Raw genomic sequence first — 56648 nt, forward strand, 5'->3', positions numbered from 1 at the left:
CCTGGAAAAGAGATACCACTGAGACCACTCGTAGAAGACGAGTTCGATAGACTCGGGATGTACGCGCCGAGGCAACGAGGCGTTGAGTCCGCGAGCACTAACAGGTCAAAGCCACACACTCATTTGACTCGCACTGGGATCCGGATTGCTCGGATCCAGGCGCAAACTGGATTGCACGTACCATACGGTTGTTAGAAATCGTCGAATCACCGACTGTGGTCAGTTGATCGCGGTTCGATTCCGCGAGTCGGCGTTAAGGCGGCCAGAGCGGCGGGGCGACACCCGTACCCATCCCGAACACGGAAGTTAAGCCCGCCTGCGTATCGAGGAGTACTGGAGTGGGCGACCCTCTGGGAAATTCGATTCGCCGCCTGCTATTCATAGGTGTTAAGCCTGCACGGACACGGTGTCCGTGCGGGCTTTTTTCATATCGATCGCGAGCTACAGCCCCCGTCTCGTTTGCGGTCGATCCGATCGGGGACCGCTATACTTAAGCGCAGCGAGCGATTAGCGCCAGACGCGCCAAGGTGGCAGAGTCCGGCCGAACGCAGCGGCCTGCAGAGCCGCCTACCGCCGGTTCAAATCCGGCCCTTGGCTTTCTACGTGAGAACAGCGAGTTTCGGAGCGGAACGTTCGTCGTTCGAAACCGACCCGTCGCCGAGGTCGATTCCGACGTCCGAGTCGTGTGTACCGAACGGCCCGCGACCGAGACGCGATTGCTGAGCGTTCGCGGTCGAGCTCAGCTCGCTCTCTCGCCCAGACCGGACTGCAGAGGCGTTCGACGACGGTTCGGAGCCGACAGTCGATTTGTGTGTCCGCACGACTCTGAGGAAGGCTACTTCTAGCCGTAAGCGTCGGGACTCTCCGATACCGTCGGCAGTCGAGTCGACGAACAGCGCCGTCAGCCGTCTCGGTGGCGTCGTGTGGTCCTGTGATATGTTCTCGTGAACCGATATCCACGGCATCGATTTCTGTGTATGATATGGATAGAATCCGTGGATAAGATATTTATGGATCATTCGCATGCGTTCTCCTATGACGGCTGGACCTCCCATCGACGAGTTGCACTACGACGACGCGCCCGACGTGAGCACCGTTCCCGGACCGGAATCCGAAAAACTGCTTCAGAAGCAACGCGACATCGACAGCAGCGCGGTCGCGTACCCCGAAGATATCCCCGTCGCCCTCGAAGAGGGCAAGGGCGCGACGGTTCGCGACGCGGACGGTAACACGTTCATCGACATGTTCGCGGGCATCGGCGTGTTGAACGTCGGCCACGCGAACCCATACGTGCTAGAGGCGGTCCACGAGCAGACCGACAAGCTCGTCCACACTGTCGACTTCCCGACTGAGGCCCGACTCGAACTCATCGAGAAGCTCGACGAGATCGCCCCCGAGGGCCTCGAAGGGAACAACCGGGTCGTCTTCGGCGGCCCGACCGGCAGCGACGCGGTCGAGGCCGCGATCAAGCTCGCGAAGTACAACACGGGCGGCGACGGCCTCGTCGCCTTCCGCGGAGCGTACCACGGTGCGACCAGCGGCGCGATGAGCCTCACCGGCAACAAGAAGTTCAAAGCGGATTACACGCCGCTGCTCTCGGAGGTCGTCCACGCCCCGTACCCCCATCCGTTCAGACAGGACAAAGAGCCCCAGGAGGCGGTCGATCACGCCCTCGAAGAGGTCCGGGCAATCATCGAGGACCCGTACGGCGGGCTCGCCAACCCCGCGGGCATCTTCGTCGAGCCGATTCAGGGCGAGGGCGGCGTCATCACGCCACCGGAGGGCTTCCTCAAGGGCCTGCGCGAGATCGCCGACGACAACGACGTGACGCTCGTCTTCGACGAGATCCAGGCGGGGCTCGGCCGCTCGGGTCAGTGGTGGGCCAGCGAGTGGTACGACGTCACCCCCGACGTGATGACCACCGCCAAGGCGCTCGGCGGCGTGGGCTTCCCGCTGTCGGCGACGATGTACCACGAAGACCTCGACACTTGGGGGTCGGGCGACCACGCCGGCACCTATCGGGGTCACGTCGTCGCGATGCGCGCGGGCACTCGGGCCATCGAGTACATGCAGGACCACGACCTGCTCGCCCACGCTCGCGAACTCGGCGACCACATCCGCCAGCGTCTCCGGGACGTCGGCGAGGAGACCGGCGCAATCGGTGAGGTCCGGGGCAAGGGCCTGTTCATCGGCGCGGAGTTCGTCGACGCCGACGGCGCGCCCGACGACGACGCGGTCGCGGCCATCCAACAGCGTTGCTACGAGAACGGCGTCCTCGTCTGGAAGGCCGGGCGACACGGCAACGTGCTCCGGCTCCTCCCGCCGCTGGTGCTCACCGAGGCGCTCGCGGAGACCGCGATGGATGTCGTCGAGCAGGCGATCCGCGACGTCGCCGCCGACGCCAAGAGCGTCGCCTGATCGCGGAGCGAGAGACGACCCACTACCATCCACGACGACCTATGACCGACACCGACCGAATCGTGACCGACGACGCACCGCACAACGACAACCCCTACTCGCAGGGGGTCCGGGCCGGCGACACGCTGTACGTCTCTGGCCACGGCCCCGTCGACCCCGAGACCTGCGCGGAGGTCGACGGCGACGTGCAGGCCCAGACCGACCGCGTCCTCGACAACCTCGCGGCGGTCGTCGAGGAGGCCGGCGGCGACGGGCTCGACGACGTGGTCAAGGTGACCGTCTACCTCACCGACCTCGACGACTACGACCGCGTCAACGACGCCTACGGCGAGCGGTTCCCCGGCGACCCGCCCGCGAGAGTCTGCGTCGAGGTGTCCCGGCTCCCCGGCGACGTCCGGATCGAACTCGACGCCGTGGCGTATCTGGGCTGACCCCGACTCACTCGCCGTCGGTTTCGCGGGCCACGACGAGCGGGTCGTCGTCGGGGACCGCGAGGTCGAGCAGTGGATCGTTTTCGTAGGCGGTCGCGCCCTCGTGGCGGCTCAGGACGTAGCCCGGCCGGTCGGTCCGGACGGTCGCCCTGTGCTCGCCGTGCGGGGTGAGGATGTCCGCCACGGGCTCTCCGTCCTCGACGACGTCGCCCTCTCGGACGCGGTACCGAACGACTCCGGCGGTGTCGGTGGGGGGGTGGACCGCCCGCTTTCGCGGCGACGGCGTGGGCGCTTCGAGCTGTGGTTCGGTTCGGGGCGGCTCGTCGACGACCCCGAGCGCCCGCGCCACGTTCTTGAGCCCCTCGACGCCGTAGCGTCTGGCGTCGTCCTCGACGACGTATCGCCCGCCGAGCTCGGGCGTGAAGGCCGGAATCCCGGCCTCGTGGACCGCGGCGCCCGACAGCGACCGGTGGAGCCCCTCGGCGACTTCCCGGGACCGCTCGTACTGGTTCACGACCGGCAGGCCGAACGCCGCGGTCAGGTCGGTTAGCCGGGTCGCGAGCGCGTCGGCTTCGTCCTCGGTTCGGTCTCGCCCGTAGGTGACCCGCGGCTGGATGACGTACGACGCCGAGCCGACCCACGAGGTGTGCAACGAGACGAGGGCGTCGGCGGTGTCGGCGACGAGATCGAACAGCCGGCGGTCGATGATCTCCTGGACTCGCGGTGGCCGGGTCGCCTCGGCGTCGGCGGCCGGGAAGTAGCGGTTGGGATCGTCGCCGTGGTAGTACGACGTCCGGCCGGTCACTCGGAGTCCGGCCGGGTTGGCGTTTGGGACGCAGACGACCCGCCCGGCGAGTCCCTCGGGGTCGAGCCACTCGACGAACTCGTGTGCGACCGCCAGACTCGTCGTCTCGTCGGCGTGGATCGCACCGACGACCCACAGCGTCGGGCCGGACTCGGCGCCGTCCGCGACGACGATCGGCAGTCGCTCGGCGCCGTCGGTCGGGAGCTCGGTCGCTTCGACGTACCCGGTCGTGGTCTCGCCTGCACGCACCTCTGCAGTTCCGATCTCCATACCGGCCTTCCTCGCGATGCCGACAAAACGCGTTCGCCACCGGCAACGCAGTTTCCGCCGTCGAGTCGCTCGACGACGCGGCGGTCCTCCTCAGTCGTTGAGCTCTTCGACGCGCTGGTCGCGGCGCTCGGCGGCGGCGTCGACCTGTTCGATGAACTCGGTCATCTGGGCTTTCATCTCCGAGCGGATCTCGGTCGGCGAGAACTCCTCGGACTCCGAGAGGAGCCGGACGAACGCCCACAGCTCCTCGTCGGTGACCTCGCTGAAGTCGCCGAATTCGAGTTTGTCGATGACCTCGTCGACGTCGATCTGGCCGACCGGGTCGACGTTGAAGTCGACGGTGACCATCCGGTAGTCAGATCCCGCGAGCTCCTGTTCGGCCTTGTTGACCCCCTGCGAGAGCATGTCCTTGAACGGGGTGTAGTAGCCCATCGTCCCGAGGTGGAGGAAGGCGAGCAGGTCGATGATACCCTGCGTGTACGCCTCGCGGGCGTCGTCGTCGGGGTTGAACACCGTCTCGCGGTCGCGGTCTTCGAGGTGTTCGAACAGGATCGTGAAGTCGAGGATGGAGTTGCGGATGCGGCGTCGGATCCGGTTTCGCTTCTGCTTTTTCGAGTGTTCGGTGTAGTCGGTCTTGCGCCCGAGCAGGAACTCCCGGTCGCTCGGCGTGAGGATCCCCCTGCCGCGGTCGGGCGAGTACGTGACGCTCGCGTCGGAGTCGGTCTCGTCGGGACCGTCGGTCATACACAGAATGTGTGTACGTATTTGATTAAGGGTTACGGTAGTCGGACGATATTTCCGGCTGATTCGGCGAGAGACGGGTCGAAACCGGGTACGGCGGTGATCGACGGGGCGATGGGGTCGCCGAATAGAGAACGACAGTCGGGTGCATTTCGACCGGGCGCGATCCGAACTGCGCAGACGACTGCTCGTGACGCCGAAAAGCGACCGCCGAGTAATCCCGTCGCCGCCCCCGACATTCTCTCTCCCGCCGGCGAATTACCGTTAGGGAAGTAAACGAATAGCGTATATTGGGGGATTCAATACACATATTCTGTTTCCATCGACCTCAATAACCGTAATGTTTATGCCAATTGTTCACGACGGATGGGGTGTGCGACATCGGATAGCACGGTGCGCGTGAGGTACCCTCATGAAAGCTAGAGAGTACGGCGCTACGTCCGATCCGACGTGCGAACAGCTCGACGAACGCATCTCCGTGACTACCGGAATCGGTCGACCGGGAGCGTCCCCCGAAACCGATTTCCGGTTACGGGAGGTGGTCGCCCGTGAGTAACCCCGACGACCTCGGGGCCGTCGGCCGGTTCAGAGAAGAGCTCGACCCGATCGTGTTCCTGTTCGGCGCGGGCCTGACCGTCGGACTCATCGCGCTGTACTTCGTCGACTCCGCGCTCGTCCAGGACGGGATCGACGCGGCCAACGGCCTGATAAACCAGTATCTCAACTGGGCGTTGCTGATCATCGTGTTCCTCATCGTTCTGTTCTTGCTGTTCCTGATCGTCGGCCCGTGGGGGAACATCAAGCTCGGCGACGAGTCGCCGGAGTACAGCTTCCTGTCGTTCTTCGCGATGCTGTACTCCGCGGGGTTCGCGGCGGGCGTGGTGTTCTGGGGTCCGGCCGAGGCGCTGTTCTACTACGACAACCCTTCGCCGCTGTTCGACGTCGCGGGCGGCTCCTCGGAGGCGATGGTGATCGCGGTCCAGCAGACGATCTTCCACTGGGCGCTCCCCCAGCTCGCGGTCTTCACCATCATGGGGATCGCGATCGGCTACTTCGCGTACAACTACGAGTCGGTTCCGCTCCGGGTCTCCTCGGCGCTGACCCCGATCCTCGGCAAGGACAACCTCGACGGCGTGGGCGCGAAGATCGTCGACATCATCGCGGTCTTCGCGACCATCGGCGGCGTCGCGACCTCGCTTGGCTTTATCGGGAGCCAGTTCATCACCGGGCTCGACTACCAGTGGGGCATCGATCTGGGTGACACCGGCGTCATCCTCGTCGTCACCGCGATGACGCTTTTGTTCACCATCTCGATGGTGCTCGGGGTCGACAAGGGGATCCGTCGACTCTCGAACTTCAACATGATCATGTTCGTCGCGCTCATGGCGGTGGCGTTCGTCGTGGGTCCGTCGGTGTTTCTCGTGTTGCTCGGGACCCAGGCGCTGGGCGGGATGATCACCGATTTCGTCTCGATGAGCCTGTTCACCGGCGCGGGCGCGATGGGCGGGGGCGACCCCGCCGCCACCGAGTGGATGAACGCGTGGACGGTCTTCTACTGGGCGTGGGCGCTCTCGTGGTCGCCGTTCGCGGGCCTGTTCATCGCCCGCATCTCGAAGGGCCGGACCGTTCGGGAGGTCGCGTTCACCGGCATCGGCGCGACGTCGGCCGCGACCATCCCGTGGTTCACCATCGTCGGCGGGTCGGCCGTCTGGGCCCAGCACAACGGCACCGCCGATATTCTGGGTCCCCTCGGAGAGATCGGCGCCTCGGTCGCGGGCTACGCGCTGTTCGAGACGTTCCCGTTCGGCTCGGTGCTGATGGTGGTGTTCATGCTACTGGTAACCACCTTCTTCATCACGTCGGCCGACTCCTCGACGCTCGCGGTGTCGATGATGACCACCGGCGGGAAGGCCGAGCCCTCGAACATCAACCGCGTGTTCTGGGGCGTCGTCCTCGGGATGTTCGCCGCGATCCTGATGACCCTCGGCGGGGTCAACGCGCTCCAGGACGCGGTCATCATCACCGGCGCGCCGTTCGCGTTCGTCTGTTTCGCCGCGTTGCTCGGACTCGTCCGGGAGTTCAGTTCGAAGTACGGGCGCGTGTTGTTGCAGGAGGAGACGGCGATCGTCGGCTCCTCGGAGTCGACCGACAAATCCGGGACCGCCACGCGGCCGAGCACCGACGACGACTGAGCCGCGACCCGTCTAATAACAACTTTTAATTGACGACACATACACTTTCTGTGTATGGATAGGGACACCGCGGAACCCGACGCGGACGCGCTCCCCGGCCCGAACGCCGAGAAGTGGGTGCAGTTCCACGGAGAGCACGCGGCCCCGAGCGAGTACTCCCACGAGTTCGTCTGGGACATCACCGCCGAGGCCGACGGCCCGTTCGTCACCGACGTCGACGGGAACGTGCTCCTCGATTTCACCTGCCACATCGGGGCCGCGCCGCTGGGGTACAACAACGAGAAGATGCTCGACAAGTTCGAGGAGTTCGATCTGGTCGAGCCGATGAAGATCGCCGGCCAGGACATGTACTTCGGGGCGGGTCCCGACCCCGAGTCGTCGTCGCTTCCCGGTTCGAGCCACCTGATGGCGAAGCTGACGGAGGTGTCGAGCCACTACGACATGGACACGGTCTTCCTGTCGAACTCCGGGGCCGAGGCGGTCGAGAACGCGATGAAGATCACCTACGACCGGAACCCGACCGCCAAGTACGGCTTCGCGTTCGCCGACAGCTTCCACGGCCGGACGCTCGGGACCCTCTCGGTCACCCGGTCGAACGAGGTCTACACCCGCCACTACCCGGAGATCGCCGGCATCCGGACGGTGCCGTTCTGCGACGGCTGTGGCGGCGCCGACTCGTGTGACTGTGGGTTTTTCACCGGCGAGGGCTCCCAGCTCCGAAACGCCCTCCAGCCCGAGGGCGGCCACCTCAACCCCGACGAGGTCGGATTCGTCGTCGTCGAGCCGATTCAGGGCGTCGGCGGCTACCGGTTCCCGAGCGAGTCGTTCATGGCGGAGGTCGGTGACGTCTGTGAGACGTACGACATCCCGCTGATCGTCGACGAGATCCAGTCGGGCGTCGGCCGCACCGGCGAGATGTGGGCCGCCGACCACTACCCCATCGAGCCGGACGTGATCGCGAGCGCCAAGGGGCTCCGGGTCGGCGCGACGATCTCTCGCTCGGACGTCTTCCCCGCCGAGTCCAATCGCCTCGGCTCGACGTTCGGCGGCGGCGACATCCTCGCGTCGATGCAGGGCGTGTTCACGCTGGAGGCGATCGAGGAACACGACCTGCTCGACAACGCGACCGAGCGGGGTCGCCAGGCCACGGAACTGCTCGCCGACGGGTCGCCAGACCACGTCGTCGACGTGCGGGGCGAAGGACTCATGCTCGCGGTCGAGTTCGACGCCGCCGACCGGCGCGACGCCGTGGTCGAGGAGTCGCTGAAGCGGGGCCTGCTCACCCTCGGCTGTGGGACCAAGACCATCCGACTGCTCCCGCCGCTCGACGCGACCGAGCGCGAGATCGAGCTCGGCATCGGTATCTTCACCGACGCCGTCGAAGCCGCCGGCCGCGCGTCGCGGGTCGCGTAGGACCCGGATCACGACGATCGGCGTCCGGCGTCCGAGTGCTCGGACCGAATCGAGCTCGGAGGCGAGACGCCAGACGCGCCTCGGCGCGGACCGACTCCTCGCCGGACGTCAGTCCTCGACCGCGACCCCGTCGAGAGCGTCCAGCCCGTCGAGCGTCTCCGCGAGGTGCTCGGGGCCGCTACCGGCTATCGCGGCGGCGACGGGGGTTCGGATCGGATCGGCGGTCTCGGTCGGGCGCGCCTGCTCGATCGCGTCGAGCTCGGCGCCGTGGACCGCGACGGTCTCGGCGATCGCCGCGAGGCCGGTCGGCCAGTCGGCGACCGCCAGTCGGACCTCGGCGTACCGACCCAGCTCCCGCAGGCCCTGGCGCGCGATCTCGCCGTGGTCGGTCAGATCGACGTTGCCACCCGAGATAAGGACGCCGACGTGCTCGCCCGCGACGTCGAGATCGTCCGAAAGTAGCGCCGCGAGCGGGGCCGCGCCCGCCGGCTCGGCGACGACCTTCGCACGCTCGGCCAACAGCGCGACCGCGGCGGCCAGTTCGCGGTCGGTGACCGTCACCACGTCGTCGACGCGCTCGCGGGCCACCGCGAACGTCTTCTCGAGGAGCCGCGTGTCGGCGATCCCCTCCGCGACCGTGTCGACGCCGGGCAACTCTCTGATCTCGTCGGCGTCGAGCGACGGCTTGGCGTGGGCGGCGCCCTCGGGTTGGACGCCGATCACACGGACATGGGGGTCGTCGTGTTTCAGGGCGGTCGCGACCCCCGAGATCAGCCCGCCGCCGCCGATCGCGACGAGCACGATATCGACCTCGGGGTACTGCTCGCGGAGTTCGAGCCCGACCGTCCCCTGTCCGGCGATTATCGCCGCGTCGTCGAACGGGTGGACGAAGGCCGCGCCCGAATCGTCGGCGAGGTCGAGCGCGCGCTGGTAGGACTCCTCGTAGATGTCGCCCTCGACGCGCACCTCCGCGCCGTACCCGCGTGTCGCCTCGATCTTCGCCGCGGGCGTCACCTCGGGCACTACGACGGTGGTCTCGACGTCGCGGAGTCTGCCGGCGAGCGCGACCCCCTGTGCGTGGTTGCCCGCGCTCGCCGCGACGACGCCCCGCTCGCGCTCGGCGGCCGAGAGCCCGACCATCTTGTTGTAGGCCCCGCGGATCTTGAACGAGCCGGTCCGTTGCATGTTCTCGAGCTTGAGCCCGACCGAGGCGGCGCCGCTCCGCTCGGCGAACGTCGTCGAGCGATCGAGCGGGGTCCGGTGGACGACCCCGTCGAGGCGCTCGCGGGCGGCCTCGACGTCGGCGTGAGTGACGACGTCGTCGGCGTCGGGGGCGCGCTCGGTCATGCGCCGTCGGTCGCGACCGAGCGGATCGACTCGGTCAACACCTCGACGCCGGTCGCGAGGCTCCGCTCGTCGACGTCGAACGTCTCGGTGTGGTGGCTCGTCGGGTGGTCGGTGCCGACGATGAGGTACGACGCGAGCCCGCCCGCCTCCTGGACGCGCTCCATCAGGAAGGTGGCGTCCTCGCTCGCGCCGAAATCGGCGGTCGGCACGACGGTGTCGACGCCCTCGACGCCGCGGGCGGCGTCCGCGACGACGTCGACGAGTTCGGGGTCGCTGTCGGCCCGCGGCGACTCGCTGACCACCTCGACCGTCGCCTCACAGCCGTGCATCTCGGCGGCGGTCTCGACGGTCTCGGTCAGCCGGCCTTTCGCGTACTCCATCAGCTCGGTGGTCTCCCCGCGGGCCTCGGCGACGAGGTCGGCGCGCTCGGCGATCACGTTGCTCGCGGTCCCAGACGACGCCTTGCCGACGTTCACCCGGGTCATCCCGTCCTCGTGGCGCGGGATGGCGTAGGCGTTCTGGATCGCGGTGCCGAGCGCCTGCATCGCGTTGTCGCCGTCCTGTGGGGCCTTTCCGGCGTGGGCGGAGGTCCCCCGGATGGTCGCGTCGACGTGGCACATCGCCAGCGGGCGCTCGATGCCCGCGACCACCTCGCCGGTCGGGTGGTCGAGGCCGACGTGGACCGCCAAGAAGTAATCGAGCCCTTCGGCGAACCGGCTCCGGGCCATCGGGTAGCCGCCGCCGGAGGTCTCCTCGGCGGGCTGGAAGAAGACGACCAGCCGACCCGCGAAGTCGCTGTCTTTGATCGCTTCGAGCGTCGCCAGCCCCCAGGTCATGTGGGCGTCGTGGCCGCAGGCGTGCATCGTCTCGCCGGTCTCCGACCGGAATCCCTCGGCGGCCGGAGCGTGGTCGTCGGCGCTCGACTCCTCGATGAACAGCCCGTCGATGTCGACCCGAAGGCCCACTGTCGGCCCCTCGCCCCGGTCGAGCACCGCGATCGCCCCGGTGTTGCCGCCCGCCATCGCGTCGAGGAGTTCGGGGTCCGCGCCCCGGTCGCGCGCGCGCTCGAACCACCGTTCGACGCTGTCGTCGTCGGGCACCGCCATCCGGTCGTCGGGGTCGTACGCGTCGGGACCGACGGCGAGCTCGTCGACGCCGATCCGTTCGAGCGCCTCGACCAGCAGGTGGGTGGTGTAGAACTCGCGCCACGCCGGCTCCGGATACCGGTGGAACTCGCGTCGGGTCTCGGCCAGTTCGTCTCGAACCGTCTCTGGCATGCGTGGACCTCACACGCTCCAGCCACTTATTTGTAAACGCTTTCCGTTAATAGCGGCTACACAAAGGATTAAGTCCGCCACTCGCCATGGGTCGAACACTCACAGCGCGTCCGCGAGACGCGACCACCCAACCATGAACGAGAAACCCGACGTCGTCGTCCTTCGGGAGGGGACCGAAGGGCTATCGATGGAATCGTACGCCGACGAACTGCGCGACCGACTCCCCGACCGCACCGTCGCGCTCGCGCGTACGCCGAGCGAGGAGCGCGAACTCGTCGCCGACGCCCGGGTCGTCACCGGCATCACCGTCGACGAGGAGACGCTCTCGGGAGCCCAACGGCTCGAACTGTTCGCCTGCACGTTCGCGGGCACCGACCACGTCCCGATGGACGCGTTCGCCGACCGCGGGGTCGCGGTCACGAACGCCGGCGGCATCCACGCGCCCGGCATCGCCGAGCAGGCGATCGGCAACATGCTCGCGTTCGCGCGCCGGCTCCACGAGGGGTGGCGGCGCAAGCGGAACCGCGAGTGGCGCCACTTCCAGTCGAGCGAGTTCACCGGAAGCACCGTCACCGTGATCGGGCTCGGATCCATCGGACAGGCGGTCGTCCAGCGCCTCGACGGGTTCGAGGTCGACACGATCGGCGTCCGCTACACCCCCTCGAAGGGCGGGCCGACCGACGAGGTCGTCGGCTTCGACGAGGAGGCGATCCACGACGCCCTCTCGCGCAGCGAGTACGTCGTCGTCGCCTGCCCGCTCAACGACATGACCCGCGGGCTGATCGGCGAGGCCGAACTGGCGACACTCCCGACCGACGCCGTGGTGGTCAACGCCGCCCGCGGCCCCATCGTCGACACCGACGCGCTCGTCTCGGCGCTGCGCTCGAACAAGATCCGGGGCGCGGCCCTCGACGTGACCGACCCCGAGCCCCTACCCGAGGACCACCCGCTCTGGACCCTCGAAAACTGCCTGATCACGCCCCACACCGGCGGCCACACCCCGCGCCACTGGGAGCGGCTCGCCGACATCATCGCCGACAACGTCGAACGGCTCGACTCGGGCGCGGCGCTCGAAAACCAAGTACTTGCGCCCGAGTCCCGTTAGCTCGAACAGATGGCCACACACGACACCCCGGCCGCCGACGAGCGGCCGGACCGCGACGACGATCCGGCGGCCGACCCGCGGGCCGACTACGACTACGTCGGCGGCGGCGTCGCCGACGCGGAGCTCGTCGGAGACCTCCGCGACCGGATCGACGGCGAGGTCCGCTTCGATTCGTACTCCCGCCAGCTGTACGCGACCGACGCCAGCGCCTACGAGGTGACGCCGATCGGCGTCGTCCTCCCCGCCTCGACCGCGGACGTCGCGGCGGTCGTCGAGTACTGCGCCGACCGCGAGATCCCGGTCCTCCCGCGGGGCGGCGGGACCAGCCTCGCCGGGCAGGCGGTCAACGAGGCGGTCGTGCTCGATTTCACGACCCACATGGGCGAGCTGGTCGAGGTCGACCCCGACGACCGCCGGGCGCGGATGCAGGCCGGTGCGGTCCTCGCGGAGCTCAACGACGAGCTCGCGCCCCACGGTCTGAAGTTCGCGCCCGACCCCGCCGCGGGCAACCGGAGCACCGTCGGCGGTGCGATCGGGAACAACTCGACGGGGGCTCACTCGCTGAAGTACGGCAAGACCGACGCGTACGTCGAGTCGTGCGAGGTCGTCTTGGCTGACGGCACCGTGACGACGTTCGGCGAGGTCTCGCTCGACGAACTCCGAGCCCGGGCCGACCCGGCGGCCGAGGACCTCCAAGCCCGCATCTACGCCGAGGTCGCTCGCATCGTCGACGAGGAAGCCGAGGCGGTTCGGGACGTCTACCCCCAGCTCAAGCGCAACGTCTCGGGGTACAACCTCGATCGATTGATAGCCGAGGCCGAGGACGGCTCGGTCAACCTCGCGCGCCTGCTCGCCGGGAGCGAGGGCACCCTCGGGATCGTCACCGAGGCGACGGTCTCGCTCGAACCCGTGCCCGAGACCAAGGCGGTCGCGCTCCTCACGTATCCCGACCTGCTGGACGCGATGGCCGACGTCGACGACATCGTCCGGGACCACGACCCGGCGGCCGTCGAAGCCATCGACGACGTGTTGCTCGATCTGGCCCGGGACACCGAGGAGTTCGCGGACGTGGTCGGGATGCTCCCGTCGGGGACCGAGACCGCGCTACTCGTGGAGTTCTACGCCGAGGACGACGCCCACGGCCGCGAGCAGGTCGCGGACCTGCTCGACGACCGCGTGGGCGACCGGGCGTTCGACGCGCTCGAAGCCCACGACGCCGACGAGCGCGCCCAGCTCTGGAAGCTCCGGAAGTCCGGGATGCCGATCCTGCTCTCCAGGACCTCCGACGCCAAGCACATCTCGTTCATCGAGGACACCGCGGTCCCGACCGAGAACCTCGCCGACTACGTCGCGGAGTTCCAGCGGGTCCTCGAAGACAACGACACGTTCGCGAGCTTCTACGCCCACGCCGGTCCCGGGTGTATGCACATGCGCCCGCTGGTCGACACCAAGAGCCCGGCGGGAGTCAACCAGATGGAGTCCATCTCGGACGCGGTGACCGACCTCGTCGTGGAGTACGGCGGGAGCGTCTCGGGCGAACACGGCGACGGCCGCGCCCGGACCCAGTGGAACCGCAAGCTCTACGGCGACCACGTCTGGGGCGTGTTTCGCGATCTCAAGACCGCGTTCGACCCCGACTGGCTGCTCAACCCCGGGCAGGTGTGTGGCGACGTCGACATGACCGAGAACCTGCGATTCGACCCCGACTACGAGTTCGAGGCCGGCTTCGATCCGGCGCTCGACTGGGCCAACGAGAACGGCTTTCAGGGGATGGCCGAACTCTGTCACGGCTGTGGGGGCTGTCGGGGCGAGCAGGAGACCACCGGCGGCGTGATGTGTCCGACCTACCGGGCCGCCGACGAGGAGAGCCTCAGCACGCGCGGCCGGGCGAACATGCTCCGGCAGGCGATGAGCGGCGACCTCGATCAGGATTCGACCGACACCGAGTTCGTCGCCGAGGTGATGGACCTCTGTATCGGCTGTAAGGGCTGTAAGCGCGACTGTCCGAGCGAGGTCGACATGGCGAAGCTCAAAGCCGAGGTCGAACACGCCCACCACGAGGAGCACGGCGCCGACCTCCGCGAGCGCCTCTTCTCGGAGGTCGACCGGCTCAACGCGGTCGGATCGGCGCTCGCGCCCCTCTCGAACTGGGCCGAGAAGCTCCCGGGGGCCCGCACCCTCCTGGAGAAGACCGTCGGCATCGCCCGCGAGCGCGAGCTCCCGACGTTCCACCGCGAGAGCTTCGTCGACTGGTTCGAGGCCCGGGGCGGTCCCCGTGTCTCTGCGGCCGACGCGGTCCGGAAGGTCGCGCTGTTCCCCGACGCGTACACCAACTACAACCATCCCGAGGCCGGGAAGGCGGCGGTCCGCGTCCTCGAAGCCGCGGGGGTCCGGGTCCGGATCCCGGCGGACGTGACCTCGACCGGGCGGCCGGCCCACTCGAAGGGCTTTCTCGACAAGTCCCGCGAGCGCGCCGCGCAGAACGTCGACGCGCTCGCGCCGAAGGTCGAAGACGGCTGGGAGGTGGTGCTGGTCGAGCCCTCCGACGCCGTGATGCTCCAGTCGGACTACCTCGACCTGCTGGGCGAGACGACCGACGCCGAGCGGGTGGCGAGAAACACCTACGGCGTGCTGGAGTATCTCGACCGGTTCGACCTGACCGACGCGGTCGCGTTCGACGCGCCAGACGAGTCGGTGACCTACCACGGCCACTGCCACCAGAAGGCGACCAAGAAAGACCACCACGCCGCCGCGGTGCTCGACGCGGCGGGCTACGAGGTGGACCCGCTGGACTCGGGATGTTGCGGGATGGCCGGGAGCTTCGGCTACGAGGCCGAACACTACTCGATGAGCAGAGCGATCGGCGAGATCCTGTTCGAGCAGGTCGAGGCCAGCGACGGCGACGTGGTGGTCGCGCCCGGCGCGTCGTGTCGGACCCAGCTCGGCGACCGGGATGGCGACGCCCCCGAGCCGCCCCACCCGATCGAGAAGGTCGCCGACGCCGCCGGCCGGTAGGCAGGGCCCGGCGCCGTCTCGGGGCAGTCCGCGCCCCGCGTTCAGGCCGTGAACAGCTCTCGCGGGAACTCCGCGAGCACCTCCGCGCCGCTGGACGTGACCCGGAAGGTCTCGCTGAGCTCGACGCCGAAGTCGTCGAACCACAGTCCCGGGATCATGTGGAAGGTCATGTTCTCCTCCAGGATCGTCTCGTCGCCCGGCCGGATGCTGGCGGTGTGCTCGCCCCAGTCCGGCGGGTAGCCCAGCCCCATCGAGTAGCCGATCCGGTCTTCTTTCTCGACGTCGTACTTCGCGATCGTCTCGCGCCACGCTTTCTCGACGGACTCGGCGGTCACGCCGGGTTCGACCGCGTCGAGCGCGGCGTCGATGCCCTCGACCACGATGTCGGCGGTCTCTTGGACCTCCGCCGGCGGGTCGCCGACGAACGTCGTCCGCGCGAGCGGCGAGTGGTACCGATGACGACAGCCCGACAGCTCGATGATGACCGGGTCGCCGTCCTCGAACTCACGGTCGGTCCAGGTGAGGTGGGGCGTCCCGGTGTGGTCACCCGACGGCATCAGGGGCACGATCGAGGGGTAGTCGCCGCCGTACTCGTCGGTGCCGTCGACGAGCGCCGAGTAGATCGCCTCGGCGGCCTCGTACTCCGGGACGCCCTCGCCGATGGCGTCGAGCCCCGCGGCCATCGCGTTCTCGGAGATGCGGGCGGCCTGGCGCATGTACTCTAACTCCTGCTCGGACTTCTCGACCCGGGCCCAGTTGACCAACAGCGTGTGGTCCTCGAAGTCGGCCTCCGGGAGGTTCTTCTGGAGGCGAGTGTAGGACTTGGCGGTGAAGTAGTAGGCGTCCATCTCCAGTCCGACCGTACCGTCGGCGACTCCGAGCGCCTCCAGTTGGTCGGCGAGAAAGTCCATCGGATGGAGGTCGTACGGCGAGTGAACGTGGTCGTCGCTGTACGCCCGGATGCTGTCCTCGTCGAGCGTCGTGGTCGCCCGAGCGCCGTTGGCGTCCATCTCCCGGCCCACCCACACCGGTTCGTCGCGGTCCGGGGTCACGATGACCGCCTGATGGACGTAAAACGACCAGCCGTCGTACCCCGTGAGGTAGTTCATGTTCGCGGGGTCGGAGACGACGAGCGCGTCCAACTCCTCCTCGCGCAGTCGCGTTTTCGTCCGTTCGATTCGGCGTTCGTACTCGCTCTCGTCGAAGATCACCTGAGACATGGCAACGCTACTCACTACCCCGTTCGCCGACCGAGAGTATAAGGTTTTTTGTGTACGATAAAATCGGTTACTGTGTATATCTCGGTCGAGTCACTCTCGCAGGCGCGCCAACACCGGGAGCTCCTCGATTCGCTCGGCCGACAGCGCCTCCCAGATGATCCCGGCGGGCCGATCGTAGTCGGTCTCGGTCTGGATCGTCCGGGTCGGGGTCACCACGAGGTCCATCGGCACGTCGTGGGCGTCGACGTCGACGGGTCCGTCGATCACTTGGGCGTCGTGGACCGTGGTCGCGATCGTGGTCTCCTCGTCGACCAGTCCCAGTTCGCACAGGACCGCGTATTCGAGGTCGCTGTACCCCTCGCCCTTGCCGATCCGGGCGCCGGCCTCGGTGACCGCGACGCTCCCCGAGACCACCAGATCGATCGCGTCGACCGCGTCGGGACCGACCTGCCGGGCGTGATCCTCGACGTGCGAGACGGTCGGCGCGCTGTCGTACGCCTCGGGCGGGATCTCGCCGGGGTCGAGTTCGTAAAAAGGCTTCTCGTCGCGGAGTCGCGGCACGGCCATGTAGACGGTCTTGCCCGCCCGGAGCGCCCGCCGGCGGACGGGCAACTGGGGCGCGTCGGGGTTGGCTTTCACCGCGTCGGCCGCCCGCCACTCGTCGGTCTCGGCGAGTCGGTCGGCGGCGTCGGCGGCGCCCGCGACGTTCGGAATCCGGCCGTGGGGCGGAAACGGGAAGCGCGCGATCCCCTCGGCTTCCAGTCGGTCCCAGATGCGCTCGCGGTACTCCTGTTTGTCCATACTCGCGTTCGGTCCGTGGGCGCCGAAAAGCTCCCGGCTCCGGGCCAAGTGTGATACTTCTCGCTCGCCGGACTAAACCGTTTGGCCCGCGTCGCTCGCTCGAAAAGTAACCATTAAACGGAGCGCGTCCGTCGGCTTCGAATATGCAACGACGTTCAGCGACGGTGTACGCCGTCCTCTTTCTCGTCGTCGCCGCCGGCGCGTACTCGCTCATCGGGACAGCTCAACAGCCCGACATAAGCGTCGAAGGCGACACGTACACGGAAGACCAGACGCTGACCGTCGGCGACCGCCAGTACACGGTGGCGTCGATCGGTGACGGCGAGGGAACGCTGGCGTGGACGAACGAGTCCGCCCGGTACACAGCGACGTGGGAGAACAACACGACGACCCAGTTGGACAACACCACCTATCGGGTGCTCATCCCCAACGAGTCAGACCCGGGCGAGGTGACGCTCCGCCAGCAGTTCAACCTGAGCGAGAACACCTCGACGGTCACCCAAGACGAGACTCGCTACGTCATCGTCGGTGAGGGCGACAACCGGACGCTCGTCCCGGTCGACGAGTACAAGCGCGATCAGTTCGGCGAGCCCGACACCCGGACGTTCGCCGAGGGCGAGACCGTCCAGTACGAGGGCAACGAAACGACCGTCAGCAACATCACGGCCGACGTCGCCACGCTGGCGTGGACCGGCACGCGGACGAACGAGGTCGGTCTCGCGGAAGGCCGGAACGTCACGCTCGGCCCGACCGGCGACACGCAGAGCTTCGTGCCTCACTTCCCCGAAGAGGGCGAACTCCTGCTCTCGACCCAGACCGCCGAGTATCAACAGCAACTCGACGCGCAGGCCGACTTCGACGAACGCATCGCCGGGCTGTGGGGAGTCGTCATCCTCAGCGGCCTCACGGTCGCGTTCCTCGTGATGTTCGCGTTCCTGCCGAACAAGTAACGTAATCGCGGCCTACTCCTTCGCGACCCACGCCAGTCCGGCGCCGATACCGATCGCCGACAGCGCGCCGAGCACCTGTCCGACCGCCAGGAGCGCGCCGCCGCCCTTGTGCGCCCACGGCATCCCGACCAGCGTCGCGATGCCGACGAGCGCGATCAGTACGCCGAAGCCGATGCCGAGGGGTTCGAGTCGGTCCGCTGTCGTCGTCGCCATACGTCCGTCCACCCCTTCCGCCCGGTTAACTGTTACCGAATGCACCCGCTCGACCGGGCGCGGACTCGTCGACTCACGTCCGCGCCCGATCGCTGTCGAGGTCGATGTCCGCCGCCTCCAACAGCTCTTGGACCTCCGCGCGCTTCTCCTGGTGGTCTGCGAGGAACTCCCGCATCAGCTCGGCGGCCTGCTCCTTGCAGTCGCCACACAGGCGCTCGCCGTCCACACACTCGTCGTAGACCCGCTTGGCGAACTCGTCGTCGTCGCCCGCGAGCAGGTAGGCGTACAGCTCGTACACCGGACACTCGTCGGCCTGCCCGCCGAGCTCGCGTTGCTTCTCGGCGGTCTCCCGGCCGCCCGTGGTCGCGGCCTTCACCTTCTCGTAGCCGTCCTCGGGGTCGTCGAGCAGGCTGATGTGGCTCGCGGGCACCGACGACGACATCTTCCCGCCGGTCAGCCCGGTCATGAACCGGTGGTAGATCGAGGAGGGCGCGACGAAGCCGTAGCCGCCGTGGTCGAGTTCGACCTCGCGGGAGAGCTCCTCGGCCGCCTCGCGGGAGAGCTCGAACGAATCGACGTGCTCGTCGAACACGCGCTTCTCGCCGTCGACCGCGTCGATGAGCGCTTCGAACGCCTCGTCGGTCGCGTTCCGGTCGAGGAACCTGACCCGGGGTCGGAGGGGCTCTTTGCCCGCCTCCCGGAGCTTCGCCGCGACGCGCTCGCGGGCGTCGTCGGGCGCCATCTCGGCTTCGAGCCAGTCGGCGGCGTCCTCGCACCGGACGGGCTCGTCGGTGTCCTCGGAGAGCGCGCCGTACGCCGCCGCGAGGTGCTCGCGCTCGTCGGCGTCGGCCTCGAAGCTCGCGTAGGCCTTCGTGACGCCGAAAAACTGCGTCCGGGCCGCGAGGTCCCGCGCGAGCCGGACGTGGGGGTCCTGGTCGGGACCGACCGGGATGACCGTCGGCTTGGGCTCGTCCAGTTGGGGGTAGAGGATGTCGGCCATCTGGGTCACGACGCTCTGCATGTGCGAGACGCTGGTCTCGCCGTCGAAGCCGTAGATGTTCTCCAGCTCGGAGAAGTTGGCGCTCTCGCCGAGTTCGAACCCGAGGTCCTGGAGTTCGCGGTTGTCCGACTGGCGGTAGAGCTCGCCCTCCTCGGGGTCGAACCCGAGCGCGAGCAGGCTGAGCAGGTAGTCTCGCGCGTGCTCGTCGATCTCGTCCCACGTCATCCCGCGGGCGCTGTTGGCTTCGAGGTCGGCGATGAGCGCGTAGGCGTCCCCGCCCTGCTGTTGGTGCCAGATGATTTCGTCGAACACCAGCTTGTGACCGATGTGGGGGTCGCCGGTCGGCATGAACCCCGAGAGCGCCGCGAAGGGCTCGCCCGTCGCCATCGCCTCGGCCACCTTGCGGTAGTCGCGGTGGCCGAAGATGACGCCCCGCCGCATCAGGTAGTGGGGATCGGGCACCTCGGCCAGTATCTCGTCGAACGCCTCGATGCCGAAGTCCTCGAACAGCTTCCGGTAGTCGGCGACGGTCGCCGACCCCCACGGGTCGAGGGTCGTCTCGTCGTCGCCGGCCGCCGTCCCGCCGTCGGGGAGCGGTTCGGCCGCGTCCTCGCCGTCCGGGTCTCGCCCGCGGTCGCTAGTGGTATCTCGTGTCATATATGGTGTCACGGTGTCAATCGGCCCACCGAGAGCCAACTCGTTATGCCGTCGTTCGGCCCTATCAGCGCAAAAATCATTCGCTTCCGGACCCCGTGGGCGAGGCGCACGTCGAGCGCCAGATCGCGGGGCGCGAACGCGTGGTCGTCGGGGAGTACCCGGACGAGACACTCCGAGTGGCCCAGATCGTCGACCGACTCGACCTCGGCGTAGGTTCGGAAGTCCGCTCCGAACTTGAAGCCGGTCTTGGGGACGACGCCCCGTTCGCGGAGCGCCCGGTACACCCGGAGTCGGCGATCGAACCGCTCGCCCTCGACGGCCCGCCCGCGCTCGCGGACGGCCTCGGGACCGCCCTCGACGGCGAGGACGCCCTCCGTGGCGAGGAACGCGGCCTCGACCAGCGAAAGTTGGAGCGCGCCCGGCACCGAACGGTTCGGGTCCCGGCCGTCGAGGGGCTGACCGTAGAACCCCAAGTAGTGGAGTCGCTCGGGGGGCTCCCACACCAGCACGCGGTCGTCGAGCAGGTCGGCCGACACGTCCCGGGGCAACTCGACTGTCGAGGTGCCCCGCAGGTCCGCCCGATCGGTTTCGAGGTACGTGATCTCGCTCTCCTCGTCGACGACCGCGAGCACCGTCGCTCCGAGGTCGGCGGCCGGGACGGCCGCGCGCTCGCCGACGACCCGGACCCGATACAGCACCTCGTCGTCCCACGGCCCCTTCCCGCGGGGATAGACGACGAAGTCGGACTCGGCTCGCGGGGCCTCGACCCAGCCCTCGCGGGCCGGCGAGAGGTAAAACCCCCGGTCGCGGAGGTCGGCGTACACCAGAAACCGGGTCGCGATCTCGTCGCCGGCGGCCGCGAGGAACGCCCGGAACCCCATGCGCTCGCCGTCGGCCCCCGATCGGCCCTCCGCCGCGTCCCGCACGACGCTATCGAGATCTCCCTTGAACAGCAGATACGCGGCCTCGACCCGCGAGAGCGCGATGTGGTTGCCGGCGTCGAGCGGCCGGCCGTACCCGCTCGAATCGTAGAAGCGCTGGCGGGCGTCCCCGCCGACCACCACCTCGCCGTCGCGAAGGCGTCCGTCCATGGGCGTCCATCGGATTCCCGGCGTCAAAGGGGCTCCGGTGTCCCCGCGAGGCCGACGGCCTGTCCGCGGGAAGAGCGCGCTCGCGGCGCTTTCGGTCGGGCGGACTCGGACGGCTACTCCCCGTTCCGTGTGGCTCGGCTCGTCGCCGGGGGGCGTTCGCACTCGGCGTCGAGACACCGCGAGCCGGCCGGACCGCTCGCGCCGTCACCGACTCGGACCCGCGGTAGTCCGCACTCGCAGTCGCCGACTACCTCGCGGTCCGGGAGTCCGAACGTCGCGTCGCAGTCGGGGTAGCGCTCACAGCCCAGAAACAGGGTTCGCTCGCGCAACACACGGAGGTCGCCGCCGCAGTCTGGGCAGGCCCACTCGCGGTCGAACCGGTCGCGCACCGCGTCGTCGAGGCGTTCGCAGTCGCGGTCGACACAGAGTTCGAACCGGTCGCCGCGATCGACCGCCATCTCCGGCAGGCCACACTCGCAGGTGGTTTCGAGTACGACGGCGTCCCGCGGGAGTCCGTGGTCGACCTCGCAGTCGAGACACGTCACGGCGCCGCGAGCGCGCACGAGTCGGCCGTCACACGCCGGACAGCCACCCACCGGTACGCCCGCCGCGGTGGCGTCGTGGCTGGCGCGGTCGCCGTCGCCGTGGGCCTCGACCCGGAGGCGGTCGCGGTCCTTGACCGCGACGAGCGCGAACTCGCCGTCGGGACCCTGCTCGCGGTGGACCGCGTCCGCGCGGGTGAGCCACGCGACGGGCTGGTAGCCCGCCGCGTCGTGGACGAGCACGGTGCCGTCGGGCTTGTGGACCACGACGACGCGCCCGCGCTGGCGGCGGGGGTCGTCGTCCGAGCGGTAGATCGTCGTACAGTCGCCGGCGTAGACGCGAACTGAGTCGGTCACAGACGTGGGTGGTCCCGGCCTGTGATTTAAACGTTCGCGCGCCCCGACGCGTCCGGGCCGCCGTCCCGGTCGCTCGCGACGGGCGTTTTTTATGCCCACAGTGTCATACGGCTGATATGGTCTCTCGCGACACGAAAGAAACCGCCCTGCTCGTGGCCGGCGGAGTCGTCGGCTTCCTCGTCGCCAACGCGCTCGGCGCGCCGAGCGCCGTGGCGTGGGGGATCTTGATCGGCGTCGGCGGCGTCGGTCCCACGGTCCGCGACGAGTGGCGCCGCCGCCAAGACGCCTGACGTTCCCTGTCGGCTCTCGATCCGTCACGGTCGGCGCGACGGCGCAGAAAGCATATTCCGATCGACGCCGTCGGTCCGACCGTGCAACCAACGGCCGTGCTGTTCGACATGGACGGCGTCGTCGTCGACTCCGAGCGCTACTGGGTCGACATCGAAGAGACCCGGATCTACCCAGCGGTGGTCGAGGGATCGGTCGACGCCGAGGAGACAACCGGGATGAACTTCCGGGAGATCTACGACTACCTCGACGAACACTACGAGACGACCGTCGACAAGTCGGCGTTCGTCGAACGCTACGAGGAGGCGGCCCGGGACCTCTACGGCGAGCGGGTCGACCTGATGGACGGCTTTCGGGGGCTCGCTTCGGATCTCCGGGCGGACGACCGCCGGCTCGCGCTCGTCTCGTCGTCGCCGCCCGACTGGATCGATCGCGTCCTCGATCGGTTCGACGTCCGGGCGGCCTTCGACGAGGTGGTCAGCGCCGAGGAGATCGACGGCCCGAGCAAGCCCGATCCGGGCGTCTACGAGTACGCGGCCGAGCGCGTCGGCGTCGACCCCGTCGACTGCGTCGCGGTCGAGGACTCGGAGCACGGCGTCCAGTCCGCGAGCGCGGCCGGGATGTCCGTGGTGGGCTACCGCAACCGCTCGGGCGCCGACCTCGACCTCTCGGCGGCCGACGCGGTGGCCGACTCGCCCGACGACCTCCGGGCGATCCTGTTCGAGTAATCCGGCCCTCCGGCGCCGCGTCCGCCCAGAGAGAAACGCCTTTGCCCTCCCCGCCCCGTGAACTCAACGATGGAAGTCGCCGAGGTCGTCCCCGAGTTCGCCGAGGCGTTCCCGTTCGAGGAGTTCAACCGGATGCAACGGGAGGTGTTGCCCGCGCTCCTCGAAACCGAGGAGAACGTGGTCGCGAGCGCGCCGACCGCGAGCGGTAAGACGGCGCTGGCGGAGCTGGCGATCTGCCGGACGCTGGAGGCGGGCGGGACCGCGCTGTTCGTTGCGCCGATGCGCGCGCTCACCAACGAAAAAGAGAGCGAGTGGGAGCGTTTCGAGGAACTCGGCTACTCGGTGTACGTCGTCACGGGCGAGCGCGACCTCAACCCCCGGCGGGCCGAGCGCGCCGACATCCTCGTGATGACCCCCGAGAAGACCGACTCGGCGACCCGCAAGCACGACTCGCGGCGCTACTCGTTCATCCGGGACGTCGACTGCTGTGTCATCGACGAGGTCCACCTGCTCGACTCCGAGAAGCGCGGGAGCGTCCTCGAAGTCACCATCTCTCGGCTCCGACGGCTCTGTGACCCGCGGGTGGTCGCGCTCTCGGCGACGATGCCCAACGTCTCGGACGTGGCCGCGTGGCTCGACGCCCCGCCGGAGGCGACCTTCGAGTTCGGCGACGACTACCGGCCGGTCGAGCTCCACTCGGGCGTCGAGACCTACACCCACGGCGACAACTCCTTTGCCGACAAGTACCGCCGGCTCTATCGCGCGCTCGACCTCGCCGAACCCCACATCCGGGACGGCGGCCAGTCGCTCGTGTTCGTCTCCTCTCGGCAGGACACGGTGCAGGCCGCCAAGAAGGCCCGCGACGAGATCGCCGAGCGCGACGTTCCGGTCGGGGCGCGGGGCGACTACGACTTTCACACCGACACCAAGGCGCTCCAGAACGAGACGCTCCGCAAGTCGGTCCTCGACGGCGTCGCCTTCCACCACGCCGGGCTCTCGAAGAACGACAAGGACCTCGTCGAGGAGTGGTTCAAGCAGGGCAAGATCCAACTCCTCTTTTCGACGTCGACGCTGGCGTGGGGCGTGAACCTCCCGGCCCGGTGTGTCGTGCTCCGTGACACGAAGCTCCACGACCCGCTCGAAGGCGAGGTGGACATGAGCCCGCTCGACATCCTCCAGATGCTCGGGCGGGCGGGCCGCCCGGAGTACGACGACGTGGGCTACGGCTGGGTCGTCAGCGACCGCTCGGAGGCCGACAAGTACCGCCGGCTCCTCCGGGACGGCAAGGAGATCGAGTCGCGGCTCGCGGCGGACCTCGACGCCCACCTCAACGCCGAGATCGCGATGGGGACCATCAGGGACCTCGGCGACGTGATGGACTGGCTCGAAACGACGTTCTACTACGTCCGCGCCCGGGCCGACCCCGACGCGTACGGCCTCGACGACGTCCACGAGGGGCTCCGCGAGCGAGTCCGGACCGCGCTCGACGGTCTCGAAGCCCGCGGGTTCGTCGAGGTCGGCGAGGACCTCTCGGTGGCGGCGACGCCGCTGGGTCGGCTCGCCTCGAAGTTCTATCTCCGGCTCGAGACCGCCGAGGGGTTCCACGACCTCGCGCAGGCCGAGTCGGTCGGGACCGCCGACGTGCTCCGGACGGTCGCCGACGCCGCGGAGTTCGACAGCGTGAGCGCCCGCCAGTCCGAGCGCGAGGCGGTCGATTCGGTGCTGGTGGGCCGGAAGACCGGCGACCTCGACCCCGGAACCCGGAAGGTGCTCGCGATCCTCCGATCGTCGATGTCGGGCACCACGCCGACCGAACTCCGGAGCGACGCGTGGGTCATCACCCAGAACGCGCTCCGACTGCTGGCGGCGCTGGGCGCCTTCTTCGATCGGTTCGACCGCCCGGCGGCCGCCAACCTCGCGCGCCGGATCGAGGCCCGCATCGACCACGGGGTCAGCGACGACGCGGTCGGGCTCACCGCCATCGACGGCGTGGGATCGGGCCGAGCGAGCAAGCTCGCCACCGAGGGTATCGCGACGCCCGCCGACGTGCGCGCGGCGGGCGAAGACGGTCTCGTCGACGCCGGACTCTCGGCCGGCGTGGCGGAGGCCGTCCTCGAAAGCGCCCGCGACTTACCGGCGGTGGACGTCGAGTGGGGGCCGTTCCCCGACTCGGTCCCCCGCGGCGAGAACGACATGCGGGAAGTGACCGTGCACAACGCGGGCGACGGCGCGCAGGCGGGCGTCCGGGTCACGGTCAACGGCGTCGAGATGACCGCGACCGAGACGTACCTCGACGCCGAGACGACCGTCCCGGTCGGCGTGTTCGGCGGGACCGACGACGAGATGGAGTACGAGATCGAGGTCACGTTCCCGGACCTGCCGTTGCTCCCGGTCCGAGACTCCCGGACGGTCCGGGTCGACTAGTCGGCGCTCGCGCCGACCCGGTCGGCCGCCCGGCGCAACATCCCGTTGTTCGTGGTGTAGTAGTAGTAGAGGCCGGCGCCGACCGCGGCCGCGACGTTCGAGAGGGTGACCGCCCAGAAAACCGCGTGGACGCCGTAATCGAACCAGACCGCGCCGACCGCCGCGATCGGGAGCCGGACCGCCCAGTACTGCAGGAGTCCGGCGACCATGCTGACTTTCGTCCGGCGGGCGCCGTTGAAGCCGGCGTTGAACATGTACGTCGCGCCGATGGCCCAGTAGCCAAACACCAGAATCTGGAGGTATTCGACGCTGAGCGCGAGCCCTCGGGCGGAGACGTCCGGCACGAAGAGGGTCACCAGAAGCTCCGGGATCGCCCACTGGACGGCCCCCATCGCGGTCAGTCCGACGGCCGCGATGGCGGCTCCGACCCACGTCGCTCGGCGCGCTCGCAACGGCTGGTCCGCGCCGAGATTCTGGCCGACGACGCTCTGTGCCGCGCCCGAGAGCCCCTGTGCCGGGATGAACGCGACGCTGGCGACTCGCGCGCCGACGGTGTAGGCGGCGACTCCCGCGGCGCCGCCGACGACCGAGACGAGGCCGACGATGACGACCCGAACCGACTGGCTCGCGATCTGCTGGCCGCCCCGCGGGAGCCCAACGTCGAGGATCTCGCGGTACTCCGCCGGATCGAAGCCGATCGACTCGCGGGTGATTGTGTAGCCGTCTCGGCCGCTCACCAGCAATCCGAGTGCGAGCGCGAACCCGGCGGTGTAGCCGACGGCGGTCGCGATCGCGGCCCCCCGGACGCCCATCGCCGCGAACGGGCCCCAGCCGAGGATCAAAAACGGGTCCAGTCCGAGGTTGACGACGACCGCGGTCACGTTGACGTACAGCGCCGCTCGCGAGTCGCCCCAGCCGACGAACCCGCCCTCGATGGCGTCGCTGGCGGCCATGAACGGGAGCGCCAACATCACGGTCCCGAGATACACCGCCGCCTGGGCGGTCACGTCGGGCCCCGACAGCACGAGCGCCATGATCCGGTCGGCGCCGGCGACCACGCCGGCGCCGACCGCCCCGCCGACCGCCAGCGCGAGCGTCAGGCCGTGGAACGCGGCGCGCCGACCGCCAGTGAGGTCGTCGGCGCCGATCCGCTGGGAGACAAGCACTTGCGTCCCGGTGAACGTGACGATCGTCGCGCTGAACACGAGCGCCATCACCGGAATGCTCGCGCCGACCGCGGCGACGGCGTCCTCGCCGAGCCGGCCGACCCAGAACGTGTCGACGACGTTCTGGACGACTTGGACGAGGTTCTGGACGACCAGCGGGGCCGCGAGCACCAGCAGGGCTCGGACGAGCGATCCGTCGGTTATTTCATCTCGGGAAACGTCGAACATCGTTTATTGTAGTTATCCAACGAGAAAAACGCCGGTGTTAGGTATAGGGTTTTCGAAACTTGTCGTCGTGTAACAATGTTCAGAGCCCGGCGGTCGTCGGTGTCGGCGCCCCCGCTCGTCGTCGCTCTCGGTCAGACCGCATATAAGTCTGTCCCGCCTTACTCCACTCATGCTCGGAGCAGAACGCCGTGCGGTCTCGGTCCGCGCCTCGGAACTCGCCGAACTCACGCCCGGTCGCACCGGGAACCTGAGCGTCCGTCGCGAGGACCGCTTTGCCGTCACGCCCACGGGTGTCGCCTACGACCGGATCGACGCCGGCGACGTCCCGGTCGTCGACTTCGAGGGCGACCGGATCGCCGGCGAACTCGCGCCGTCCTCGGAGACGCCGATGCACACCGCGATCTACCGGGAGTTCGGGCCGGGCGCGATCGTCCATACTCACTCGCCGTGGTCCTCGACGCTCGCGATCCTCCACGAACCGATCCCGCCCGTCCACTACATGCTCGCGCTCGCGGGGACCACGGTCCCGGTCGCCGACTACGCCACCTACGGCACGCCGGCGCTCGCCGCGAACGCGGTCGAGGCGATGGAGGCGGCCGACGCCGAGGCGTGTCTGCTCGCCAACCACGGCTTGCTCGCGACCGGCGACGATCTGGACGCCGCGCTCGAAACCGCGGTCAACGTCGAGTACACCGCCCGCATCTACTGTCAGGCGAAGGCGGTCGGCGACCCCGTCGAACTGAGTCCCGACGAGATGGGCGCGGTCGCCGAGAAGTTCGAGGGGTACGGCCAGGAGGAGTGAGTCGGCGCTCAGTGATCGGCGTTCTCCGCGCCCGCGCTCTCGCGGTCGCGGTCGGGGGCGGGTTCGCGGCGCCGGCGTTTGGTTTCGCGTCGGCTCGACCGACCCATCTTGTAGGCCGTGTACAGCAGGTAGACTCCGGACAGGCCGACCAGAACGTAGACGAAGTACTCGACGGTCTCGGCCGGGCCGGGCCTGAAGATGGGCTCGAGCGCCAGCGCGACCACGTTGATCGGATCGCCGGTCAGCCCCGTGAGCCCGAGGATGCCCCACGTCACCGCGCCGAGGATCGCGAACAGCATGGCGAGCCAGTCGAGACCGTTGGTGTGCATGCCGAACGATAGGCGCCCGACGTGCTTTGTTATTCGTCCCTTAGCGTTCGAGAATCACGGAGTACTCCGTTTCACGCTCGTTCCGCCGCCGTCGATCGACCCCAACGCACGTCGTCGCAGGCTCGCCTCACGGATCGGCCGTTTCGGGCCCGGACGTTCGACGAACGTCCAGTCCGGCGTCGAATACCCCATCCTTTTGACGACCGCGGCCCAACGTGGTTCCAATGAGCCGCCGCCGGAAACCCGACTGGCTGAAGACACAGCCGCCCGCCGGGCGGGAGTTCACTGGGATCAAACAGACGCTCCGGGACCACGACCTCCACACCGTCTGTGAAGAGGCAAACTGCCCGAACCTCGGTGAGTGCTGGTCGGGCCGAAGCCGCGGGTCGCAGAACGCCGAGGGCGGGAACTCCGATTCGGGCGGGACGGCGACGTTCATGCTGATGGGCGATCAGTGTACCCGCAACTGCGGCTTCTGCGACGTCGACACCGGCGGGGGCCAGCCGCTGGACCCCGACGAGCCCGCGAACGTGGCGAGCGCGGTGGCCGAGATCGGGCTCGACTACGTCGTGCTCACGTCGGTCGACCGCGACGACCTCGAAGGGCAGGGGGCGGCCCACTTCGCCGAGACCATCCGGGAGATCAAGCGCCGGGACCCCTCGATCCTCGTGGAGGTGCTCATCCCGGACTTCCAGGGTGACGAACGACTGATCCGAAAGATCATCGACGCCGAACCCGACGTGCTCGCTCACAACGTCGAGACGGTCGAGCGCCTCCAGCGCCCCGTCAGGGATCCCCGTGCGGGCTACGACCAGAGCCTCGGCGTGCTCGAACAGGCCGAGCGGGAGTCGGACGTCTACACCAAGACCAGCATCATGCTCGGGGTCGGCGAGTACGACCACGAGGTGTACCAGACGCTGAGCGACCTCCGGGAGATCGACGTCGACATCGTGACCCTCGGTCAGTACCTCCAGCCCTCCCGAGACCACCTCGACGTCTCGGCGTACGTCCACCCTTCGAAGTTCGAGACGTGGCGGCGGGTCGCCGAGGACGAACTCGACTTCCTCTACTGTGCCAGCGGGCCGATGGTCCGGTCGTCGTACAAGGCGGGCGAGCTGTTCGTCGACGCCCTGCTCCGGGACGGGAAGACCGTCGAACAGGCGCGCCGCGAGGCCCGCCGAGCCTCCGTCTGAGCGAGCGACGAAGCGACCCATCGGGGAACTCGAGACCCGCAGTGTCCCGAAGCGACCGAATACCTTAGTGTTCCGAGCGCCTCCCGAAGTTGGCGCAATTTTTGCCGTTTGTCCACCCAGTCCGGAGATACGCGGGTATACGTCTGACGAACGTCTACCATACTCGAAGAAAACTTAGAAACGAACGATTACTCGGCGGAGAATCGGAACTCCGGGTGGAAAGTGACGGGAGAACCATACTTATGGAAAGTTAGTTACGAAAACCCTATAATGCGTGCGGATGACCTATTGAATATGTCAGGATGGGTTCGACCGTGAGCGTCGTACATCGAGACCCCCAGGACCGCGTACAGGTACTGGACGAGGACGGCAACGTCGTCGAGGGCGCGGAGGTCCCCGACCTCTCCGACGACCGGATGGTAGAGATGTACCAGCAGATGCGGCTGGCCCGTCACTTCGACGAGCGGGCGGTCAGCCTCCAGCGCCAGGGCCGGATGGGGACGTACCCGCCGCTGTCGGGCCAGGAGGGCGCACAGATCGGTAGCGCCCACGCGCTCGACGACGGCGACTGGCTGTTCCCGAGCTACCGCGAGCACGGCGCGGCGCTGGTTCGGGGGCTGTCGCTGAAACAGACCCTGCTGTACTGGATGGGCCACGAACAGGGCAATGCCGTCCCCGACGACGCCAACATCTTCACGGTCGCGGTTCCCATCGCGACCCAGATCCCCCACGCGACGGGGGCGTCGTGGGCCTCGAAGCTCAAGGGCGACGACAACGCCTTCCTCTGTTACTTCGGCGACGGCGCCACCTCCGAGGGCGACTTCCACGAGGGACTGAACTTCGCGGGCGTGTTCGACACGCCGTCGGTGTTCTTCTGTAACAACAATCAGTGGGCGATCTCGGTGCCCCGCGAGCGCCAGACCGCCAGCGAGACCATCGCCCAGAAGGCCCAGGCGTACGGCTTCGAGGGCGTGCAGGTCGACGGGATGGACCCCCTCGCGGTGTACAAGGTGACCAGAGACGCCGTCGAGAAGGCCAAAGACCCCGGCGACGACGAGCAACGGCCGACGCTGATCGAGGCGGTCCAGTACCGCTTTGGCGCCCACACCACCGCCGACGACCCGTCGGTGTATCGCGACGACGACGAGGTCGAGCGCTGGAAGCAGAAAGACCCGATCCCCCGGCTGGAGTCGTTCCTGCGCGATCGGGGCGCGCTCGACGACGAGAAGATCGAGACCATCGAACGGGAGAACGAACAACGGGTCGCCGACGCCATCGACGCCGCCGAGGCGGTCGAACGCCCCGACCCCGAGGAGATGTTCGCCCACGTCTACGAGGGGATGCCCGGACGGCTCCAGGAACAGCTGGAGTGGTTCGACCGCGTCCGCGAACAGTACGGCGACGACGCGTTGCTGGAGGACTAACTATGAGCCAGCCAGACTCAGAGCAAGCGACCGAGAACCTCACGCTGGTGCAGGCGGTTCGAGACGGCCTGCACACCGAGATGGAGCGGGACGAAGACGTGCTCGTGATGGGCGAGGACGTCGGCAAGAACGGCGGCGTGTTCCGGGCCACCGAGGGCCTCTACGACGAGTTCGGCGACGATCGCGTGATCGACACGCCGCTCGCCGAATCGGGCATCGTGGGCACCGCGGTCGGGATGGCCGCCTACGGCCTGAAGCCCGTGCCCGAGATCCAGTTTCTCGGATTCATCTACCCCGCGTTCGACCAGATCGTGAGCCACGTCGCGCGCCTGCGCACCCGGAGCCGCGGACGGTTCACCTGTCCGATGGTGATCCGTGCGCCCTACGGCGGCGGGATCCGGGCGCCCGAGCACCACTCCGAGTCGACGGAGGCGTTTTTCGCCCACCAGCCCGGGCTGAAGGTGGTCATCCCGAGCACGCCCTACGACACCAAGGGCCTGCTCGCGTCGGCCATCCGGGACCCCGATCCGGTGATGTTCCTCGAACCGAAGCTCATCTACCGGGCGTTCCGGGGCGACGTGCCGACCGACTCCTACGAGGTGCCGATCGGCGAAGCCGCGGTCCGCCGGGAGGGATCGGACGTCTCGGTGTTTACGTGGGGCGCGATGACCCGGCCGACGCTCGAAGCCGCCGAGCAACTCGAGGGCGAGATCGACGTCGAGGTCGTCGACCTCCGGACGATCTCGCCGCTCGACGAGGAGACCATCGTCGAATCGTTCAAGAAGACCGGGCGGGCCGCGGTGGTCCACGAGGCGCCGAAGTCGGGCGGTCTCGGCGGCGAGATCGCCTCGATTATCCAGGAGGAGGCGCTGTTGTATCAGGAGGCGCCGGTCGAGCGCATCACCGGCTTCGACACGCCGTTCCCGCTGTACGCGCTCGAAGACTACTACCTGCCGGAGCCGGCCCGGATCAAGGAAGGCATCCGCGACGCGGTGAGCTTCTAACATGGTACGCGAATTCAAACTTCCCGACGTCGGCGAAGGCGTCAGCGAGGGCGAGATCGTCACCTGGCTGGTCGAGGAGGGCGACCCGGTCTCGGAGGACCAGCCGGTCGCCGAGGTCGAGACCGACAAGGCGATCGTCGAAGTCCCCTCGCCGGTGAACGGCACGGTGCGGGAGATCATCCCCGCGGAGGGGGAGGTCGTCCCGGTCGGCGACGTCATCATCACCTTCGACGTGGAGGGCGAACCGGTCGAAGACCAGACCGAGGGCGAAGCGAAGCGCGCCGGCGAAGCCGACTCCGAGGCCGACGCCGAACCGACGGCCCCGGACGCCGGCGACTCCGAGGAGGTCTCGACCGGCGAGGGACGGGTGTTCGCCGCCCCGAGCGCCCGCCGACTCGCCCGCGAGCTCGGCGTCGACATCGCCGCGGTCGAGGGCTCGGGCCCGAGCGGTCGCGTGACCGACCGGGACGTGCGCGCCGCCGCCGAATCGGGCGAGAGCTCCGACACTTCAGACGACGGCGCCGACGAGCGCGACGAGGCGCTCGCGGCGGCCGAGGAGCCGGTCGGCGACGACGTCGCGGCGACCCGCGAACAGGGCGCTCAGCCCACGACCGAGGACTTCTCGGCGCCCGCCGAGTCGGCCGACCGCGACCGGACGCTGGCCGCCCCCGCGACGCGGCGGATCGCCGACGAGCGGGGCGTCGACCTGAACGCGGTCCCCGCGACCGAACAGCGCGACGGCGAGGCGTTCGTCACCGAACAGGCCGTCCGGGAGTACGCCGAGGCCCAACAGCGCGCCCAGCGCGCCGACGCCGCGGGATCGCCCGGCGCCGGCGCCGAGTCGGGCGAGCGGGTCGAGCGCGTCCAGTACAAGGGCGTCCGCAAGACCATCGGCGAGGCGATGTCGAATTCGAAGTTCACCGCGCCCCACGTCACCCACCACGACACCGCGGTGGTCGACGAGCTGGTCGCGACCCGCGAGCGGCTCAAGCCCAGAGCCGACGAGCAGGGCATCCGGCTGACCTACATGCCGTTCGTGATGAAGGCGGTCGTCGCGGCGCTCAAGCGCCACCCCAAGCTCAACGCCGAACTCGACGAGGAGGCCGGCGAGATCCTGCGCAAGAACTACTACAACGTCGGGGTCGCGACCGCGACCGACGCCGGCCTGATGGTGCCGGTCGTCGAGAACGTCGACGGGAAGGGCCTGCTCCAGATATCGAGCGAGGTCAACGAACTGGTCCAGAAGGCCCGGGACCGCTCGATCGCCCGCGAGGAGCTACAGGGCTCGACGTTCACCGTCACCAACTTCGGCGCCATCGGCGGCGAGTACGCCACGCCCATCCTCAACCACCCCGAAGTGGGGATCCTCGGCATCGGCGAGCTGAAACAGCGGCCCGTCGTGGAAGACGGCGAGGTCGTGGCGAAGCACACCCTCCCCATTTCGCTGACCATCGACCACCGGATCGTCGACGGCGCCGACGCCGCGGCGTTCGCCAACACGTTCATGGAGTACGTCGAGAATCCCGAACTCCTCTTGCTGGAGTAGGTCGGGATCGCCCGTCTCCGCCCCACCGCGGTCGTCCGGCGAGCACGGAGCGGCCGAGCGCGCACGCTCCGTTCGCGACCCGCGTTCGGGACGCGTCTCGACCACACTGTTATGGCGCAGTCCGCCAAAGGGATACGGGAGATGGGAGACACAGACGCCGACCGCGAACGCGAGCCCGAAAGCGCGGCCCCGCCCGAGTCGTGTCACCGTCGCGGGTGTGAGACCCGCCGGAGTTCGTCGTCCTCGAACGCTACCAAGAGGAGACCGGCCACGGCACCGTCGAGGCGCGGGCCTTCCTGTGTCGAGCACACACCGCCGAGGAGAGCCCCGCGAACCTCGACGCCGCCGCCGGGGACTACGTGTTTCGCGTCGAGCCGGTCTCTCGCCCGGACGACGACGCCGCGTGACCGTCGGGTGAGCGTGGTCGAGGAGCCGACCGACACCGCGACGGGCGACGCGCCCGTCGGCGGGGCGACTGAGAAAGTACTTTAGGTCGCCTCCCGCCACTGGCAAATATGACCGGAGTCACGCTGACCGACGTCGAGGCCGCCCGCGAGCGCTTCGACGAGTCGGTCGTCCAGCGCACCCCGATCGAACGGAGCCGGTCGCTGAGCGAGATGACCGGCGCCGAGGTCGAGCTCAAGATGGAGCACCTCCAGCGCACCGGCTCGTTCAAGACCCGGGGGGCCTCGAACAAGATCAAACAGGTCGTCGAGGCCGGCGACGCCGCCCGGGTCGTGGCCGCGAGCGCGGGCAACCACGCCCAAGGGGTCGCGCTGGCCGCGACCACCGCCGGCGTCGACGCGACGATCGTGATGCCCGAGAACGCCCCGCAGGCGAAGGTCGATGCCACCCGCGAGTACGGCGCGACCGTCGAGCTCCGGGGCCGGGACTTTCAGGGCGCGATGGAGTACGCCGAGTCGCTGACCGAGGCCGACGACACCGCGTTCGTCCACGCCTACGACGACCCCGCCATCGTCGCCGGACAGGGGACCATCGGCCTCGAAATCCACGAGCAACTGCCCGACGTCGACACCGTCGTCGTCCCGATCGGCGGGGGCGGGCTGATCGGCGGCGCCAGCGCCGCGCTGGCCGAACTCGACCCGGAGATCCGCGTGGTGGGCGTCCAGGCCGAGCAGGCCGCGACCGTGCCCGAGAGCCTCGATAAGGGGATTCCGGCCTCGATCGACTCGCCGAAGACGATCGCCGACGGCATCGCCACCGGCGGCATCTCGGAGCTGACGCTCGGACTCATCGACGACCACGTCGACGAGGTGGTGACCGTCAGCGACGACGAGATCGCTCGCGCGGAGCTCGTGTTGCTCGAACGCGCCAAGCAACTGGTCGAGGCCGCTGGAGCGTCGTCGGTCGCGGCGCTGCTCTCGTCCGACCTCGACGTCGCGGACGAGACCGTGGTCCCGGTGTTGTCGGGGGGCAACATCGACATGTCGATGCTCCAGACGGTGCTCACACAGGCGCTGACCGAGCGCAGTCAGCTGGTCCGGCTCCGGATCCGGATCGAGGACCAGCCCGGCGAGATGACCACCCTGTCGGGGCTGATCGGCGACACCGGCGCGAACATCCGGACCGTCCGCCACGACCGGGCGGTCGACGACCTCCGGGTCGGCGAGGCGTACCTCGTCTTTCAGGTCGTCACCAACGGGTCCGGCCACGCCCGGACCATCGTCGAGTCGGTCCGCGAGGCGGGCTACGAAGTCGAGCGCGTGGCGTAAGCGACCCGCCGCGACCCCCGGTAGTTACGGGCGCGTCACCCGGCAACCCCGATGCCGTCTGGCGACGTTCGCGTCCGCGAGCGCTTATGGTGTCGGCGCGAGTACGTCCGGTCGAAGAGCGACGCGTCGCTCGGCTCCGAGAAGTCGAGCCGGCGCGTCCCGGAGATTTACCCATGGAACACGACAAAGCGGCCTACGCGGACGACGTCTCCTACGACGAATCGCTCGACGAACTCCCCACCGACGACGAACTCGAAACGGCGGTCTCGAACCTCGAAGACCGCGGCTTCGGGGTCGTCGTGGTCGACACCGCCGAGGACGCACTGGCGGAGCTCAAATCCCGAATCCCCGAGGGCGCCTCGGTGATGAACGGCCACTCCACGACGCTCGAGGAGATCGGGTTCGACGACTACCTGATGGACGGCGACCACGACTGGCAGAACCTCCACGCGGAGGTCTTCGACATCGACGACGACGCCGAGCGCGCCGCCGCGCGCCGCGAGGCCCAGACGGCCGACTACTTCCTCGGCGGCGTCAATGCCGTCGCCCAGTCGGGCGAACTCGTCGCGGCCGACGCCTCGGGAAGCCGGATCGGCGCCTACCCGTTCGCGGCCGCCAACCTCCTGCTGATCACCGGCGCGAACAAGGTCGTCGACGACCTCGACGCCGCGCTCAACCGCCTCGAGAACGTCGCCTACCCCCTCGAAGACGCCCGCGCCGAGGACGTGTACGGCGCGCCGAGCGCGATCGCCAAACAGCTCATCTACCGCTACGAGAACGACGACGACCGGACGACGGTCGTGCTCGTCCGCGAGTCTCTGGGCTACTGAGTCGGCGGGGCCGGGCCGGCCGTTCGCGGCCGACCGCCCACTCGCCGTCGCAAAACCCGCCTGATTTTTCACCGGGTAGCCCGATTTACCGACCACATGGTCGTCGGAGACATCTCTACGGGCACGGACGTGTTAGTAATCGGCGCGGGACCGGGCGGCTACGTCGCCGCGATCCGGGCGGGCCAGCTCGACCTCGACGTGACGCTGGTCGAGAAAGACGCCTACGGCGGGACCTGTCTCAACTACGGCTGTATCCCGTCGAAGGCGATGATCACGGCCTCGGATCTGGCCCACGAGGCCGGCCACGCCGAGGAGATGGGAATCTACGCAGACCCCGAGGTCGAGATGGGCGAGATGGTCGGGTGGAAAGACGGCGTGGTCGACCAGCTCACCGGCGGCGTCGAGAAGCTCTGTAAGGCCAACGGCGTCGAGCTGATGGAGGGTCGCGCGGAGTTCGCCGGCGAGAACTCCGCGCGCGTCGTCCACGGCGGCGACGGGCAGGGCGCCGAGACCGTCGAGTTCGAACACGCCATCGTTTCGACTGGAAGTCGCCCCATCGAGGTGCCGGGCTTCGACTTCGGCGACGAGCAGGTCCTCGACTCCCGGCAGGCGCTGGCGCTAGAGGCGGTGCCCGAAAGTCTGGTCATCGTCGGCGCGGGCTACATCGGGATGGAGCTGGCGGGCGTGTTCGCCAAGCTCGGGACCGACGTGACCGTCGTCGAGATGCTCGACTCGGTGCTACCGGCCTACGAGGACGACCTCGCGCGCCCGGTCAAGAAGAACGCCGAGTCGCTTGGCGTCGACTTTCACTTCGGCGAGGCCGCCAGCGGCTGGGAGGAGGCCGGCGACGGGATCACCGTCGCGACCGAAGACGAGGACGGCGAGGTCTCGGAGTTCGGCGCCGAGAAGGTCCTCGTGGCGGTCGGCCGCGAGCCCGTCACCGACACCCTCGAACTGTCGAACGCGGGGGTCGAGACGACCGACGCCGGATTCATCGAGACCGACGACCGCGCCCGGTCGAACGTCGAGCACGTCTTCGCGGTCGGCGACGTTGCGGGCGAGCCGATGCTGGCCCACAAGGCGAGCAAGGAGGGGCAGGTCGCCGCCGAGGTCATCGCGGGCGAGCCCGCGGCCCTCGACTATCAGGCGGTTCCCGCCGCGGTGTTCACCGACCCCGAAATCGCCACCGTGGGCCTGACCGAGGCCGAGGCCGACGAGGAGGGCTTCGAGCCGACGGTCGGACAGTTCCCGTTCAACGCCTCGGGACGAGCGCTCACCACCGGCCACGCCGAGGGGTTCGTCCGGGTCGTCGCCGACGAGCCAAGCGGCTTCCTGCTGGGCGCCCAGATCGTCGGGCCGGAGGCCTCCGAACTGATCGCCGAACTCGGATTCGCCATCGAGATGGGCGCGACGCTCGAGGACGTCGCCTCGACCATCCACACCCACCCGACCCTCTCGGAGGCCGTGATGGAGGCCGCCGAGAACGCGCTCGACCACGCGATCCACACGCTGAACCGGTAGGAGCCGCCCGCCGACTCCGCGGATTTCCCCCGACCGTCCGGAGACCGAGAGACGACTCGCCGCCCCGGAGCCGTCGGGGCTCTCGAACGCTGTCAGACCCGACGGCCTTTTGTCCTCAACAGCGAAACACACCGCCACATGCAAGCAGTCACGCTCGGTCCGGCCGGGACCTACTCCCACCGGGCCGCCAGCGCGGTGGCCGACGACGTCGAGTTCCGGGAGTCGGTCACCGCCATCGTCGAAGCGGTCGCCGACGAGTCGTTCGAGCGCGGGGTCGTCCCCATCGAGAACAGCATCGAGGGAAGCGTGACCGAGACGCTCGACGCGCTGGCCGACCGCGAGGTCTCGGTCGTTCGGGAAGTCGTCACCCCGATCCGCCACGCCCTGCTCGCCCAGAGCGGGAACTTCTCGACGATCGCCAGCCACTCGCAGGCGCTCGCTCAGTGTCGGTCGTACCTCGAATCCGAGTACCCCGACGCCGACCTCGAAGCGGTCGCCAGCACCGCCCGCGGGGTCGAGCGCGCCCGCGAGGACCCGACGGTCGCGGGCATCGGCCACCCCGACAACGCGGGCGAGGACCTGGAAATCGTCGCCGAGGGGATTCAGGACCGGACGTCGAACGCGACCCGCTTTTTCGTCATCGCGCCCACGAGCCACCGGTCCGAGGCCGGCGGGAAGTCCTCGCTGGTCGTGTATCCGAACGCCAACTACCCCGGCCTGCTGCTCGAACTGCTCGAACCGTTCGCCGACCGGGACATCAACCTCACGCGGGTCGAGTCCCGGCCGAGCGGCGAGCGCCTGGGCGACTACGTGTTCCACCTCGACTTCGCGGCGGGCCTCTACGAGGAGCGCTCGCAGGCCGCCATCGCGGCGCTCGAAGACATCGCCGAGAACGGCTGGGTCCGGCGGCTCGGCTCGTACGACACCGAGCACGTCCTCTACTGATCCGAACGAATTTTTAAGGCCGGGCGCGCCGAACCTCCGCCGGGCGGGAACGCCCGTGGGGGATACTATGACAAAACGACGGAATCCGTTCGAAGAGCTCGAAGAGCTGATAGACCGAATGTCCCGGCAGTTCGAACAGCCGATGGGCGAGTCGGACTGGCAGTCGACGCTCGGCGACGGCGAGGTCTCGGTCGACGTCGCCGACCGGGACGACGAGTACGTCGCGACCGCCGACCTGCCGGGGTTCGCCGAGGACGACATCGAGGTGACGATCCGGGACGACGTGCTCCGGATCGAGGCCGAACACGAGGAGTCGACCGCGGCCGACGAAGACACCGACGAGGGCCGATACATCCGCCGGGAGCGTCGCCACCAGTCGGCGAGCCGTTCGGTGACCCTTCCCGAACCCGTCGAGGCCGCGAGCGCCACCGCGCGATACCACAACGGCGTGCTGACGGTCACGCTCCCGAAGGCCGGCGATCAGGACTCGCACCGAATCGACATCTCGTAAGCACAAGCTCCTTGCCCGCTCGCCGTCAATCCCGAGCCATGACGCTCGAAACCGGCGCGGACGCGCCGACGGTCGAAGCGACGAACCAGCGCGGCGAGACCGTCGCGCTCGATTTCGAGGAACCGACGGTGGTGTACTTCTATCCGCGCGACGACACGCCCGGCTGTACGACCGAGGCCGAGCAGTTCGACGCCGAACTGGAGAGCTATCACGACGCCGGCGTCTCGGTGTTCGGCGTCTCGACCGACGACGTCGAGAGCCACGAGGCGTTCGCCGAGAAGTACGAGATCCGGTTCGATCTGCTCGCCGACCCCGAGCGCGAACTCGCCGAGGCGTTCGACGTCGACACCTCGCGGGGCGCGGCGGCCAGAACCACCTTCGTCCTCGCCGACGGGGAGGTCAAGGCGGTCTACGACGGCGTCGACCCCGACGGCCACGCCCGCGACGTGCTGAGCGACATGCTCGACGACGACCTCGTCGCGCTCGAATAGCTCGCGCCGACAGCGTTTTTCGCCCCCGCGTCGAGACTCGCCCATGCACGATGCGAGCGACGCCGCCTCGGCCGCCGACGCCGCGCCGGTCTCGCCGGTCCGGGCCCGACTCGTCGGCGGCGTCCAGTGGGCGGTGACGGGATTTTACGTCTTCGCGCTCGCGTTCCTCGGCGTCGGGTGGTACCTGACCGCGACCGGGCGAGCGTTCGCCCTCTCGGCGCGGTGGGAGCTTCTCGCGGTCCTGCTCGGGGCGTTTCTCGCGGGATACGGCTGGGTCGCGGTCCGGTCGCCGGCCGGCCGAGCGCCGCGCGCTCACGGCCGGCGCGTCGAGGTGACGCTGTTGTTGCTCGTGCTCGGCTTTCTGGTGCCGTTCGGCGCGCTCGCGGTCCTCGATCTGCTCGGAACGTCGATGCTCGCGCTCCCGTTTTTCGCGGTGCCCGGCGCGTCCTACGCGCTGACGCTCGCGATCTCGTACGGCGTCGTCTACGGGCTCGACGCCCGGCCGTTGCTCGGGCGCGAGCCCGCACAGCTACAGGAGTGACGCGATCTCGCGGGCGGTCTCGTCGATTCGGTCGCGCCAGCCCTCGGGGCGGTCGCCCCCGCGCTTCGGGGGTTCGATCGGGAGGGCGACCGGACGATACGAGACGCGCTCGACCGACTCCGCGGCGGTCTCGCCCACGAACTCCGCGACCTCGCGCTTCGAGGACACCCCGCCAGACGCGAGATCGTAGTAGCCCGAAAAGAGCTGGATCACCGCGACGTCGTCGTACGCGTCGAGTTCGCCGTCCTCGGCGTAGTAAAACAGCTTCGCCGTGTTGTTCACAGGGTCGGCCCTTCGCCACTCCACCTCGACCGCCGCGAACCGGGTCGCGTCCCGGCCCGCGACGTCGACGGGGGTCCGCCGGAGGTAGCGCTCGGTCTCCCAGTCGAGCGAGGGGCGGCGCTGTTCGAGGCCGTCTCGGAGCCGGTCGCGAACCGCGTCTGCGAACGCGCCCACGAGCTGGCCCAGACGCCGGGGCCACTTCAGTTCTCGTGAACGTGGATCGCGGGTCGGCCGGGCTCGGCCTTGCTCGCGAGGTCGTCGTCGGCCTCCTCGGCGGCGAGCACCCGGACCGGCGCGTCGAACTCCGACTCGACGAGCCACGCGGCCCGTTCGAGGGTCGCACGCTCGCGGTCGGGCGCGAGCGCCTCCGGGAGCGCGGGCGCCGCGGCGGCGAGGTCCTTCGCGTAGTCGGCGGCGGCCTCGCCGCGCTCGCGGAGGTCCCCGTCGCTCATCACCGCGCCGACCACGTCGCCGTCGTCGTCGCGGGCGAGTTCGAGCGCATCGTGCATCCACTCGGGCGCGGTGACCACGTCGATGGCGGTCGGCTCCTCGATGCCGGCGACCTCGACGATGTCCCGGACGTCCTCGCGGGTCCGCTCGACCAGCCGGACCGCCTGCTCGTGGTCGCTCACGTCGCGGTCGGGGGTCGGCCAGTTGGCCTCGGCGACGAAGCCCTCCCCGTCCAGCGCCGTCCAGCACTCCTCGCAGACGTGGGGCGCGACGGGCGCGAGGAGCTTCACGGCGACCTCGACGCCCCGGGCGACGACGCCGGAGTCGACCGCGTCGCGGTCGCGGTACCGCACCAGAAGCGACACCATCTCGTCGATCGCCTGGACCGCCCGGTTGAACTCCATCTCCTCGAAGCGGTCGGTGGCCGCCTCGACCGTGGCGGCGACCTCGCGGGCGACGTACTCGGCGGCCGGGTCGTCGGGGTCGTCGGCCGCGGCGTCCGGATCGACTTCGCGGGCCATCTCGAGCAGTCGCTTCAGGAACGAGTTAGACGACCGGACGCCCTCCTCGCTCCACGGGAAGTCCTTGTCGGGGCGGGCCGCCCGGAGGACGAACAGCCGGGCGGTGTCGGCGCCGTACTCGGAGACGATGCGCTCGGGCGAGACCCCGTTTCCTCTCGACTTCGACATCTTCGCGCCGTCCTCGCCAAGCACCATCCCCTGCGTGGTGAGCGACTCGAACGGCTCGCGGTGGTCGAGCAGGTCCAGGTCCGCGAACGCCTTCGTGACGAACCGCGAGTACAGCAGGTGCATCACGGCGTGCTCGACGCCGCCGACGTACTCGTCGACCGGCATCCAGTCGTTCGCGCGCTCGACGTCGAACGGGGCGTCGTCGAGATCCGGCGAGGTGAACCGCAGGAAGTACCACGACGAGTCGACGAAGGTGTCCATCGTGTCGGTCTCCCGGACGGCGGGGCCGCCACACTCGGGACACTCCGTGTGCTTCCACTCCTCGGCCGCGTCGAGGGGGTTGCCGGTGGTGTGGACGAACTCCGGGAGCTCGACCGGGAGCCGTTCGTCGGGGACCGAGACGGGCCCACACTCCTCGCAGTGGACGATCGGAATCGGCGTCCCCCAGTAGCGCTGGCGCGAGATGCCCCAGTCCCGAAGCTGGTACTGGACCGCCGACTCGGCGCCGTCGACCTCCTCGGTCAGCCGCTCGCGGGCCGGCTCGCTCGACAGGCCGTCGTACTCCCCGGAGTTGACGAGGACGCCGTCCTCGGTGTAGGGCGCCGCCTCGATGTCGACGTCCTCGGTATCCGCGCCGTCCTCGGGGGCGATCACCTGCCGGATCGGCAGGTCGTGGGACTGGGCGAACGCGTGGTCGCGCTCGTCGTGGCCGGGGACCGCCATCAGCGCGCCGGTGCCGATGTCCGAGAGCACGAAGTCGGCGACGAAGACGGGTAGCTCCTCGCCCGTGACGGGGTTGCGGGCGGTCATGTCGGTCGCGACGCCCTGGGGCTCGTCGCCGTCCGGGTCGGCGACGTGCTCGACGAAGTGGGCCACCTCGTCGTCGCGCTCGGCGGCCGCCTCCGCGAGCGGGTGGTCGGGCGCGAGCGCGAAGAACGTCGCGCCGTGGATCGTATCGAGCCGGGTGGTGAACGCCCGGACGGTCTCGGTCGCGTCGGGCGTCTCGACGTCGAAGGGCACCTCCGCGCCCTCGGTCCGGCCGATCCAGTTGCGCTGCATGTCCCGGACGTTGGTGGGCCACCCGTCCAACTCGTCGATGTCCTCGAGCAGTTCGTCGGCGTACTCGGTCGTGCGGAAGAACCACTGGTCGAGGTCCCGCTCCTCGACCGGCGTGTCACACCGCCAGCAGAGTTCGGCCTCGCCCTCGACCTGCTCGTCGGCCAGCACCGTCTCGCAGGACGGACACCAGTTGACCGTCGCGGCCTGGCGCTCGACCAGCCCCGCCTCGCGGAACCGGTTGAAGATCCACTGGTTCCACCGATAGTAGTCGGGATCGCAGGTGGTCACCTCCCGGTCCCAGTCGTAGCCGAACCCGAGCGCCTCGAACTGCTCGCGCATCTGTTCGATGCACCGCTCGGTCCACTCTCGGGGGTTCGTGTCCCGTTCGTTGGCGGCGTTCTCGGCCGGCAGTCCGAACGAGTCCCACCCCATCGGGTGGAGCACCTCGTCGCCGTCCATCCGGCGGTATCGGGCGAGAGCGTCGGTGATCGCGTAGTTCCGGACGTGGCCCATGTGGAGCTGGCCGGACGTGTAGGGGAACATCGCCAGCACGTACGCCGGGTCCTCGGCGTCGTCTGGCACCCGGAACACGTCGGCCTCGTCCCACTGGTCCTGCCAGCGTCGCTCTATCTCTCGGTGGTCGTAGCCGTTTTGGCGTCCCATACGTATCTCTTGGGCGAGCGTACGAAGTCGAGGGCCAAAGGTCTTTCAATACGGCAGTTCGGGGCGCCGACCGCGTTCGCCGCGTCGAGATCGGTCCGGCTCCCGGCGGGTCTGGCGACCGCGAGCCCGGCGCAGATTTCGAGCTTAGCGGGCGGGACGCCGACGGGCGCGCCCACGGGGTCGAACACCCCCTCGGAGTCGGCCCGCCGCCCGTCTCGGTGGGCACTTGTCGCGCGCCCTCGGGCGGTAAGATTTCGCTTCCCCGTCGATAGGGGCCGTTTACGCCGTCGGCTCTCGACGGTAGGAGCCGCCTGCGGCCGGCGGAGTCGGTCGATCGTCCGCGACAGCCGATTCATAACAAAGGTATTACACGAAGTGGCACCCACGCAATGAGAGCAAACAGACACGAGAAAGGACCGAGCGTCGTGGTTCCCGCCATCGACGTCCCGAGCAGTACCGCCTGCATCAGGGCGCTCGGTCGGGAAGGCGTCCGGACGATCGCGGTCTCGGAGCGCGAGGACCCGCCGGCGTTCCGGTCGCGGTACGTCGACGAGACGGTCTCGGCCCCGGACCCGACCGAGGACCTCTCGGCGTACGCCCGGCGACTGCTGGAGCTCGCCGAGCGCGAGGACGTGTGCACGGTGATCCCGCTCCGCGAGCCCGACGTCTACGCGCTGGCGGCCCACCGGTCGGCGTTTGCCGACCACGTCGGGACGCCGTGGCCGTCGCTCGACACCCTCCGCGGGGCCCAAGACCGCGTCGAACTGTTCGCGGCCGCCGAGCGGGCGGGCGTCCCCGCGCCCGAGACTCGACGGTTCGACGACTGGACGACGTGGGACGAGGAGGTCATCGTCAAGGCGCGCTACACCCTGCCGACCGCCGAGTACGTCGGCCCGGAGTCGGCCGCCGAGTACCGCCACGGCACGACGAGGTACGTCGAGCCGGGCGGCAAGCCCGACCGCGACTCGATCGTCGCCGAGATGGGTCACGTTCCGATCGTCCAGGAGTACGTGCCCGGAAACGACGAGTACGGCTTCTTCGCGCTCTACGACGAGGGCGAGGCGCTCGCGACGTTCCAGCACCGCCAGCTCCGGGGCTACAAGTACTGCGGCGGCCCGAGCGCCTACCGCGAGTCGGTCGACATCCCCGCGCTCGAAGCGGCGGGTCTGCGACTGCTCGACGAGCTCGACTGGCACGGGCTCGCGATGGTCGAGTTCCTGCACGACGACGAGACCGGCGAGTTCGAGCTGATGGAGGTGAACCCGCGGTTCTGGTCGTCGCTGCCGTTCACGGTGCAGGCCGGCGTCGACTTCCCGAACCTCTACCGAGCGATGGCGGCGGGCAAGCGCCCGGCGACCGACCCCGACTACGAGGTCGGCGTCGCGGGCCACCTGCTCCGGGGGGAACTGCTCCACCTCCACAGCGTCCTCTTCGAGCACTACCCGGTGGTCGAACGCCCCTCGGTCGCCGGGACCGCGGCGGCGACGGTCGCCTCGGTCGTTCGCCACCCCCGGTTCGACTACCTCAGCGCCGACGACGTCGGCCCGTTCCTCCGGGACGTCGCCGGCCTCTTCGAGGCCGCGATCGACGAGCGCGAACAACAGACGCCCGTCGGCTCGGGGAATGCGACGCGGGCGGCGACGACGCTGGTGAACCTGCTTCGCCGCGGGTGATCGAACCGCCGAAAACGCGTCTCTGTGCAGTCGTCGATACGCGCCGTACGAGAAGGGGAGTGCGGACGCGCGGCGCCGACCGAGCGCCTCCCCGGCGGGCGGTCGCGGTAGCCCGACTACTCGACGTCCGAGCCGATGAGATCGAAGGGGTAGCCGTTGTCGTTCTCGTCGGCGTGCTCGTAGACGACGTGGGCCGCGGCCACGTCCTGAATCGCGAGCCCGGTGCTGTCGAACACCGTGATGCCGTCGTCGTCCGTGCGCCCCTCGATGTCGCCGACGACGATGTCGCCGACCTCGCCGTAGATGTCGTCGTCGCCCAGCACGCCCTCGTGGTACGGGACGTTGATCTCGCCCGAGTGGGTGGTCTGGGCGTGGTCGTCGATGACGAGCTTCGCGTCGAGCAGGATCTCGTCGGCGAGCTCGTGTTTGCCCTCGGCGTCGGCGCCCATGGCGTTGACGTGGGTGTGCTCGCCGATGGCCTCCCGGGAGACGACGGGGTCCTCGACGGGCGTGACCGTCGAGAGCACGTCACACTGGGCGGCCTCCTCGATCGAGCCGGCCCGCACGTCGAAGTCGTCGTCGAAGTAGTCGATGAACTTCGCGACCCGCTCCTCGTCGAGGTCGCTCACGACGACCTCCTCGATGGGTCGGATCGCCGCGACGGCCTCCAGTTGGGTGTACGACTGGACGCCCGCCCCGACGATGCCCATCTTGGTGGCGTCCTCGACCGCGAGGTAGTCGGTCGCGACAGCGGCGGCCGCGCCCGTCCGCTTCATCGTGAGTTCGGTCCCGTCCATGATCGCCAGCGGGAACGCGGTCTCGGGGTTCGAGTACACCATCGTCCCCATCACGGTCGGGAGGTCGAACTCGTCGGGGTTGTCGGGGTGGACGTTGACCCACTTGATGCCGGCGGCGTCCCAGTCGTCGGCCTCCAGATAGGCCGGCATCGACCGGAAGTCGCCGTTGTACTGGGGCAGGTCGATGTACGACTTGGCGGGCATCTGGGCGTCGCCGCGGGCGTACGCCGCGAAGGCGTCCTCGACCGCCCGGATCACGTCGTCCATCTTCGTGTTCTCGTCGACGGCGTCCTGATTGAGCAGGAGCGTGTCCATACGTGGCTGGTCCGCCTGCGACCACTATAATCTACCTAAAACTCGGCGAATCGCGCAATTTTGGTCGGGCTCTCGGACCGAACGGTCGGCGAGGCTCCTCGGAGCCGACGAAATCGAAAAGTCGAACGCGGTCGGGACCGCCGTCGACCGGCGGTCGGGACCGAAGCCAGGCAGTCGCAGTCGCGGGCTGTGCGGTGGCGGTCGCCCGGTCGGTGTCTCACCGCGAACGGTACTCGGCGGACAGAGAAGTTCGGTTACTACCGAACTTACATCGCGCCGCCCATACCGCCCATGCCGCCCATGCCGCCGCCCATGCCGCCGGCGCCGCCCTCGTCGTCACCCTTGTCGGTGGAGAGGTCGCCGGCGGAGATGATGTCGTCGATTTTGAGCACGAGGTTCGCGGCCTCGGTGGCGCTGGACGCGACCTGCTCCTTCGAGTGGGCGGGCTCGACGACGCCCGCGTCGAAGGTGTCCTCGACATCGCCGCTGTACACGTCGAGACCGGCGCGCTCGTCGCCGGACTCGTGGGCCGACCGGAGGTCGACCAGCGTGTCGATGGAGTCCAGACCCGCGTTCTCGGCGAGCACGCGCGGGACGAGTTCGAGCGAGTCAGCGAACGCCTCGACCGCGAGCTGCTCGCGGCCCGAGACGGAGTCGGCGTAGTCGCGGAGTCGGCTCGCGACCTCGACCTCGATGGCGCCGCCGCCGGCGACCACGCGGCCGTCCGAGACCGTCTGGGCCACGACGTCGAGCGCGTCGGTGACGCCGCGTTCGAGCTCGTCGACGACGTGGTCGGTCGAGCCACGCAGGAGGAGCGTCACGCCGTGGCTGTCCTCGCCCTCGACGTAGAACAGCTCGTCGCCGTCGTCGCGGGTCACGTCGCCGTGGCCGAGGTCCTCGGCGGTGGCGCTGTCGAGGTCCGAGACGACGTTGGCGCCCAGAACCTCCTTGAGGAAGCCGACGTCGCTCTTCTTGACGCGGCGCACCGCGAGGATGCCCTCTTTCGCGAGGTAGTGCTGGGCCATGTCGTCGATGCCCTTCTGGCAGAAGACGATGTCGGCGCCGGTCTCGACGATCTTGTCGACCTTCTGCTTGAGCTGTTCTTCTTCCTGGTCGAGGAACTGCTGGAGCTGGTCGGGGTTCTCGATGTTGACCGAGGTGTCGACGTCGGTCTCCTCGATCTCGACGGCCTCGTTCAGCAGGAGGATGTCGGCGTCCTCCGCGCTGGTGGGCATGTTGTCGTGAACCGGGTCCTTGCTGATGACCGCACCCTTCAGGAGCTCGGACTCGCCGGACGACCGGCCGGTCTGGGTCTCGGTCTTGACGAACTCGAGGTCGACGGTGCCCTCGACGGTGACCTGGTCGACCGCGTCGACGATGATCTCGCTGAGACGCTCCTTGTTGAGCTCGGCGCCCTTGCCGGTCATGGAGGTCTCGGCGACCTTCCGGAGGAGGTCCTGATCGTCGACGTCGACGTTCTCGGCGACGTTGTCGATCTCCTCGCGGGCCTTCTGGCTGGCGAGGTGGAAGCCTTTGATGATCGCTGTCGGGTGGATGTCCTGCTCGAGGAGGTCCTCGGCGTTCTTGAGGAGCTCACCCGTGACCGCGACGGCGGTCGTGGTGCCGTCGCCGGCCTCGTCTTCCTGGGTCTCGGCGACCTCGATGATCATCTCGGCCGTCGGGTTGTCGATGTCCATCTCCTGGAGGATGGTGACGCCGTCGTTGGTGATGGTGACGTCGCCCATCGAGTCGACGAGCATCTTGTCCATCCCTTTGGGTCCGAGCGTGGAGCGCACCGCGTCGGCGACCGCGCGGGCCGCGGTGATGTTGTGCTCCTGGGCGTCTTTGTCTTTGACGCGCTGGGACTCGTCGGACATTACGATCATCGGCTGACCCTGCATTCGCTGACTCATGGTTCACCTCGTAGTATGATTGTGATTCTATATAAATGTTTACTTTCCCGCCACGGGTTCCCACGCCCTGAAGTCACACGATACTCGCCGATTTCGCCGGAAGGTGCCCGGACGGAGCCGATTATCTGGGAACAGTTACCACGAAAACGTCGACGCGCCGACCCCTGTCAGCGCATCTTTATATACACATTCTCCGTCGCTCGGGTGCCGTCCCGCCACCGCGCGGCGGCCGAAGCGGACTCGGGTCGGTCGGTCGGTCACACGCGGCGCTCACAGCCTCGCGGTCGGAGAAAACGCCGGGACTGGGATTTGAACCCGGAGCCAGACAGTCCTCCTCGGCTCACTTCGTTCGCCTGCGGTGGCTGTGACTGGCAGGGGTTCGAATCCCGCGCCGATACCGACTACCGCTCTCTGGGTTCGCGAGCAGACGAACTGCTCGCGGTGTCGGTCGCGGAGAAACGCCGGGACTGGGATTTGAACCCAGAACCCCGTAAGGGGACACGCTTTCCAGGCGTGCGCTTTGCCATTCGGCCATCCCGGCCCGTCCGTTCGTAGTCGGGTCCGGCGTTTAAATCTTCCTTTCTACCCGACGAGGCGGGGTTCGGCGACGTACGAGAGGCCGGTCGCGCCCGCCCCGACCGCGACCGCGACGCCGAACTTCACCGCGAGCGCGTAGCGGTAGCCGGTCCAGAGTTCGTACCCCTGAAGGGCGACCAGAAACGCGAACACGCCCACGACGCCCCACAGGAGGCTGGCTTTCGTGCGCGGTCGCACGTCACTCGGCGCTGGCGATGGCCTCGATCTCGACGCCGACGCCCTTCGGGAGCTCGCCCACCTCGACCGCGCTCCGGGCCGGCGGGTTGTCCTGGAAGTACTCCTTGTAGGCGTCGTTCATCTCGTCGAAGTCGTCGATGTCGCCGAGGAACACCGTCACCTTCAGCACGTCCTGCATCGTCAGCCCCTCCTCTTCGAGGATGGCCTTGACGTTCTCGAGGCTCTGGCGGGTCTGGACCGCGACGTCCTCGTCGTCGAGCAGGTCGCCGTCCGGCGTCAGCGGGATCTGACCCGCGGTGAACACGAGGCCGCCGTTCGTCGTCGCCTGACTGTACGCCCCGACCGCCTCGGGTGCGTCGTTGGTGCTGATGATTCGCTTCATACCCTGTTGGTTCGCGCCCCGTAACTTAAAGTTGGGCAAGCCAGCCTACGCCAGCACCTCGACGTCGAAGCCCTCCTCGCGGAGCGCCGCCAGCAGCGTCTCGACGTGTTCGGGCCCCCGCGTTTCGAGGTCGAGTTCGACCTCCGCGGCGTTCATCGCGATGTCCCGGGAGGTCCGGTCGTGCTGGATGCCGTAGATGTTGGCCCGCTCGCCCGAGATGACGTCGAGCAGGTCGTCGAGCGCGCCCGGCCGGTCTTTCAGTACGGTCCGGAGCTTGACGTACCGGCCGGTCTCGACCAGCCCGCGCATGATGACCGTCGTGAGCGTGTTCATGTCGATGTTGCCCCCACAGAGCGCCGGGACGATCACCTCCCCGTCGTCGTAGTCGAACGCCTCCGACAACAGCGCGGCCAGCGCGACCGCGCCCGCGCCCTCGACCAGCGTCTTCGCGCGTTCGAGGAGATAGGTCAGCGCGACCGCGATCTCCGAGTCCGAGACCGTCACGACCTCGTCGACGCGCTCGCGGATGACCTCGAACGTCTTCTCGCCCACGCTCCGGGTGGCGATGCCGTCCGCGATGGTGTCGACCGACTCGAGGGTGTGGACCTCGCCCTTCCGGAGCGATTGGGCCGCGCTGGACGCGCCCGCCGCTTGCACGCCGATCACGCGGGCGTCGGGTCGCTGTGCCTTGACCGCGGTCGCGATGCCCGCGATCAGGCCGCCGCCGCCGATCGGAACCACCACGGTGTCGAGGTCGGGCGCGTCCTCGACGATCTCGAGACCGATGGTCCCCTGTCCGGCCATCACCATCTCGTCGTCGAACGCGTGGACGTACGTCCGGCCCTCCTCGGTCTCGATCTCGTGGGCCTTTTCCTGTGCGTCGTTGTAGTCGTCGCCGTGGAGCAGGACGGTCGCGCCGTAGTCGCGGGTCGCCTTCACCTTCGATATCGGAGCGTTTTCGGGCATCACGATCTTCGCGTCGACCCCGCTCTTGGTCGCGGCCAGCGCGACCCCTTGGGCGTGGTTGCCCGCGCTCGCGGTCACCACGCCCGCCGCTCGCTCGTCGTCGGACAGCGTCGCGATTCGGTTGGTCGCGCCCCGGATCTTGAACGAACCCGTACGCTGGAAGGTCTCCAGTTTCAGGTGGACCTCCGCGCCCGTCATCTCCGAGAACGTGTGCGAGTAGTCCAGCGGGGTCCGTCGGGCGGTTTCGGCCACCCGGTCGCGCGCGTCCCGAACGTCGGCGAGTTCCAGCATACCAGCGGGTACTCCGGGCGCGTCTTTAGCACTTTATACTGACCGCTGTTCGGCGCGGTTTCGAAGGGGGAATGTGAGGATTCGGGCGCGAAGCGTGTGACGCGCATATAGAGAGTGTCACTACAAGGACTTAAAGCCCCGGGTGGTGGAGTGAAAGTAAAAACGCAAGAAGGCGTCGGGTCTAAATCTCCGTCAGACGGACGACGTACGCCCGTATGACTGAATTGTGATACTCTTCGCCCGGTCGTCCCGCCCGCGCCGAACGGGCAATCCCGGCCGGCTTCCCGTGGACTGAAAACGCTCTCACCCCTCCCGAGACGTGTGACCGACGGACTCCGCGCTCGCCTGTTTGCGGTCTGGCGGCGCGTCCTCTCGCTGTCGTGGCCGGTGATGGCCGAGCAGGTCCTCCGCACCCTGATGCGGACCACCGACATCGTCGTGACCGGGCTGTTCTCGCCCGCCGCGGTCGCGGCCATCGGGCTCGCGGACCTCTACGCTCGGCTCCCGCTCCGGATCGGGCTGGGGCTCGGCGGGGGTGCCATCGCGCTGTCGAGTCAGGACACGGGGAGCGACGCCACCGCCAACCGCGACGAGGCGGTCACGCAGGCCGTCCTCGTCGGCGCGCTCTCGGGGGTGCCGTTCGTGGTGTTCGGGCTCCTGTTTGGCGAGGCCGCCATCGGGGTACTCGGCGCGCCCGCCGGCGTCGCCGCGATGGGCGGCACCTACCTCGCGATCATCTTCGCCACCGCGCCGGCCCGCCACGTCGCGCTCGTCGCGGCCCGCTCGCTACAGGGCACCGGCGACACCCGGACGCCGATGTACGTCAACGTCGTCTCGAACCTCCTCAACATCGGCGGCACGGTCGCGCTCGGCCTCGGTCTCGGCCCGTTTCCGCGCTGGGAGATCGTCGGCGTCGGGGTCGCGACCGCCTTCGGCAACGTGTTCACCGCGCTCGCGCTGGTGGCGGCCATCCGGTGGGACCTGACCGAGGCGTCGTTCGCCCGCCCGACCGACGCCGTCATCGCCCGCCAACTGTTGGCCGTGAGCGCCCCGCGCATCGCGGAGGGGCTCGCGGCCACCGTCGCGGAGTTCCCGTTCAACTCGATCCTGCTCGGGTTCGGCACCGAGGTCAACGCCGCCTACCAGATCGGCCGCCGGATGTACCAGCAGGTCACCGGGCCGCTCTCGCGGGGATACAGCGTCGCCTCCAGCGTCGTCGTCGGGCAGGCGCTCGGCGAGGGCGACCCCGTCCGCGCCCGGTTCGAGGGGTGGGCGACGGGCGCGCTCGCCCTGGTTTCGGTCGGCGCCATCGGCGTCGCGCTCGTCTTCGGCGCGGACCGGCTGGTCGAGTTGTTCACCGACGACGCCGCGACCCTCGAGTACGCCGCTGACTTCGCGCGGGTGTACGGCCTCTCGGCGCCGTTCCTCGCGGTGTTCGTGGTTCTCTCGGGGGCGTTACAGGGCGGTAGCGACACACGGACCCCGTTCGTCGCCCGGACCACGGGGATGTTCGGGTTCATGGTCGGCTTCTCGTGGCTGGTCGGGGTCGTCCTCGACTACGGCGTCGCGGGCGCGTACGCCGGCATCTTCCTCTACTACGTCTGGTCGTTGCTCGTCGTCGGCGCCGGCTTCCGGTGGGGCGGCTGGGCGGCACGGGCGGCCGACATGATGGAAGAGCGCGGGAGCGTCGAGGAGGCCTGACGGCCGAAAATAGCGTCGCCGATTACCGGTCTTCGATCGGGACCCACTCGGCGTCCTTCGCGCCGACGTACTTCGCGCGCGGCCGGATCAGCCGATTGTCGTCGTACTGTTCGAGGACGTGAGCGACCCACCCGCCGGATCGGGACATCGCGAAGATGGGAGTGTAGAGGTCGATCGGGATGCCCATCTGGTAGTACGTCGAGGCCGAGTAAAAGTCGACGTTGGGCGCGATTCCCTTCTCCTCGCGCATGTACTCCTCGATGGCGACCGACATCTCGTACCACTTCGTGTCGCCGGCGGCCTCGCCGAGCTCTTCGCTCTTCTCGCCGAGGATCTTCGCCCGGGGGTCTTTGACGTTGTAGACGCGGTGGCCGAACCCGGCGACCCGTCGGCCCTCTTCGAGCGCCGTCCGGACCCAGTCGGTCGGCTCCATGTCGCTGTCGTCGATCTCTTTGAGCATCCGCATCACGTTGGCGTTCGCGCCGCCGTGGAGCGGGCCGGCGAGGGTGCCGACCGCGCTCGTGATCGCGCTGTGGACGTCAGAGAGCGTCGAAGCGGTGACCATCCCGGAGAACGTCGAGGCGTTCAGGCCGTGGTCGGCGTGGAGGACCAGCGCCATGTCGAACGTCTCGGCCAGCACCTCGTCGGGCTCCTCGTCGTTGAGCATGTAGAGGAAGTTCTCGGCGTGATCGAGGTCTTCGCGGGGCGCGACGGGGTCGTTGCCGTTCCGGAGGCGCTTGAACGCCGCGACGGCGGTCGGGAGCTTCGCGGTGATGCGCCGGCCCTTCCGGAGGTTGACCTCCCGGTCGGTGGGGTCGGCCGACGAGTCGTCGGGGTCGTGGGCCGACAGCATCGAGGCCACGGTCCGGACGGCCGCCATCGGCTCCTCGTCGGCGGCCGCGAGCTTCCGGACCGTATCCAGAACGTCCTCGTCGAGTTCGCGCTCGGCCGCCATCGACTCGGAGAACGCCGCGAGCTCCGCTGTGTCGGGGAGTTCGCCGTGCCAGAGCATGTACAGAACCTCCTCGTAGCTCGCGTTCCGGGCGAGGTCCTCTATCGCGTAGCCGCGATAGACGAGTCGCCCCTCGTCGCCGTCGATGTAGCTGAGTCCCGATTCGGCGACGACGACGCCCTCTAACCCTTTCTTGACCTCGTCTGACATACCCTGATACTTCTCGGCAAGCCGGGAAAAGGATTATCTTTTGTTTCTATTTCGGAGCGCCGCCACCGAACTCGCCCGCGAACGTTTTTATCGGGCCCCGTCCAACGTCACCGTATGAACCCTTCGGCGGGCGACGTCGAGTACGAGCCCGTCAGCGTCAAGGCGGTGCTGGCGGAGATGAAAGACACCGCCGAACTGCTGATCGACCTCTCGTTTTCGGCGGTGCTCCACGGTAGCGACGACGTCGCCCGGGAGGTGCTCGACCTCGAAGCCCGGATGGACGTCCTTCAGATGCGAGCCCGGATGAGCCTTCTGATGGCCGCCCGGAGCCCTGAGGACGCCGAACAGCTGGCGCCGGTGCTCGGTGTGGTCGGCGCCGCCGAGAAGATCAGCGACGCCGCCGGCGACATCGCGAAGGTCGTGCTGGAGGACATCGGCCTGCCCGACGCGATGCGGGCCGCGCTCCCCGAGGCGGTCGAGACGCTGGTTCGGGCGGAGCTCGCGACCGACTCGGGGTTCGCCGGCCGCACGCTCGGAGCCGCCGACCTCGAAACCGAGACCGGCGTCCGGATCATCGCGATCCGTCGGGGCCGCGACTGGATCACCAACCCCGACCGGGACACCCGCCTCGACGCCGGCGACAGCCTCCTGTTGCGGGGCACCGAGGATGGGATCGCGGACGTGTACGAGCGCGCGACCGGCCACGCCTACGAGCCGCCCGCGGAGGTCGACCCCGGCATCGAGGACCTCGAACGCGCGGTCGACTCGATCGTGCTGATGAAAAACATGAGCGAACTCGGGGTCGACCTCGCGTACGGGAGCGTCCTGTTCGACAGCGAGGCGGTCGCCGAGGAGGTCGTCGAACTCGAAGCCGAAGTCGACGCCCTCCAGTCGCGGTTCGAGGCCTGGACTCTGCGGGCCGCCGCCCGGGTCGACGACCCCGTCTCGCTCCGCGGGCTGGTCCACCTCGCGAACGCGACCGAGGTCGTCAGCGACGCCGCGGTCGAGATCAGCGAGGGCGTCCTCCGGGGGCTTGGCACCCACCCGGTCGTCGAGCAGGCGGTCGAGGAGAGCGACGAGGTGATCGTTCGGCGGACCGTCGCGCCCGACAGCGAGTTCGACGGCGCGACCCTCGGCGACCGCGAGGTCGAAACCGAGACCGGAATGCGGGTCATCGCGGTCCGACGCTCGACCGGCGACGAGCGCGACTGGATCATCCAGCCCGGCCCGACGACCGAGCTCCGGGCCGGCGACGTGTTCCTCGCGAAGGGGACACGGTCTGGCGCCGAGCGACTCGCGGCGCTCACGGGCGAGGAGACCGCCGACTGACTCAGTCCAGTTCCTTCGCGAGCCGATACGCCGAAATCAGCGTCAGCACCGTCGTCGCCAGCGCGCCGAGCGCCGACCCGAAGACGAACCCCAGTCCGAGGTAGTACGCCACCGGTCGCTGGGCGCCGGGCAGGAAGACGAACACCGCGAGCACCGCCGCCGTGGCGAGCGCCGCGAACGAGAACCCCCGGACGGCGTTCCGACGGACGTTCAGCGCCGCGGCGAAGTTGGCCCGCGGGCGCTCGGGGACGGGTTCGGACACGGTCGGCGATTGGGACGGAACCGTCAAAGGCGCGTCGGTCCGCGCCGTTCAGTCGGTCTCTGTGCCGGCGGTCGCCTGCGGGCGCCCGTTCGCGGCGGCCGGGATCCGGGCCTCCAGCGCCAGCGCGCCGGCGCCGAACAGGAGGCTCGCCGCGACCAGCACCGATCGGAGCGACATTCACCCGCCGATAGCTCTCTCCGGGCCATAGGGGTTCGGGAACCGCCGAGCAGTTGCCGGTTCGGCGCGTCGGCGTTTCGCCGAGACCGAACCGCTAAAGGGCGTGTAGGCGTCGGTTATGGGTAATGAAGACGCTCGGAACGGCGAGTGCCGCCCCCGGCGAGTTCGACACGGGACGGTTGCAGGTCGGCGAAACGCGCGACGGAAGCGAGTTCGGACTGCCGGTCGCGGTGCTGAACGGCGCCGACGACGGGCCGACGCTGTACGTCCAGGCGGTCAGCGACGGCGACGAACTCAACGGGCTCGGGGTGCTCCGGCGGGCGATCCCCCAGATCTCTCCGGCGGCTTTCTCCGGGACGATCCTGGCGGTCGGCATCGTGAACTACCACGCCTTCCAGGTGGCCGAGCACCGCAATCCGATCGACGACACGAAGATGAACCGCACCTACCCCGGTAGCGAGTCGGGCACGTCGAGCGAGCGCATCGCGGCCGCGACCTTCGAGGCCGCCTCGCGGGCCGACTACATCCTCGACCTCCATCAGGGGTCGACCAGCCGGATGCTCAACGAGGCCCGCGTGCGGTGCGGTCGGCGCCACCGGCTCCACGACGACTGTCTCGAACTCGCGAAGGTGTTCGGCTGTGGCCACGTCCTCGACCAGAAGGGTCCGGACGGCCAACTCGCTCGGGTGGGTCCCGACGAGGGCATCCCGGCGATCGACCCCGAACTCGGCGGCGCCATCGGGTGGGACGAAGAGAGCATCCGGTACGGCGTCGACGGGCTGTTCAACGTCCTCCGGTACTACGGCTTTCTCGACGGGAGCGTCGACCCCGACCCCCAGATCAGAGCGTCCGGGTTCGACCGGTACGGCTCGCCGTCGGGCGGACTGGTCGACTTTCAGGTGGCTCTCGGCGACCCGGTCGACCCCGGCGACGTGCTGTTCGAGGTGACCGACCCGTTCGGCCAACTCAAGGCCGAGGTGACCGCCGACGACTCGGGCGTGTTCTGGCGCTCGCGCCGGCTCCCGCAGGTGGCGACCGGCGAGTACGTCTGCTCGGTCGGCACCAACGTCAGCGAGTACTGATGGCCGCCGACGCGCCGACGCCGACCGACCTCGCGTGCCCCGACTGCGGCCGGACGTACGACGCCGGCCCGGACGAGCCGTGGCGGTGTGACTGCGGACGACCGCTCGAACTCGCCGACCGGCCGCTCCCGACCGGCCCCGCCCCGGAGTTCGAGCAACTGGACGCGCGCAGGGGCCTGTGGGCGTTCGACGCGTTCGTCCCGATCGAGCCCCGGGTCACGCTCGGCGAGGGGTTCACGCCCCTGCAGGACGCCCCCGAGTGGGGACCGAACGCGCAGTTCAAGCTGGAGTACGTCTTCCCCTCGGGGAGTTTCAAGGACCGCGGCGCGACGACCACTCTCTCGCGGGCCGCCGAACTCGGGGTCGAACGCGTCGTCGAGGACTCGTCGGGCAACGCGGGCGCGGCGGTCGCCCAGTACGCCGCCCGAGCCGGCATCGAGGCCGACATCTACGTTCCGGCCGACGCGAAGGCCTCGAAGCTCGCGGCGATCGAGCGGGTCGGCGCGACCCCTATCGAAATCGAGGGCTCCCGGCAGGACGTGACCGACGCGTGCATCGAGCGCGTGGCGCGAAGTCGAGCCGGAGCCGACCCGCGACAGCGCGGCGACGCGTGGTACGCCAGCCACGCGTGGAACCCCGCGTTCTTCGCTGGCACCGCGACCGTCGCGTTCGAGATCGCGGCCCAGCGCGACTGGGACGTGCCGGACGCCGTGGTCGCGCCGCTCGGGCACGGGACGCTCTTTCTCGGCGCCTATCGGGGGTTCCGCGCGCTGACGGACGCGGGCTGGACCGACGAGATGCCCCGCCTGCTCGGCGCGCAGGCCGCCGGATACGCGCCGATCGCCGACGAACTGCACGGCGACGGGCCGGGCGGCGCCTCGGGGACACCGCCCGACGACAACGAGGTCGCGGACGGCATCCAGATCCGCGAACCGGTCCGAAAGGACCAGATCCTCGACGCGATCGAGGCGACCGACGGCGACGCGATCGCGCTCGGCGCCGACCCGGTCGAGGACGCCCTCGATCGGCTCCACCGGGGCGGGTTCTACGTCGAGCCGACGTGTGCGGCCGCGCCCGCGGCGCTGGAGCGGTACCGCGAACGGGGCGTCGTCGACCCCGGCGACGACGTGGT

Annotated in this window: 50 protein-coding genes, 2 tRNA genes and 2 rRNA genes (1 of these 54 running past the window's edge); 30 read left to right on the top strand and 24 right to left on the bottom strand. The window is 68.9% G+C overall.

Going from position 1 to position 56648, the window contains the following annotated elements; genetic code table 11:
- The 5 genes from EPL04_RS18970 to EPL04_RS00020 form a co-directional block, all read left to right on the top strand.
- A 23S ribosomal RNA gene (locus EPL04_RS18970) occupies positions 1-121 on the top strand; the annotation flags it as partial.
- Between the two features lie 133 nt (positions 122-254).
- Positions 255-376: ribosomal RNA gene (gene rrf / locus EPL04_RS00005) — 5S ribosomal RNA — on the top strand.
- Positions 377-521: 145 nt separating this feature from the next.
- A tRNA-Cys gene (locus EPL04_RS00010) sits at positions 522-597 on the top strand.
- A 438-nt stretch (positions 598-1035) separates the two neighbouring features.
- Positions 1036-2418, top strand: coding sequence for an aspartate aminotransferase family protein (locus EPL04_RS00015; protein WP_134668271.1), 1383 nt, complete (start codon positions 1036-1038; stop codon positions 2416-2418).
- Positions 2419-2459: 41 nt separating this feature from the next.
- Positions 2460-2849 carry a RidA family protein gene (locus EPL04_RS00020; RefSeq protein ID WP_134668273.1) on the top strand — a complete coding sequence of 130 codons (390 nt, stop codon included), beginning with the start codon at positions 2460-2462 and terminating at the stop codon, positions 2847-2849.
- Between the two features lie 7 nt (positions 2850-2856).
- Here EPL04_RS00020 and EPL04_RS00025 read toward each other — a convergent pair whose 3' ends face one another.
- A complete protein-coding gene (locus EPL04_RS00025; RefSeq protein ID WP_134668275.1) occupies positions 2857-3924 on the bottom strand; it encodes a succinylglutamate desuccinylase/aspartoacylase family protein in 1068 nt (355 codons plus the stop codon).
- A gap of 90 nt (positions 3925-4014) precedes the next feature.
- Positions 4015-4668: a hypothetical protein gene (locus EPL04_RS00030; protein ID WP_134668277.1), complete on the bottom strand. Its 654-nt coding sequence runs from the start codon at positions 4666-4668 to the stop codon at positions 4015-4017.
- Between the two features lie 545 nt (positions 4669-5213).
- Between EPL04_RS00030 and EPL04_RS00035 the strand changes: the two genes are divergently transcribed.
- Positions 5214-6857 carry a BCCT family transporter gene (locus EPL04_RS00035; RefSeq protein ID WP_134668278.1) on the top strand — a complete coding sequence of 548 codons (1644 nt, stop codon included), beginning with the start codon at positions 5214-5216 and terminating at the stop codon, positions 6855-6857.
- Between the two features lie 54 nt (positions 6858-6911).
- Positions 6912-8270, top strand: a complete 1359-nt coding sequence (locus tag EPL04_RS00040) for a class-III pyridoxal-phosphate-dependent aminotransferase (protein WP_134668281.1) — start codon at positions 6912-6914, stop codon at positions 8268-8270.
- A 108-nt stretch (positions 8271-8378) separates the two neighbouring features.
- Here EPL04_RS00040 and ilvA (EPL04_RS00045) read toward each other — a convergent pair whose 3' ends face one another.
- Positions 8379-9617: a threonine ammonia-lyase gene (gene ilvA, locus EPL04_RS00045; RefSeq protein ID WP_134668282.1), complete on the bottom strand. Its 1239-nt coding sequence runs from the start codon at positions 9615-9617 to the stop codon at positions 8379-8381.
- Entirely contained in the window at positions 9614-10894 is a 1281-nt protein-coding gene (locus EPL04_RS00050; protein WP_134668284.1) for an amidohydrolase, read from the bottom strand. Before EPL04_RS00050 ends, ilvA (EPL04_RS00045) begins: the two co-directional genes overlap by 4 nt.
- Before the next feature lie 133 nt (positions 10895-11027).
- Here EPL04_RS00050 and EPL04_RS00055 point away from each other — a divergent pair, with 133 nt between their 5' ends.
- Positions 11028-11999 (top strand): D-2-hydroxyacid dehydrogenase, encoded by a 972-nt coding sequence (locus EPL04_RS00055; protein ID WP_134668286.1) that lies wholly within the window; start codon positions 11028-11030, stop codon positions 11997-11999.
- Between the two features lie 9 nt (positions 12000-12008).
- The gene (locus tag EPL04_RS00060) at positions 12009-15014 is read left to right on the top strand and encodes an FAD-binding and (Fe-S)-binding domain-containing protein (RefSeq protein ID WP_134668288.1); all 3006 of its coding nucleotides are present in this window, start codon (positions 12009-12011) and stop codon (positions 15012-15014) included.
- Between the two features lie 41 nt (positions 15015-15055).
- On the opposite strand, the gene EPL04_RS00065 is transcribed toward EPL04_RS00060, so the two are convergent.
- On the bottom strand, positions 15056-16234 hold the full coding sequence (locus EPL04_RS00065; RefSeq protein WP_134668990.1) for a M24 family metallopeptidase: 1179 nt from the start codon (positions 16232-16234) through the stop codon (positions 15056-15058).
- A 90-nt stretch (positions 16235-16324) separates the two neighbouring features.
- Positions 16325-17035, bottom strand: a complete 711-nt coding sequence (locus EPL04_RS00070) for a 5-formyltetrahydrofolate cyclo-ligase (RefSeq protein ID WP_134668290.1) — start codon at positions 17033-17035, stop codon at positions 16325-16327.
- 143 nt (positions 17036-17178) lie between these two features.
- Between EPL04_RS00070 and EPL04_RS00075 the strand changes: the two genes are divergently transcribed.
- The gene (locus tag EPL04_RS00075) at positions 17179-17985 is read left to right on the top strand and encodes a hypothetical protein (protein ID WP_134668292.1); all 807 of its coding nucleotides are present in this window, start codon (positions 17179-17181) and stop codon (positions 17983-17985) included.
- 12 nt (positions 17986-17997) lie between these two features.
- On the opposite strand, the gene EPL04_RS00080 is transcribed toward EPL04_RS00075, so the two are convergent.
- The 4 genes from EPL04_RS00080 to EPL04_RS00095 all read right to left on the bottom strand — a co-directional run bounded on the left by EPL04_RS00080 (position 17998) and on the right by EPL04_RS00095 (position 21845).
- Positions 17998-18198, bottom strand: a complete 201-nt coding sequence (locus EPL04_RS00080; protein WP_134668294.1) for a hypothetical protein — start codon at positions 18196-18198, stop codon at positions 17998-18000.
- A 73-nt stretch (positions 18199-18271) separates the two neighbouring features.
- A complete protein-coding gene (locus EPL04_RS00085; protein WP_134668296.1) occupies positions 18272-19855 on the bottom strand; it encodes a tryptophan--tRNA ligase in 1584 nt (527 codons plus the stop codon).
- Between the two features lie 8 nt (positions 19856-19863).
- Entirely contained in the window at positions 19864-20946 is a 1083-nt protein-coding gene (endA, locus tag EPL04_RS00090) for a tRNA-intron lyase (protein WP_134668298.1), read from the bottom strand.
- Positions 20947-21059: 113 nt separating this feature from the next.
- A complete protein-coding gene (locus tag EPL04_RS00095; protein WP_134668300.1) occupies positions 21060-21845 on the bottom strand; it encodes a topoisomerase DNA-binding C4 zinc finger domain-containing protein in 786 nt (261 codons plus the stop codon).
- 116 nt (positions 21846-21961) lie between these two features.
- Between EPL04_RS00095 and EPL04_RS18510 the strand changes: the two genes are divergently transcribed.
- From EPL04_RS18510 to EPL04_RS00105, 3 genes are all read left to right on the top strand, one after another.
- On the top strand, positions 21962-22135 hold the full coding sequence (locus tag EPL04_RS18510; RefSeq protein ID WP_167599376.1) for a hypothetical protein: 174 nt from the start codon (positions 21962-21964) through the stop codon (positions 22133-22135).
- Positions 22136-22216: 81 nt separating this feature from the next.
- The gene (locus tag EPL04_RS00100; RefSeq protein WP_245154503.1) at positions 22217-22861 is read left to right on the top strand and encodes an HAD family hydrolase; all 645 of its coding nucleotides are present in this window, start codon (positions 22217-22219) and stop codon (positions 22859-22861) included.
- Positions 22862-22930: 69 nt separating this feature from the next.
- Positions 22931-25285, top strand: coding sequence for a DEAD/DEAH box helicase (locus tag EPL04_RS00105; RefSeq protein WP_134668302.1), 2355 nt, complete (start codon positions 22931-22933; stop codon positions 25283-25285).
- Here the strand turns inward: EPL04_RS00105 and EPL04_RS00110 are convergent.
- Entirely contained in the window at positions 25282-26679 is a 1398-nt protein-coding gene (locus EPL04_RS00110) for an MATE family efflux transporter (protein WP_134668304.1), read from the bottom strand. The genes EPL04_RS00105 and EPL04_RS00110 overlap by 4 nt on opposite strands.
- Before the next feature lie 169 nt (positions 26680-26848).
- Between EPL04_RS00110 and EPL04_RS00115 the strand changes: the two genes are divergently transcribed.
- Positions 26849-27481: a class II aldolase/adducin family protein gene (locus EPL04_RS00115; RefSeq protein WP_134668305.1), complete on the top strand. Its 633-nt coding sequence runs from the start codon at positions 26849-26851 to the stop codon at positions 27479-27481.
- Between the two features lie 8 nt (positions 27482-27489).
- On the opposite strand, the gene EPL04_RS00120 is transcribed toward EPL04_RS00115, so the two are convergent.
- Positions 27490-27810 carry a DUF378 domain-containing protein gene (locus EPL04_RS00120; protein WP_134668307.1) on the bottom strand — a complete coding sequence of 107 codons (321 nt, stop codon included), beginning with the start codon at positions 27808-27810 and terminating at the stop codon, positions 27490-27492.
- Positions 27811-28034: 224 nt separating this feature from the next.
- On the opposite strand from EPL04_RS00120, the gene lipA reads away from it, so the two are divergent.
- From lipA to EPL04_RS00140, 4 genes are all read left to right on the top strand, one after another.
- Positions 28035-29003, top strand: a complete 969-nt coding sequence (gene lipA / locus EPL04_RS00125; RefSeq protein WP_134668309.1) for a lipoyl synthase — start codon at positions 28035-28037, stop codon at positions 29001-29003.
- A gap of 314 nt (positions 29004-29317) precedes the next feature.
- Positions 29318-30427 carry a pyruvate dehydrogenase (acetyl-transferring) E1 component subunit alpha gene (pdhA, locus tag EPL04_RS00130; protein WP_134668311.1) on the top strand — a complete coding sequence of 370 codons (1110 nt, stop codon included), beginning with the start codon at positions 29318-29320 and terminating at the stop codon, positions 30425-30427.
- A 2-nt stretch (positions 30428-30429) separates the two neighbouring features.
- Entirely contained in the window at positions 30430-31431 is a 1002-nt protein-coding gene (locus EPL04_RS00135; RefSeq protein WP_134668313.1) for an alpha-ketoacid dehydrogenase subunit beta, read from the top strand.
- A 1-nt stretch (position 31432) separates the two neighbouring features.
- Positions 31433-32977, top strand: a complete 1545-nt coding sequence (locus EPL04_RS00140; RefSeq protein WP_134668315.1) for a 2-oxo acid dehydrogenase subunit E2 — start codon at positions 31433-31435, stop codon at positions 32975-32977.
- Between the two features lie 203 nt (positions 32978-33180).
- Here EPL04_RS00140 and EPL04_RS18515 read toward each other — a convergent pair whose 3' ends face one another.
- Entirely contained in the window at positions 33181-33420 is a 240-nt protein-coding gene (locus EPL04_RS18515) for a hypothetical protein (RefSeq protein WP_167599377.1), read from the bottom strand.
- Positions 33421-33492: 72 nt separating this feature from the next.
- Here EPL04_RS18515 and ilvA (EPL04_RS00150) point away from each other — a divergent pair, with 72 nt between their 5' ends.
- The 7 genes from ilvA (EPL04_RS00150) (at position 33493) to EPL04_RS00180 (ending at position 39549) form a co-directional block, all read left to right on the top strand.
- Positions 33493-34710 carry a threonine ammonia-lyase gene (gene ilvA / locus EPL04_RS00150; protein WP_134668316.1) on the top strand — a complete coding sequence of 406 codons (1218 nt, stop codon included), beginning with the start codon at positions 33493-33495 and terminating at the stop codon, positions 34708-34710.
- 173 nt (positions 34711-34883) lie between these two features.
- Positions 34884-35540: a lactate utilization protein gene (locus tag EPL04_RS00155; protein WP_134668318.1), complete on the top strand. Its 657-nt coding sequence runs from the start codon at positions 34884-34886 to the stop codon at positions 35538-35540.
- A 96-nt stretch (positions 35541-35636) separates the two neighbouring features.
- The gene (gene lpdA / locus EPL04_RS00160) at positions 35637-37061 is read left to right on the top strand and encodes a dihydrolipoyl dehydrogenase (RefSeq protein ID WP_134668320.1); all 1425 of its coding nucleotides are present in this window, start codon (positions 35637-35639) and stop codon (positions 37059-37061) included.
- Between the two features lie 138 nt (positions 37062-37199).
- Positions 37200-38006 (top strand): prephenate dehydratase, encoded by an 807-nt coding sequence (pheA, locus tag EPL04_RS00165; RefSeq protein WP_134668322.1) that lies wholly within the window; start codon positions 37200-37202, stop codon positions 38004-38006.
- Between the two features lie 67 nt (positions 38007-38073).
- The gene (locus EPL04_RS00170) at positions 38074-38517 is read left to right on the top strand and encodes an Hsp20/alpha crystallin family protein (RefSeq protein WP_134668323.1); all 444 of its coding nucleotides are present in this window, start codon (positions 38074-38076) and stop codon (positions 38515-38517) included.
- Between the two features lie 38 nt (positions 38518-38555).
- Positions 38556-39008 carry a peroxiredoxin gene (locus EPL04_RS00175; RefSeq protein WP_134668325.1) on the top strand — a complete coding sequence of 151 codons (453 nt, stop codon included), beginning with the start codon at positions 38556-38558 and terminating at the stop codon, positions 39006-39008.
- A gap of 43 nt (positions 39009-39051) precedes the next feature.
- A complete protein-coding gene (locus EPL04_RS00180) occupies positions 39052-39549 on the top strand; it encodes a hypothetical protein (protein WP_134668327.1) in 498 nt (165 codons plus the stop codon).
- Here the strand turns inward: EPL04_RS00180 and EPL04_RS00185 are convergent.
- On the bottom strand, positions 39538-40005 hold the full coding sequence (locus EPL04_RS00185; RefSeq protein ID WP_134668329.1) for a hypothetical protein: 468 nt from the start codon (positions 40003-40005) through the stop codon (positions 39538-39540). The two genes, EPL04_RS00180 and EPL04_RS00185, sit on opposite strands and share 12 nt — an antisense overlap.
- Before the next feature lie 26 nt (positions 40006-40031).
- The gene (gene leuS, locus EPL04_RS00190; protein ID WP_134668331.1) at positions 40032-42692 is read right to left on the bottom strand and encodes a leucine--tRNA ligase; all 2661 of its coding nucleotides are present in this window, start codon (positions 42690-42692) and stop codon (positions 40032-40034) included.
- Between the two features lie 389 nt (positions 42693-43081).
- Here leuS and EPL04_RS00195 point away from each other — a divergent pair, with 389 nt between their 5' ends.
- Entirely contained in the window at positions 43082-44365 is a 1284-nt protein-coding gene (locus EPL04_RS00195) for a carboxylate--amine ligase (RefSeq protein WP_209019533.1), read from the top strand.
- Positions 44366-44481: 116 nt separating this feature from the next.
- Here EPL04_RS00195 and EPL04_RS00200 read toward each other — a convergent pair whose 3' ends face one another.
- The 6 genes from EPL04_RS00200 to ilvA (EPL04_RS00225) form a co-directional block, all read right to left on the bottom strand.
- A complete protein-coding gene (locus EPL04_RS00200; RefSeq protein ID WP_134668332.1) occupies positions 44482-45477 on the bottom strand; it encodes an ornithine cyclodeaminase family protein in 996 nt (331 codons plus the stop codon).
- Between the two features lie 266 nt (positions 45478-45743).
- Positions 45744-47390 (bottom strand): thermosome subunit beta, encoded by a 1647-nt coding sequence (gene thsB, locus EPL04_RS00205; RefSeq protein WP_134668334.1) that lies wholly within the window; start codon positions 47388-47390, stop codon positions 45744-45746.
- A 459-nt stretch (positions 47391-47849) separates the two neighbouring features.
- A tRNA-Ser gene (locus tag EPL04_RS00210) sits at positions 47850-47931 on the bottom strand.
- A gap of 41 nt (positions 47932-47972) precedes the next feature.
- Positions 47973-48164, bottom strand: a complete 192-nt coding sequence (locus tag EPL04_RS00215; RefSeq protein ID WP_134668336.1) for a hypothetical protein — start codon at positions 48162-48164, stop codon at positions 47973-47975.
- A 1-nt stretch (position 48165) separates the two neighbouring features.
- A complete protein-coding gene (locus tag EPL04_RS00220) occupies positions 48166-48546 on the bottom strand; it encodes a Rid family detoxifying hydrolase (protein WP_134668337.1) in 381 nt (126 codons plus the stop codon).
- 45 nt (positions 48547-48591) lie between these two features.
- The gene (ilvA, locus tag EPL04_RS00225; RefSeq protein WP_134668339.1) at positions 48592-49803 is read right to left on the bottom strand and encodes a threonine ammonia-lyase; all 1212 of its coding nucleotides are present in this window, start codon (positions 49801-49803) and stop codon (positions 48592-48594) included.
- Positions 49804-50193: 390 nt separating this feature from the next.
- On the opposite strand from ilvA (EPL04_RS00225), the gene EPL04_RS00230 reads away from it, so the two are divergent.
- Positions 50194-51504: an MATE family efflux transporter gene (locus EPL04_RS00230; protein WP_134668993.1), complete on the top strand. Its 1311-nt coding sequence runs from the start codon at positions 50194-50196 to the stop codon at positions 51502-51504.
- Between the two features lie 22 nt (positions 51505-51526).
- On the opposite strand, the gene citZ is transcribed toward EPL04_RS00230, so the two are convergent.
- Positions 51527-52666: a citrate synthase gene (gene citZ, locus EPL04_RS00235; RefSeq protein ID WP_134668341.1), complete on the bottom strand. Its 1140-nt coding sequence runs from the start codon at positions 52664-52666 to the stop codon at positions 51527-51529.
- A 114-nt stretch (positions 52667-52780) separates the two neighbouring features.
- Between citZ and EPL04_RS00240 the strand changes: the two genes are divergently transcribed.
- Positions 52781-53995, top strand: a complete 1215-nt coding sequence (locus EPL04_RS00240; RefSeq protein WP_134668343.1) for a potassium channel family protein — start codon at positions 52781-52783, stop codon at positions 53993-53995.
- 1 nt (position 53996) lies between these two features.
- On the opposite strand, the gene EPL04_RS00245 is transcribed toward EPL04_RS00240, so the two are convergent.
- Both EPL04_RS00245 and EPL04_RS19280 read right to left on the bottom strand, forming a co-directional pair.
- Positions 53997-54257, bottom strand: coding sequence for a DUF7536 family protein (locus EPL04_RS00245; protein WP_134668345.1), 261 nt, complete (start codon positions 54255-54257; stop codon positions 53997-53999).
- Between the two features lie 48 nt (positions 54258-54305).
- On the bottom strand, positions 54306-54434 hold the full coding sequence (locus EPL04_RS19280) for a hypothetical protein (protein ID WP_280177968.1): 129 nt from the start codon (positions 54432-54434) through the stop codon (positions 54306-54308).
- A 125-nt stretch (positions 54435-54559) separates the two neighbouring features.
- Here EPL04_RS19280 and EPL04_RS00250 point away from each other — a divergent pair, with 125 nt between their 5' ends.
- On the top strand, positions 54560-55516 hold the full coding sequence (locus EPL04_RS00250) for a succinylglutamate desuccinylase/aspartoacylase family protein (protein ID WP_134668347.1): 957 nt from the start codon (positions 54560-54562) through the stop codon (positions 55514-55516).
- On the top strand, positions 55516-56648 hold the 5' portion of the coding sequence (locus EPL04_RS00255; protein ID WP_134668349.1) for a pyridoxal-phosphate dependent enzyme. Its footprint extends 34 nt past the window's final position; the window shows 1133 of its 1167 coding nt (coding positions 1-1133); its start codon is at positions 55516-55518; the stop codon falls past the right edge of the window. The genes EPL04_RS00250 and EPL04_RS00255 overlap by 1 nt, the downstream gene beginning before the upstream one ends.

This window comes from Halorussus marinus (genome assembly GCF_004521895.1).
Lineage (GTDB): Archaea > Halobacteriota > Halobacteria > Halobacteriales > Haladaptataceae > Halorussus > Halorussus marinus.

Coding starts and splice junctions, on each gene's coding strand:
- EPL04_RS00015 (WP_134668271.1), top strand. CDS start 1,036: ATGACGGCTGGACCTCCCATCGACGAGTTGCACTACGACGACGCGCCC.
- EPL04_RS00020 (WP_134668273.1), top strand. CDS start 2,460: ATGACCGACACCGACCGAATCGTGACCGACGACGCACCGCACAACGAC.
- EPL04_RS00025 (WP_134668275.1), bottom strand. CDS start 3,924: ATGGAGATCGGAACTGCAGAGGTGCGTGCAGGCGAGACCACGACCGGG.
- EPL04_RS00030 (WP_134668277.1), bottom strand. CDS start 4,668: ATGACCGACGGTCCCGACGAGACCGACTCCGACGCGAGCGTCACGTAC.
- EPL04_RS00040 (WP_134668281.1), top strand. CDS start 6,912: ATGGATAGGGACACCGCGGAACCCGACGCGGACGCGCTCCCCGGCCCG.
- ilvA (WP_134668282.1), bottom strand. CDS start 9,617: ATGACCGAGCGCGCCCCCGACGCCGACGACGTCGTCACTCACGCCGAC.
- EPL04_RS00050 (WP_134668284.1), bottom strand. CDS start 10,894: ATGCCAGAGACGGTTCGAGACGAACTGGCCGAGACCCGACGCGAGTTC.
- EPL04_RS00055 (WP_134668286.1), top strand. CDS start 11,028: ATGAACGAGAAACCCGACGTCGTCGTCCTTCGGGAGGGGACCGAAGGG.
- EPL04_RS00060 (WP_134668288.1), top strand. CDS start 12,009: ATGGCCACACACGACACCCCGGCCGCCGACGAGCGGCCGGACCGCGAC.
- EPL04_RS00065 (WP_134668990.1), bottom strand. CDS start 16,234: ATGTCTCAGGTGATCTTCGACGAGAGCGAGTACGAACGCCGAATCGAA.
- EPL04_RS00070 (WP_134668290.1), bottom strand. CDS start 17,035: ATGGACAAACAGGAGTACCGCGAGCGCATCTGGGACCGACTGGAAGCC.
- EPL04_RS00075 (WP_134668292.1), top strand. CDS start 17,179: ATGCAACGACGTTCAGCGACGGTGTACGCCGTCCTCTTTCTCGTCGTC.
- EPL04_RS00080 (WP_134668294.1), bottom strand. CDS start 18,198: ATGGCGACGACGACAGCGGACCGACTCGAACCCCTCGGCATCGGCTTC.
- EPL04_RS00085 (WP_134668296.1), bottom strand. CDS start 19,855: ATGACACGAGATACCACTAGCGACCGCGGGCGAGACCCGGACGGCGAG.
- endA (WP_134668298.1), bottom strand. CDS start 20,946: ATGGACGGACGCCTTCGCGACGGCGAGGTGGTGGTCGGCGGGGACGCC.
- EPL04_RS18510 (WP_167599376.1), top strand. CDS start 21,962: ATGGTCTCTCGCGACACGAAAGAAACCGCCCTGCTCGTGGCCGGCGGA.
- EPL04_RS00105 (WP_134668302.1), top strand. CDS start 22,931: ATGGAAGTCGCCGAGGTCGTCCCCGAGTTCGCCGAGGCGTTCCCGTTC.
- EPL04_RS00110 (WP_134668304.1), bottom strand. CDS start 26,679: ATGTTCGACGTTTCCCGAGATGAAATAACCGACGGATCGCTCGTCCGA.
- EPL04_RS00115 (WP_134668305.1), top strand. CDS start 26,849: ATGCTCGGAGCAGAACGCCGTGCGGTCTCGGTCCGCGCCTCGGAACTC.
- EPL04_RS00120 (WP_134668307.1), bottom strand. CDS start 27,810: ATGCACACCAACGGTCTCGACTGGCTCGCCATGCTGTTCGCGATCCTC.
- lipA (WP_134668309.1), top strand. CDS start 28,035: ATGAGCCGCCGCCGGAAACCCGACTGGCTGAAGACACAGCCGCCCGCC.
- EPL04_RS00135 (WP_134668313.1), top strand. CDS start 30,430: ATGAGCCAGCCAGACTCAGAGCAAGCGACCGAGAACCTCACGCTGGTG.
- EPL04_RS00140 (WP_134668315.1), top strand. CDS start 31,433: ATGGTACGCGAATTCAAACTTCCCGACGTCGGCGAAGGCGTCAGCGAG.
- ilvA (WP_134668316.1), top strand. CDS start 33,493: ATGACCGGAGTCACGCTGACCGACGTCGAGGCCGCCCGCGAGCGCTTC.
- EPL04_RS00155 (WP_134668318.1), top strand. CDS start 34,884: ATGGAACACGACAAAGCGGCCTACGCGGACGACGTCTCCTACGACGAA.
- lpdA (WP_134668320.1), top strand. CDS start 35,637: ATGGTCGTCGGAGACATCTCTACGGGCACGGACGTGTTAGTAATCGGC.
- pheA (WP_134668322.1), top strand. CDS start 37,200: ATGCAAGCAGTCACGCTCGGTCCGGCCGGGACCTACTCCCACCGGGCC.
- EPL04_RS00170 (WP_134668323.1), top strand. CDS start 38,074: ATGACAAAACGACGGAATCCGTTCGAAGAGCTCGAAGAGCTGATAGAC.
- EPL04_RS00175 (WP_134668325.1), top strand. CDS start 38,556: ATGACGCTCGAAACCGGCGCGGACGCGCCGACGGTCGAAGCGACGAAC.
- EPL04_RS00180 (WP_134668327.1), top strand. CDS start 39,052: ATGCACGATGCGAGCGACGCCGCCTCGGCCGCCGACGCCGCGCCGGTC.
- leuS (WP_134668331.1), bottom strand. CDS start 42,692: ATGGGACGCCAAAACGGCTACGACCACCGAGAGATAGAGCGACGCTGG.
- EPL04_RS00195 (WP_209019533.1), top strand. CDS start 43,082: ATGAGAGCAAACAGACACGAGAAAGGACCGAGCGTCGTGGTTCCCGCC.
- EPL04_RS00200 (WP_134668332.1), bottom strand. CDS start 45,477: ATGGACACGCTCCTGCTCAATCAGGACGCCGTCGACGAGAACACGAAG.
- thsB (WP_134668334.1), bottom strand. CDS start 47,390: ATGAGTCAGCGAATGCAGGGTCAGCCGATGATCGTAATGTCCGACGAG.
- EPL04_RS00220 (WP_134668337.1), bottom strand. CDS start 48,546: ATGAAGCGAATCATCAGCACCAACGACGCACCCGAGGCGGTCGGGGCG.
- ilvA (WP_134668339.1), bottom strand. CDS start 49,803: ATGCTGGAACTCGCCGACGTTCGGGACGCGCGCGACCGGGTGGCCGAA.
- EPL04_RS00230 (WP_134668993.1), top strand. CDS start 50,194: ATGGCCGAGCAGGTCCTCCGCACCCTGATGCGGACCACCGACATCGTC.
- citZ (WP_134668341.1), bottom strand. CDS start 52,666: ATGTCAGACGAGGTCAAGAAAGGGTTAGAGGGCGTCGTCGTCGCCGAA.
- EPL04_RS00240 (WP_134668343.1), top strand. CDS start 52,781: ATGAACCCTTCGGCGGGCGACGTCGAGTACGAGCCCGTCAGCGTCAAG.
- EPL04_RS19280 (WP_280177968.1), bottom strand. CDS start 54,434: ATGTCGCTCCGATCGGTGCTGGTCGCGGCGAGCCTCCTGTTCGGCGCC.
- EPL04_RS00250 (WP_134668347.1), top strand. CDS start 54,560: ATGAAGACGCTCGGAACGGCGAGTGCCGCCCCCGGCGAGTTCGACACG.